We start from the raw sequence: 57,671 nt of genomic DNA, 5'->3' as shown, positions 1-57,671 counted from the left end.
ACCACTGGCGTCACGCGAAAGCCGGTGCTCGTCAGATAGTCGGGCAGCGCGCCCAGCACTTCGACGCGCGCCGGGTCGAGGCTCACCTCTTCCTGCGCCTCGCGCAGCGCGGTCGCGATCGTGTTCGCATCAGTCGGCTCATGACGGCCGCCCGGGAAGCTCACCTGGCCCGCATGGTCGCTCAGGTGGTCGGCGCGCTGCGTGAGCAAAACGGTCAGGCCCGAGTCACGCACCACGAGCGCGATAAGCACCGCGGCCACGCGCGGATCGACATCTTCGCGCCACGGCACTTCGCGAGGCTCGGGTTCCCAGCGCAGGCGCTGCTCGAAGCGCGCGCGCAAGCCGTCAGGCGTCAGACGAGCCGGTGCGACCGCAGGCAGATTGGCGCCCGTCGATTCGACAGGCAGAGATTCAGGTTCGAAGACCGGACGAACGGGACGGGCGGGACGGGACAATGGAACTCCCGGAAGCGGGTGTGAACAGGAAACGTCGAGACACACCGCTATTTTGAACCAGCCAGTAAAAAAGCACCCGGGGTGGGTGCTTTTTCTTACAGCTTTTACTCCTGGGCAGCGCGGTCTTTCGACACCAGCTTTTCCTTGATCCGCGCCGACTTGCCCGAACGCTCGCGCAGGTAGTACAGCTTGGCGCGGCGCACATCGCCACGACGCTTCACGACGATGCTCGCGAGCAGCGGCGAGTACGTCTGGAACGTACGCTCGACGCCTTCGCCCGACGAGATCTTGCGGACGATAAACGACGAGTTCAGACCACGGTTGCGCTTGGCGATTACGACACCTTCATACGCCTGAACGCGCTTGCGGTTACCTTCGACGACGTTCACGTTGACGATCACCGTGTCGCCCGGGGCGAACTCGGGGATGGTCTTGCCGGCGAGCGCGCGCTCGATTTCTTCCTGCTCGAGTTTTGCAATCAGATTCACGATTGACTCCTTATGCCATCTTGTCGGCGTTCGTACCTGCCTTGCTGACTACGCTCGGCTACGGCCCCGATAGAGGATGGGTTCACCACTGGAACTGTCCACGCATGGACGGCCCCGCCTATGTCCCGCGCCCGGCGGCGCCGGCCTTCGATTTGCTCTCAGGCCTTCGACGCTTCGTTCGCGAGACTCGCGAGCCATGCCTCGTCGGCACGGCTCAACAACCTGTTCGTACGGGCCCGCTCGATCAGATCGGGCCGCTTTTCGAGCGTGTTGCGCAGCGCTTCGCGCCGCCGCCACTGCTCGATTTCCGCATGATGGCCGCCGAGCAGCACATCGGGCACGCGCATGCCCTGATACTCCTCGGGCCGCGTGTAGTGCGGGCAATCCAGCAAACCGTCGACGAAGCTGTCCTGCACCGCGGACTGCGCATCGTTCAGCACGCCGGGCAACTGGCGCACGATCGCGTCCATCAATGCCATCGCGGCAAGCTCGCCACCGGATAGTACGAAATCGCCGAGGCTCACTTCTTCGTCGACACAGCGGCTGATCAACCGCTGGTCGATCGCCTCATAGCGGCCGCACAGCAGAATCAGGCCCGGCTGCGCGGCAAAGCGCATCACGCCGCCATGATCGAGCGTCGCGCCCTGCGGCGACATCATCACGACCCGCGACCCGACAATGCCTTGTTCCGCCTGCGCGGCTTTCGCCGCGCCAATCGCGTCTTCGAGCGGTCTTGCCAGCATCACCATGCCGGGACCGCCGCCGTATGGACGATCGTCGACCGTGCGGTAATTATCCGTGGTGAAATCGCGTGGATTCCACGTGCGCAACCCGAAGCGCTGCTGTTTCGCCGCGCGGCTCGTGATGCCCCAGTCGGTCAGCGCACAAAACATGTCCGGAAAGAGCGATACGACGTCGAACTGCATCGCTCTCCCCGATCAGCGAAATCAGCGAATTCAGTAATCGGCTTCCCAGTCGACGATGATGCGCTTCGCCGTCTGATCCACCGTCTTCACATAGACCCCGACAAACGGAATCAGCCGTTCGCCGGTAGCCGGCTTGCCGTCTTTGCCGGTGGCCGGATACTCGATGCGCAACACGGACTGCGCGCCGTTGTCGATCATGTCGGCCACCTTGCCCAGTTCGACGCCCGCCTCGTTGACGACGTCGAGACCCAGCAGATCGACCCAGTAATACTCGTCGGCGCCCAGTGACGGGAAGTCGCCGCGGCGGACGTGAACACTGTAGCCGCGCAGCAGCAGCGCTGCGTCGCGGTCGGAGAGTCCGCCCAGTTGCGCGACGATACTGTCGCTATGCACCTTCGACTGTTCGACCGGCGCCGACTTGCGCTCGTGCCCCTTCAGCAGCCACCAGCGCTTTGCGTTCAGCAAGGCATCGCCGCCCTGGCCGGCGTTCGCGTGCGCGGCCACCTTGACCCAGCCTTTGAGACCGTAGGCGTCGACGATGGCGCCGACTTCGATCGCGTCGTCCGGCCAGCTTTCGGCCGATTCGGCCTGCATGACCGGCAGCGGCGCCGTGCGAGGCGCGGTATTTCGCGCGGCCGGTTTGCGAGCGAACACGCCAAACGACGCTTTTGCGCGATTCGAATCGCCTGAATCACGCGCGGACATCAGCGCACCCCGTTGCCGACATCCGTAAAACCGTTGCACCGGACTGCCCCCGCCGCGTCAGCGACGCGTGCGGCCGGCGGCCGATGCCCATGCCGGTTGCCATCAAGCAGCCGGTTGCGCCTTTTGCGCTTCCTTCACGAGACGCTGAACCGTTTCCGACAGTTGCGCGCCAACGCTTTGCCAGTGGACGAGGCGGTCTTGCGCGATGCGCAGCGATTCGCCCTTGGTCGCGACCGGGTTGTAGAAGCCAATGCGCTCGATGAAACGGCCGTCACGGCGGTTACGCGAATCGGCAGCGACGATGTTGTAGAACGGGCGCTTCTTCGAGCCGCCACGAGCCAAGCGGATGATGACCATACTTAAAGTCCTTGAAAACCGGGTTCGGAACTACTGAAACACGCGATTATAGCCGGAAAGCAAAGCCATAACAAACACTTACGGGAATAATCTGAGCAGTCCGGGAATCGCCGCGCTGCGCCGGCCAGGTGGCGGCCACCGCGAACGCTGCCGGCGAACGCCGCGGGCGCACACCGGAACGGCCGCGGACGCGGCCACGCACGCTGCCCGGTGTGCCGGCTCGAATACGGCCAGAACCCGTCGAGAAGCCTGGCTAAAAATTGTGCCGGAGTGGTCGAGGTTTCAGCCGCGGTTTGCGCGGCCATGCCCGCTGCCCGCGTCACAAAACCGCCTGCCCGCGGCCCGCGCACAGCGTAGAATGCGCGTCGGCGCCTGTCCCGCCTGGTTGCGCCGCCGGTCACCTTGCCGCTTACTTTCATGTCGACTGCCGTTTCGCGCCCCGCCCGTTTTCGCTCCAAGACCCTCACCGCCGCGCTCGCGTTCTTCTTCGGCTCGCTCGGCGCGCACCGTTTCTATCTGTACGGCGCGCGCGACATATTCGGCTGGGCACATATCGCCGGCATGCTGGTTGGCGTGCCGGGCCTGCTGTTGCTGATGGAGACCGGGCGCGCATCGATGCTCGGCTGGGGGCTTGTCCTGCCGGGCGCAATCTCGCTGTTTGCCGCGTTTCTCGCGGCAATCGTCTACGGACTGCGTCCCGACGAGAAATGGGATGCGCAGTTCAATGCGCACACCGGACGTGACAGCGAGTCCGGCTGGACAGTCATCTTCGTGGTGATCTTTTCGCTGCTGATCGGCGCGTTCCTGTTGATGACCGGTCTTGCGGTGACATTTCAGACCTACTTCGAGTCGCAGGTCGATGCGGCAAAGTCGCTGTCCCAATAGGCGCGACTGGCTCGATGATCAACCAGCTCGCAGACCGAACGGACCGCCAGCGGCTGCGCCCGTAGCAAGCCGACCTAAAACAGGTCGAGTTGCGCGTCGCCGGCGGCCGGCCGCGGCGGCTCGATGCGGCGAAACTCCGACATATCGAGAATGCCGCGCTGGCGCGCATTCAACCCCAGCCGCCGCGCCGCCTTCGCAAAGCGCTGCTTCAGCAAATCGGCCCACAGCCCCTCGCCTTTCATCCGATGCGCGAAGGACGAATCGTAGTCCTTGCCGCCGCGCATATCGCGTACACGGCTCATGACGCGATGCGCGCGGTCCGGAAAGTGTGCGGCAAGCCAGTCCTTGAAAAGCGGCGCGACCTCCCACGGCAGGCGCAACACGATATAGCTCGCGCTCGTGGCGCCCGCGTCGGCGCACGCTTCGAGCACCCGCTCCATATCCGGTTCGGTCACAAACGGAATGATCGGCGCAATGCTGACGCCGACCGGCACGCCGGCCTGCGCGAGCGTACGGATCGTGCGCAGCCTGCGCGACGGTGTGGCGGCGCGCGGCTCGAGCGTGCGCGCGATATCCGCATCGAGCGTGGTGATCGTGATCGCCGCCATCACCTGGCCGCGCTCGGCCATCGGTACGAGCAGGTCGAGGTCACGCTCGATCAGCGATGACTTCGTGATCGCGGCGAACGGATGATGCCGCTCGTGCAGCACTTCGATCACGCGCCGCGTGAGCCGCAAATCGCGCTCGACCGGCTGCCACGCGTCGGTATTGACGCCGAGCGCGATGGGCTCCGGCACATAGTTCTTCTTCGACAACTCGCGTGCGAGCAACTCCGGCGCGTTGATCTTCGCGTAGATCCGGCTTTCGAAATCGAGACCCGGCGACAGGCCCAGATAACTGTGCGTCGGCCGTGCGAAGCAGTAGATGCAGCCATGCTCGCAGCCGCGGTACGGATTGAGCGACACGCTGAACGGAATGTCCGGCGACGCGTTGTGCGTCAGGATGCTTTTCGCGCGCTCCTCGAACACTTGCGTACGCAGCGCGGGGCCTGCGCCGTCTTCGCCTTCTTCTGTGTACGCGGTCCAGCCGTCGTCGACGGTTTCGCGCTGATCCACTTCATAGCGGCCCTGCAGGTTCGTCACCGCACCGCGCCCCTTGCGGGGCGCCGGCGGCGCGATTGGAAATTCGCGGTCGGGAGTGCAGGAATCGGGGTCGGCGTCGTTCACGGCAATAACACTGAGGCCAGGTGGAATACCTGTACAAATATACAGTGTTTACGCCGTTTGTCGAGACGGTGCGTGCGTGATGCGCCGCGCCCGCCCGGACAGACCGGCCAGCACGCGCATCAGTCGCCAACCGCGATGGTCAGCGACTCCTTGATCTCTTCCATCACCACGTAGCTTTTCGACTGCACCGCGCCGGGCAGCTGCAGCAGGATGTCGCCGAGCAGCTTCCGGTAGTCGGCCATTTCGCCGATGCGCGCCTTGATCAGATAGTCGAAGTCACCCGACACCAGATGGCACTCGAGCACTTCGGGAATTTTCTGCACTTCGCGCCGGAACTGGTCGAACATGTTGCCGCTTTTGTGGTCGAGCGTGATTTCGACGAAAACCAGCAGCGCGGCGCCCAGTTCGGCCGGATTCAGCCGCGCGTAGTAGCCGGTAATGACGCCGTCGCGCTCCATCCGCTTCACGCGCTCGATGCACGGCGTGACCGACAGGCCGACCTGCTCCGCGAGGTCTTTCATCGCGATGCGGCCATCCAGTTGCAGCACTTTGAGGATTTTGTGGTCGATTTTGTCGAGTGCCCGGACCGGTTGACGTTGGGTTCTCATGTTTATTACTGAAAATTGAACAAATACGATAACAAAACCTACCCGGACCTCAATAGTATAGCGGTTAACACTGGGTAAAACGCGAATCACCTTGTTAATCGCCGGTCAGCCTGAATTGCGGCCCGACGTCAGCGATCCGACACAAAAGATGAGGCGTGCCCGCAATTCATCAGGACTGGAGCAGCTATGCGAGTCGTCGTTCTAGGCAGTGGCGTGGTCGGCGTGACGAGTGCCTATTATCTCGCCCGCGCGGGACACGATGTCACCGTGATCGATCGGGAAGCCGGTCCGGCGCTCGAAACGAGTTTTGCGAACGCGGGGCAGATTTCGCCCGGCTACGCATCGCCGTGGGCCGCACCCGGCGTGCCGCTGAAGGCGGTCAAATGGATGTTCCAGAAGCACGCGCCGCTTGCCGTGCGCCTCGACGGCACGTCATTCCAGTTGCAGTGGATGTGGCAGATGCTGCGCAACTGCACGTCCGAACGCTATGCGGTGAACAAGTCGCGCATGGTGCGTCTCGCCGAATACAGCCGCGACTGCCTGCAGGCATTGCGCGCCGATACCGGCATTCAGTACGAAGGCCGCACCGGCGGCACGCTGCAACTGTTCCGTACGCAGCAGCAACTGGACGGCGCCGCAAAAGACGTCGCGGTGCTGAAGGAAGCGAATGTTCCGTACGAACTGCTGATGCCGGCCGGGCTCGCCCGCGCCGAACCGGCGCTGGCCGCGACCGCGCACAAGCTGACCGGCGGCCTGCGCCTGCCCGGCGACGAAACCGGCGACTGCCAGCTCTTCACCACGCGGCTTGCGACGCTTGCCGAACAGATCGGCGTGCGCTTTCGCTTCAACACGCCGATCGACGCGCTGCTGATGGACGGCGGCCGTGTCGGCGGTGTGAAGTGCGGCGACGAGACCGTGCGCGCGGACGCGTTCGTGGTCGCGCTCGGTTCCTATTCGACGCAGTTCCTTGCCGATATCGTCAGGATTCCGGTCTATCCGTTGAAGGGCTACTCGCTCACCGCGCCGGTCGTCAATCCCGCCGCTGCGCCGGTATCGACGGTGCTCGACGAAACATACAAGATCGCGATCACGCGGTTTGACAACCGGATTCGCGTCGGCGGCATGGCTGAAATCGTCGGCTTCGACCGCGCGCTTAAGCAGGCGCGCCGCGAAACGCTCGAGATGTGCGTGAACGACCTGTTCCCGGACGGCGGCGATACGTCGAAGGCGACGTTCTGGACCGGCCTGCGGCCGATGACGCCGGACGGCACGCCGATCGTCGGCCGCACGCGCGTGTCGAACCTGTTCCTGAACACAGGGCACGGCACGCTCGGCTGGACGATGTCGTGTGGTTCCGGTCAGTTGCTGGCGGATCTGATTTCGGGCAGGAAACCGGCGATCCAGTCGCACGATCTGTCCGTGCATCGTTACGACCGCGAGTTCGGCAGCACGCCGCGGCCGGCGTACGCGTAAGCGCGATAGACGCGTCGCGTGATGCGTGGCGCGTTGCGAACGAGTTCGCGCTGCCGCGCTCAGATCACAAAAACCAGCGCCTCTGAACGGCCCCCCAAAGGATGGATACCGGTCCAACCTTTGGGGTGTTTTCACTCGATGCGAGGCGCCGCTTTGCTAACCGCGAGTGCGAATCTCCCGGTTATATCAACCGCCGTTCGTCAGAACTGATCTTCCGACCATCCGAGCACGCCCTCGCCGCCTCGCGCAGCGACAATCGCCGCCTCGAGCGCGCCCGCCTGCGACAACACGTGCTCGGCAAAAAATTGCGCAGTCGCAATCTTCGCGCCGTAGAACAGCCGATCTTCATCGAGCTTGCCCGCCGCTGCCAGCATCGCGCGCGCCATCTGCCAGCCGCCCAGCACGATGCCCGCGAGCTTCAGATACGGCACGCTGCCGGCGAACACCCCGTTCGGATCGCTCTTCGCATTCCACACGACGAAGTTCACCGCGGACTGCAGCGCGTGATGCCCGTTCGCGAGTTGCTGCCGCATCGACTCGAACGGCGCACCGCGCTGCGCGCCGAGCGCTGCCACGGTCAGCTCGATCTGCTTGAGCAGTTGAGCCGCCACCGCGCCGCCGTCGCGCACCGTCTTGCGGCCGACCAGATCGTTCGCCTGAATCGCGGTCGTGCCTTCGTAGATCGTCAGAATGCGCGCATCGCGGTAGTACTGCGCGGCACCGGTTTCCTCGATAAAGCCCATGCCGCCGTGCACCTGCACGCCGAGGCTCGTGACCTCGAGCGACAACTCGGTGCTCCAGCCCTTCACGATCGGCACCAGAAATTCGTAGAGCGCCTGGTGCTCCGCGCGCGTCGCCGCATCCGTATGCCGATGCGCGATATCGCGATGCGCGGCCGCCACATAGGCAAGCGCTCGCGCGCCCTCGGTCAGCGCGCGCATCGTCGCCAGCATGCGGCGCACGTCGGGATGATGGATGATCGCGACCGGCGCATTCGACGAACCGTCGACCGGCCGGCTCTGCACACGCTCCTTCGCATACGCGGCGGCCTTCTGATACGCGCGGTCCGACACCGCGATGCCCTGCAGGCCGACCGCGAAGCGCGCGGCGTTCATCATGATGAACATATATTCGAGGCCGCGATTCTCCTCGCCGACCAGATAGCCGGTCGCGCCGCCGTGATCGCCGAATTGCAGCACCGCGGTGGGACTCGCCTTGATGCCGAGCTTGTGCTCGATCGACACACAGTGCACATCGTTGCGCGCACCGGCCGAACCGTCCGCGCCGATCACGAACTTCGGCACGATAAACAGCGAAATGCCCTTGACGCCGGCAGGCGCATCCGGCGTGCGCGCCAGCACGAGATGGACGATGTTGTCGGCCATATCGTGCTCGCCCCACGTGATGAAGATCTTCGTGCCGGACAGCCTGTAGCTGCCGTCGGGCTGCGGCTCCGCACGCGTGCGCACGAGCGCGAGGTCGGAGCCGGCCTGCGGCTCGGTGAGGTTCATCGTGCCGGTCCAGACGCCTGCCAGCATCTTCGGCACATACGTCTGCTTCTGCGCTTCGCTGCCGGCGGTCAGCAGCGCTTCGATCGCGCCGTCGGTCAGCAACGGACAGAGCGCGAACGACAGGTTCGCGGCATTCAGCATCTCGAGACAAGGCGTGGCGACCAGTTTCGGCAAGCCTTGCCCTTCGTATTCGAGCGGATGTTGCAGGCCTTGCCAGCCACCCGCGGTGAACCGGCGAAACGCGTCGGCGAAGCCCGGCGTCGCCGTGACATGACCGTCGCGCCAACTGCTCGGATGGCGATCGCCTTCCACATTCAGCGGCGCCAGCACCTCGCCGCAAAATTTCGCCGATTCCTCGAGCACCGCTTGCGCCGTATCGGCGTTCGCGTCTTCGTAACCGGGCAACGCAGCAACCTCGTCGAGTCCGGCCAGTTCTTTCATCACGAACAGCATGTCCTTGATGGGTGCCGTGTAGCTCATCTCTGTCTCCTCCCTGCACGATAAAAAAGGGCGCCGGATGAATCGTCCTTTGCGCCCTTTTCTGTTGGCGAACGCCTGACGGCGCCGCCGCTGTCCGTCAGTGCGGTCAGCCGAGTTCGTTCACGAGTTCGGGCACGAGCGTGAACAGATCACCGACCAGCCCATAATCCGCCACGCTGAAAATCGGCGCTTCCGCATCCTTGTTGATCGCGACGATCACCTTCGAGTCTTTCATGCCCGCGAGGTGCTGGATCGCGCCCGAGATGCCGACCGCCACATACAGCTGCGGCGCGACGATCTTGCCCGTCTGGCCGACCTGATAGTCGTTCGGCACATAGCCCGCGTCGACCGCCGCGCGCGAGGCGCCGAGCGCCGCATTCAGCTTGTCCGCGAGCGGCTCGAGCACCTTCGTGTAGTTCTCGCCGCTGCCGAGCCCCCGCCCGCCCGATACGATGATCGTCGCGCTCGTCAGCTCCGGGCGGTCCAGCTTCGTCACTTCGCGGCTCACGAACTGCGCGATGCCGCGGTCGGCGGCGGCTTCGATTTTTTCGACCGATGCGCTGCCGCCTTCCGCGGCCACCGGATCAAAGCCCGTTGCGCGCACCGTGATCACCTTGATCGGGTCGCTCGACTGCACCGTCGCGATCGCGTTGCCCGCGTAGATCGGCCGCTCGAACGTGTCCGCGCTGTCCACCGCGGTGATGTCGCTGATCTGCGCGACGTCGAGTTTGGCCGCGATGCGCGGCGCGATGTTCTTGCCGTAGGCGGTTGCGGGCGCAACGATGTGCGTGTACTGCTTCGCGATGGCGAGCACCGTCGCCTCGATGTTTTCCGCAAGGCCTGCGGCCAGTTGCGACGCGTCCGCGAGCAGCACCTTCGCCACGCCGGCGACCTTTGCCGCCGCGTCGGCCGCGCCCTGCGCGCCGTGGCCCGCGATCAGCACGTGAATCTCGCCGCCGATCTTCTGTGCGGCGGCCACCGTGTTCAACGTCGCTGCCTTCAGCGACGCGTTGTCATGTTCAGCAATTACCAGAATCGTCATGTTCTTCGCGCTCCGCTCTTACAGCACCTTGGCTTCGTTCTTCAGCTTGTCGACCAGCGTCTTCACATCCGGCACCTTCACGCCGGCGCTGCGCTGCGGCGGCTCGCTGACCTTCAGCGTCTTCAGGCGCGGCTTGACGTCCACGCCGAGGTCTTCCGGCTTGAGCGTCTCGAGCGGCTTCTTCTTCGCCTTCATGATGTTGGGCAACGTCACGTAGCGCGGCTCGTTCAGGCGCAGGTCCGTGGTGACCACCGCCGGCAGCGTCAGCGTCAGCGTTTCCGCGCCGCCGTCGACTTCGCGCGCGACCGTCGCCTTGCCGTCCGCGACCGTCACTTTCGACGCGAAGGTGGCCTGCGGCAGGTCTGCGAGCGCGGCGAGCATCTGGCCGGTCTGGTTCGAATCGTCGTCGATTGCCTGCTTGCCGAGAATGACGAGCTGCGGCTGTTCCTTGTCGACGAGCGCCTTGAGCAGCTTGGCGACCGCCAGCGGCTGCAGCTCTTCATTCGACTCGATCAGGATCGCGCGGTCCGCGCCGATCGCGAGCGCCGTGCGCAGCGTCTCCTGGCTCTGGGCGACACCGGCCGACACCGCGATCACCTCGGTAGCGACGCCCGCTTCCTTCAGGCGCACCGCTTCCTCGACCGCAATCTCGTCGAACGGGTTCATCGACATCTTCACATTCGCAATGTCCACGCCCGTGTTGTCCGACTTCACGCGCACCTTCACGTTGTAATCGACCACCCTTTTGACTGGCACCAGAATTTTCATGCACACGCTCCAAAGTTACGAATACGTCAAGCTGACGGACATTATAACGACAGCCCCTCGGCAACCCGCCGCCAACGACCGGCAAAGCCCCGTGCCGCGTAGCGGCATGTCGATGGAGCGCGTTTCCCGATGGTTTTCCGATGGTTTCCCGACAGCGTGACGCCAATAGCGAACGATCGTACGATTTAATCTCAAAAATGAGCGGCACGCCAGCCATCGTGTTCGACCGCCGCCTCTAATTTGCGCAACGGGCCGCTCCCGGCCGCCGCCGCGCCGCCCGCGCTGGTGATGGATCGGCGCGCCCGCCTTACTTGTGACTCAAGCGCCGCACGAGCCAGTCGCCGAACGACTGCACGAGCTGCACGAAGACGATCAGGATCACGACCACCGTCACCATCACTTCCGGCAGGAAGCGCTGATAGCCATAGCGAATGCCGAGATCGCCGAGCCCGCCGCCGCCGATCGCGCCGGCCATCGCCGAGTAGCCGACCAGCGACACGAACGTGATCGTCAAGCCGGCGATCACGCCCGGCAGCGATTCCGGCAGCAGCACCTTGAACACGATCTGACGGGTGGTCGCCCCCATCGCCTGCGCGGCTTCGATCAGGCCGCGGTCGACTTCGCGCAGCGCGGTCTCGACGAGCCGCGCGATAAACGGCGCGGCGGCAATCGTCAGCGGCACGACCGCGGCCGCGGTGCCGATCGACGACCCGACGACGAGCCGGGTAAAAGGAATGACTGCGACCAGCAGGATGATGAACGGCGTCGAGCGCACCGCATTGACCACGACGCCCATCACGCGATTCGCCGCGAGGTTCTGCAGTACGCCGTCGCGGTCGGTCAGATAGAGCAGCACGCCGAGCGGCAGGCCGAGCAGCGTGCCGATCGCGCCGGAGATACCGACCATCACGAGCGTCTCCCAGAACGACTGGACGAACATCTCGAACATTTCACTCGACATACGCCAGCTCCTCGACCACCACGTGCTGTTCGCGCATAAACGCGATGGCCTGCGCGACTTTCGCCGGCTCGCCGCCTGCGAGCACCGCGAGCGAGCCGAACGCCTGCCCCTGGATCTCGTCGATCTGCCCATGCAGGATGTTGAAATCGAGCTCGTAGCGGCGAATCGTCTCCGACAGGATCGGCTGATCGACGCCCGACCCGCTGAACGCGAGCCGCAGCAAATGGCCGCTGCCCGTGCGCAGACGCTCGGCAACCCGCGCCTTCATCGCCGGCGGCAGTTCCTGCGCAATCACGTCGCCGATCAACGCGCGCGTCACTTCATGATGCGGCTGCAGGAACACGTCGATCACCTTGCCCTGTTCGACGACGCGCCCCGCATCGAGCACCGCGACGCGATCGCATACCTGCTTGATCACGTCCATCTGGTGGGTGATCAGCACGACCGTGAGTCCCAGTTCGCGATTGATGCGCCTGAGCAGATCGAGAATCGCGCGCGTGGTTTCCGGATCGAGCGCGGACGTGGCTTCATCGGAGAGCAGCACCTTCGGCTGACTCGCGAGCGCGCGCGCAATGCCGACGCGCTGCTTTTGCCCGCCGCTGATCTGCGCCGGATAGCGGTCTTTCTGCGCGGAAAGCCCCACCAGATCGAGCAGCGGCAACACGGCCGCCTCGATCTGCGCGCGCTTCATACCCGCGAGTTCGAGCGGCAACGCAACGTTGCCGAATACGGTGCGCGACGACAGCAGATTGAAATGCTGGAAGATCATGCCGATCTCGCGGCGCGCTTCGCGCAATGCGCCTGCGGACATCGTCGTCAGATCGCGGCCACCGACCAGCACGTTGCCTTCGGTCGGCCGCGTCAGCAGATTGATCGTGCGCACCAGCGTGCTCTTGCCTGCGCCGCTGCGGCCGATGATGCCGAATACTTCGCCCGGTGGAATCGACAGATTGACGTTGTGCAGCGCGTCGACCCAGCCGCGAGGGCCGGCAAAGCGCTGGGAAATATCGCGAAGTTCGATCATGAAAAAAACGGCGGACTATTGCCGGCGAGCGTGTCGCGTTCAGGCAATCTCCGCCGTTGCTTTTATTCGTTGGACCGGCAATTTTACTGCACGCCGGTCATGCGCTTTAATAATCGTTTTCGATTTTTTCATAACTCTACGGAATTAGCGCGAACGGCTACCGCGCTGCCGCGCTCGGGTTCGCGAGCGGACTACTGACACCATGCGGGCGGCCGCTTGTCCACAAACGCCTGCACGCCTTCGAGCGCCGAGTCCATCATCATGTTGCACGCCATCGTCTGGCCCGCGAGCTGATATGCAGCCTCGACGCCGGTCTCGAGCTGGCCGTAGAAAAGCGCCTTGCCCGCGCGCACCGCATCGCGCGGCTTCGCGCAGATGCTCGCCGCGAGCGTCGCGATGTCCGCATCGAGCGCGTCGAGCGGCACGACGCGGTTGATAAGCCCGTGCTGCCTGGCGACCAACGCGTCGATAAACTCGCCGGTCAGCAACATCTCGAGTGCGGCTTTCGGCAGCACGTTGCGCGACAGCGCCACCGACGGCGTCGCGCAGAAGAGGCCCAGGTTCACGCCCGATGTCGCGAAACGCGCGGTGTCGGCCGCGACCGCGAGGTCGCACATCGCGACGAGCTGACAGCCGGCCGCGGTCGCGACGCCGTGCACGCGCGCGATGACCGGCTGCGGCAGGCGCCGGATCGTCAGCATCATCTTCGTGCAGCGCGCAAAGAGCGCCTCGTAGTACGCGAGCGACGGCGCGGCGCGCATTTCCTTCAGATCGTGGCCCGCGCAGAACGCGCGGCCCGCACCCGCGAGCACGACGACGCGCGCATCGGAGGTTTCGAGCGCGCTCAGTTGCGTCTGCAGTTCGTCGAGCATCGCCTCGGACAGTGCGTTGAATGCAGCGGGGCGATTCAATGTCAGGCGCACGACGCCTTGCATGCCGTACGCGTCGTGCGTGACGTCGACGAGGGGGCCGGTGTTGGCATCGGTGTTGGCATCGGCGTTGGCATCGGCGTTGGCGTTGGCGTTATCGGCATCGCGCGTCGGCGCGGTGTGCGGACGAACAGGGGGATGAGGCTGCGCACTCATGGTTGTCTCCGTGGTTTCTGGAATGACGCCTTGGCCGCGCGTTCTTTATTTCTGTTGCCGACTTGCCCGTCTGGCAATCGCCGCCATGCATAAGCGGCGCGATGCACGTAGGGTTGTGCGTCGCATGCGGGTTCTCTGCTGCAAACGCGAGCGCTGCGACGTCGCATCGCTTCACGGCACAGCGCGAACTATGAGCGTCGCGTAGCGTCGCATATCGCCGCACGGCCCTTGCCGCACCGCGGACCGCGCGAGGTCGCGTGGCTCACGGCACATCACCGACGACGAGCGTCGCGCGTAGCGCAGCGTCGCAATCGCATGCCGTGCCGTACGCAGGTGCTTCGCCGCACCGCCAGCCATGCGACGTCGCGTTGCTCGCAGCGCAGCAAAAAACTCACAGTCCCGCGAGCGCCTTCACGTGTGCGACCACACTGCGCCCCAATGCCGACAGGTTATACCCGCCTTCGAGACAACTGACGATACGCCCTTTCGCGTACCGGTCCGCAATATGACGTATCTGCTCGGTCAGCCACGTGTAGTCGTCTTCGACGAGTCCCAGATTGCCGAGATCGTCTTCGCGATGCGCGTCGAACCCGGCCGACACGAACAGCATTTGCGGCTTGAACTCATGGAGGCGCGGCAGCCACATCAGATCGACCGCCTCGCGCACCACATCGCCTTTCGAGCGGGCGGCGATCGGCACGTTGACCATATTCTTCGCCTGGTTCTCGGTCCCGCTATACGGATAGAACGGATGCTGAAAGATGCTGCACATCAGCACGCGCGGGTCGCCCGCAAACGCCGCTTCGGTGCCGTTGCCGTGATGCACGTCGAAGTCGATGATCGCAACGCGCTCGAGCCCGTGCACGTCGAGCGCGTGACGCGCCGCGATTGCGACGTTGTTGAAGAAGCAGAAGCCCATTGCGCGCGCCGGCTCCGCGTGATGCCCAGGCGGCCGCACCGCGCAGAACGCGTTGTCATAGCGACCTTCGATTACCGCATCGGTGGCCGCGACCGCCGCGCCGGCCGCCCGCAACGCCGCCTGCAGCGAATGCGGGTTCATCGACGTGTCGGGGTCGATCGCCACATAGCCCTCGTGCGGCGACGCGCGGCGGATGTGCTCGAGATGCGCTTGCGTGTGAACGCGCAACAGGTCGGCGTCGCCCGCGAGCGGCGGCGACTCGCGCTCGATCAGCGCGTCGATGCGGCCGGCAATCAATTGATCTTCGATCGCCTGCAGGCGCGCCGGGCATTCGGGATGCCAATGCCCCATCTCATGCTGCAGACAGTCCGCGTGGGAATAGAAACCGGTTGCCATGAGTCGTCGCTGAGTCGTCACTTTCGATCGGCGCGCCGGCAAACCGGGCGCCGCACATCGTCAAGTTACCACAGCGTGTCAATCAACCACATTCGGGCCGCGTCCCGCAATGCTCCTGCATGATTTCGGCCGTGCATCGTCGGGTATACTGCCCCGGATCGCTTTTGCGCACATTCGTGCACAACGCACGACACGCATGCTTCGTCAATCATCCGTCACATCCGCATCGCGCACCTCGACCCCATGACCGTTAAGCCTGCCCTGCCCGCTTCGCCTGCACGATACCGGCTACGCACCACCGCCATGGCCGCCGCACTGTCCCTCATCGCATCGTGCATGTTCGCGCAAGCTGGCCCGGCGGCGGCGCAAACACCGGACGCCGGCCCGCTGCAAAAACCTCGCGTCGTGCTCGCGCAGGCGCAGCCGCAGCAACCGGTGCAGCAAGGGCAGACATTCGAAGAAGAGATCATCCCGCAGCGCTATGCGAACAACGGCGAAGTCGATTCGTTCATCAACGACATGGTCGCGCGTTATGACTTCGAGCCGGCGATGCTGCACGATCTCTTTGCGCGCGTCAGCTATTCGGCGACCGCGGTCAAGCTGGTCACCCCCGCGCCGACGCCGGCCGTGAAGAACTGGCGCGCGTATCAGGCGCGCTTTCTCGACGCCGTGCGCATCAACGCCGGCGCGAAGTTCTGGCGCGCGAATCAGGCAACCTTGCAACGCGCGTACGAGCAGTTTGGCGTACCGCCGGAGGTGATCGTCGGGATTATCGGCGTCGAGACGATTTACGGCCGCTATATGGGCAACTTCCGCGTGCTCGATGCGCTGACCACGCTGACGTTCGACTACCCGAACACGGCCAATCGCGCCGAGCGCGAAACGACCTTCCGCAAGAATCTCGCGGACTTTCTCGTCTGGACGCGCGACTCGCAGATCGATCCGACTTCTGTGCTCGGCTCGTACACCGGCGCGATCGGCATTCCGCAGTTTCTGCCGAGCAGCATCGTGCAGTATGCAGTCGACTACGACGGCGATGGCTCGATCGATTTGCGCACGAGCCAGGCCGATGCGATCGGCAGCGTCGCGAATTACCTGAAGCAGAACGGCTGGGAAATGGGACGGCCGGTCGTATGGAATATCGCGTCGGACGTCGGCAGCCTCGGCATTGCGCAGGCCGCGGCAAACGGTCAGCCCGAGCCGCACTGGTCGCTCGAGCAGTTGCTGCGCGCCGGCATGCTGATGAACGAGCCTTCGCTGAATACGGCCGCCGAAGCGGGAACGCCGGTCACCGTGGTCGATCTGCCGTCGCCGGGGCGTCCGACCGAGTATGTGCTGGGGCTCAAGAACTTCTATGTATTGACGCGATACAACCGCAGCTTTTTCTATGCGCTTGCGGTTTATCAGCTGGGTGAACGCGTCAAGGCGCAGGTCGCGGCCACCGGCGGTATCAATTCAAATAGCGCGAACGGCACGAGCGGCGTGAATGGTTCGAATGGTGTGAATGGTGTGAACGGCGCGGGCGGCACAAGCGGCCCCAACGGCACTGGCAGCACAAGCGGCATCGGCCCATCGGCGCCTGCCGACGCGCAGTAACCCTCGTACGAGTGACACCGGCCGGCACCGCACGGCGGCTTCGTCGGCGCCGGCGAGCCCCGCGTGCTTAGGCCGGAAACACACCCGTCGACAGATAACGGTCACCGCGATCGCAGACGATAAACACGATTGTCGCGTTCTCGGCCTGCCGCGCGATGCGTAGCGCGACTTCGCAAGCGCCGCCCGACGAAATACCGCAGAAGATGCCTTCGACCGCCGCCATGCGACGCGCCATCGCTTCAGACGCCGCCTGACTCACGTTCTCGACGCGATCGACGCGGCTGCGATCGAAAATTTTCGGCAGGTACGCTTCAGGCCATTTGCGAATGCCCGGGATGCGCGACCCGTCTTCCGGCTGCGCGCCGATAATTTCGATCTGCGGATTCTGTTCCTTCAGAAATTGCGACGTGCCCATGATCGTGCCCGTCGTGCCCATCGCGGACACGAAGTGCGTGACGCGCCCTTCGGTATCGCGCCAGATCTCAGGACCGGTCGCTTCGTAGTGCGCAAGCGGATTGTCCGGATTACCAAATTGATCGAGGATAATGCCCTTGCCCTCGCGCTGCATCTGCTCGGCGAGATCGCGCGCATATTCCATGCCGCCGGTCTGCGGCGTCAGCATGATTTCCGCGCCGTATGCGGCCATGCTTTGCCGGCGCTCGAGCGACAGGTCTTCCGGCATGATCAGCAGCATCTTGTAGCCGCGCATGGCCGCCGCCATTGCAAGCGCGATGCCGGTGTTGCCGCTCGTCGCTTCGATCAGCGTATCGCCCGGCTTGATACGGCCACGCGCTTCCGCTTTTTTGATCATCGATAGCGCTGGCCGATCCTTGACCGAGCCCGCCGGATTATTGCCTTCGAGCTTGCCGAGAACCACGTTGTTGCGACCACGGATGTCGTCGTCGACAAGTCGTACGAGTTGCACAAGCGGCGTATTGCCGATGGTGTCTTCAAGAGTTTTGTAAGTCATATCGGTTGCGGACGGCTAGTGCGCATCGGGTTCTGAATGCAACGATTCTAAACCACGCTGCGCGCGCATGCGGTCTGGCCATGCAGCGCGCAGGAAGCAAAAAGCCCGCGGCCAACGCCGCGGGAGCCAGTCATCTGAAATGACAGCTGAAGGAGTCGGCCATCCATGCGCCAATTCCGGACGTGTTCATATACCTGTGAGAGCACGCGCGCGGGGTCGCCGCGCGCGTGCCGGCATGGCTATTTCTTCACGACCACTGCCGTGTCGGCCTTAGCGGCCGGCGCAGCCTTCGGGTCTGCAGAAGCCGCACTCTGCGCGCCAGACGCAGCGCCAACCGGCGCACTAGCGCCGACCGCGAGTCCCTCCGCCTGGAGGCGCTCGACAGTGTGGCCGCCCATGCCCTTGACGCGCTTGGCCAGATCGGGCCCATCCTTGAACGGCCCGTGCGCTTCGCGCTCGTCGAGAATCGACTTGGCTTTCGCCGGACCAATACCTTTGATGGTGCGCAGCGCATCCTCATTCGCCGTGTTGACGTCGACGACCGCGTACGCGTGCCCGAACGCGGCCAGCATCGCCGCGCTAACGAGAAATTTTCGAATCATGTGAAACCTCCCTAACTCAACTTGCTCAACTGAACCATGCGGGCCGGTGAAGATCACCGACCGCAGGAGCTAGTTTAGAGAGGTATGCGAAGGATTTACACCTGGCCGAATAGCCAACGCACGTAACGGTCGACGCCTTCCTGCACGGTCAGGAACGGCGCGTCGTAACCGGCCGCGCGCAGCTTCGTCAGGTCGGCCTGCGTGAAGCACTGGTACTTGCCGCGCAGCGCGTCCGGAAACGGCACGTACTCGATCAGCCCGCGTTGCACCTGCTCCGCGAGCGACAGCGCCGGCTCGTTGCGCAGCACCCGCAGCGTATTGACGACGGTCGACGCGATATCGTTGAACGGCTGCGCGCGTCCGGTGCCGAGGTTGAAAATGCCCGATTTCTCCGGATGATCGAAGAAGAACAGGTTCACCTTCGCGACGTCTTCGACCGATACGAAATCGCGCGTCTGCTGGCCGGCCGCATAGCCGTTGTACTCGCCGAAGAGCTTGACCTTGCCTTCCGCGCGGAACTGGTTGAAGTTGTGAAACGCAACCGACGCCATCCGTTCCTTGTGCGATTCGCGCGGCCCGTACACGTTGAAATAGCGAAAGCCCGCAATCTGCGTTTTCGCGGTCGGCAGCACGCGGCGAATCACCTGATCGAACAGGAACTTCGAATAGCCGTACACATTGAGCGGCCGCTCGACGTCGCGCTCTTCGACGAAGCGATCCGAGCCGCCGTACGTCGCCGCCGACGACGCGTACAGGAACTGCGCGCCCTGCGCGAGACACGCATCGAGCACCGCGCGGCTATAGCGGAAGTTGTTGTCCATCATGTAGCGGCCGTTGTGCTCCATCGTGTCGGAGCAGGCGCCTTCATGGAACACCGCGCGCACCTTGCCGAAGCCGCCGCGCGCAAAGCGCTCGATGAACTCGGTCTTATCGAGGTAATCGTCGATTTCGCAGTCGACGAAATTCTTGAACTTGTCCGCGCGCGTCAGATTGTCGACCGCGATGATGCGCTGTTCGCCGCGCTCGTTGAGCGCCTTGACGAGATTGCTGCCGATAAAGCCGGCCGCGCCGGTGACGATGAGTGTCATGGTCGTCCCTGCCAGATGAGAGTCAGTGGGGCATGGTGATGAGCGGAGCGGCGCCGCCGCGCACGGCACATTCGATGCGTACCGCGACGGGACGGCGCGCGGCCTCGCGCTCAGTGAAAGAGTTCGTCGTAGTCGACGGTCGCGGTGCCGAGTTTGCCGACCACGATGCCGGCTGCGCGATTCGCGAGCGACACGGCTTCCGCAAGCGGCAGGCCCGCGCCGAGCATCACCGCGAGCGTCGCGATCACGGTGTCGCCCGCGCCCGACACATCATACACTTCGCGTGCTTCGGCCGACGCGTGCAGCACGCCGTCGTTCGAGAAGAGCGTCATGCCTTCCTCGGAACGCGTGAGCAGCAGCGCTGCGATATCGAGTTCGGCGCGCAGTTTCGTCACGCGCGCAAGCAGGTCCGCTTCCGATTTCCACTGGCCGACCACCTCGCGCAGCTCCGCACGATTCGGCGTGATCAGCGTCGCGCCGCGATAGCGCTCCCACTCGTCGCCCTTCGGGTCGACCAGCACCGGCTTGCCGGCCGCGCGCGCTTTTTCCATCATCTTCGTGACGTGCGTCAGGCCGCCCTTCGCATAGTCCGACATCAGGATCACGTCGTGCGCGGGCAACAGCGCGTCGAAACGCGCGAGGCCGGCGAGCAGCGCCTCGTGCGCCGGCGTATTTTCGAAGTCGACGCGCAACAGCTGCTGCTGGCGCGATAGCACGCGCAGCTTGATCGTGGTCGGCAGCGCCGGGTCGCGTTCGAGATGCGGATCGACGCCGCTGTCGCCGAGCAACTGCACGATCCGCTCGCCCGGCTCGTCATGGCCGACCACGCACAGCAGGCCCGCTTTCGCGCCGAGCGCCACCGCATTGCGCGCGACATTCGCCGCGCCGCCCAGGCGATCTTCCTGCCGCTGCACATGCACGACCGGCACCGGCGCTTCCGGCGAAATACGGTTCACGTCGCCGAACCAGTAGCGGTCCAGCATCACGTCGCCGACCACCAGCACGCGCGCGCGCGCGAGCCGCTCGCGCGGCACACTGCCCGCTTCGGGCACCGGGGTCGCGGTGTCGGGAATGAAATCACGCATGGCGGCCCCCGTCGGCGGTGCTTGCGGCGGCATACGGGCGGCCAATCGAGTGATAGTCGATGCCGAGTTCGGTCATCGCGTCCGGTTCATACAGATTGCGGCCGTCGAAAATCAGCGGCGACTTCAGCGCCGCTTTCAGATGCACGAAATCCGGGCTCTTGAACTCTTTCCACTCGGTCACGACAACCAGCGCGTCGGCGCCCGTCAGCGCTTCGTTCTGCGTGCCGGCGAAATGCAAGCGCGCGTGGTGTTCGGGCAAGTCGCGCAGATCCATCGCAAACACGCGACGCGCTTCGTCGAGCGCGACCGGGTCGTACGCGCGCACCGTCGCGCCGCGCGCGAGCAGCGCCGCGATCAGCCGGCGGCTGGGCGCTTCGCGCATATCGTCGGTATTCGGCTTGAACGCGAGCCCCCAAACCGCGAACGTTCGGCCCGTGAGGTCATCGCCGAGCGACTGCGTGATCTTGCGCACGAGCACTTCCTTCTGCTCGTGGTTCACCTCTTCGACCGCTTCGAGAATGCGCAGACTGTGGCCCGACTCGCTGCCGGTGCGGATCAGCGCCTGCACGTCTTTCGGAAAGCACGAGCCGCCGTAGCCGACACCCGCATACAGAAAGTGATAGCCGATGCGCGGATCGGAACCGATGCCGCGCCGCACCGCGTCGATGTCGGCGCCGACGCGTTCCGCGAGATTCGCCATCTCGTTCATGAACGAGATGCGCGTCGCGAGCATCGCGTTCGCCGCGTACTTCGTGAATTCAGCCGAACGCACGTCCATATACATGGTGCGCTCGTGGTTGCGGTTGAACGGCGCGTAAAGTCGCTTCATCAGTTCGCGCGCCTTTTCGCCGGGCACATCGTCGTCGCTGCCGATCACGATGCGATCGGGGCGCATGAAGTCATCGACGGCCGCGCCTTCCTTCAGGAATTCCGGATTCGACACGACCGAGAACGCATGCTGCAGCCCGCTCGCGCGGCCACGCGCAGCCAGTTGCTCGTCGACCACGTCGCGCACGCGCGCCGCGGTGCCGACCGGCACCGTCGACTTGTCGACGATCACCTTGAAGTTGTCCATATAGCGGCCGATGTTGCGCGCCGCTTCGAGCACGTACTGCAGGTCCGCGGAACCGTCCTCGTCGGGTGGCGTGCCGACCGCGATGAACTGGATATCGCCGTGCCGCACGCTCGCTTCGACGTCGGTCGAGAACGTGATGCGCCCCGCCGCGCGCGTGCGCGCGATGATTTCGCGCAGGCCCGGCTCGTGGATCGGCACGCCGCCGTTATTCAGGATGTCGATTTTGTGCGGATCGACGTCGAGGCAAAACACGTCGTTGCCGATTTCCGCGAGACACGCGCCTGTGACGAGGCCGACATAACCCGTGCCGATGATGGTGACTTTCATACGCTTTCCGGTAGTAGAGCCCGGCTCCGGGCCGGGGCGCTGTTTCCGCTCATTCCGCTATTTCCGCTGTGGGTAAAGCTGATGCTGCGTGGTGCGGGTACGGTTTTCTGTTTTCTGATTGCTCTGTCTATGTTTGCTGCACGTGATGCTGAACTTCTGTCGACCTCGGCGCTGCTTGCTGACGACAACCGTCGCCGTGCGTCGCGCATTTGCCGGTCGCGGCCAGGGCGCCGCCTCTACGTCGCCCGCAGCCCGCGATGCCCCCAAGCCGCCGTGCCGCACTCAATTCGACGCGGTGATCGGCTCGACCCGGCGCGGCGCGTACGTCTCCCAACCACTGCAACCCGGACACTGCCAGTAGAAAAGCCGCGCCCGGAAGCCGCAATTCTGGCACGTATACCGGGGCAGATTTTTGGTGCGCTGCCGGATCAGCGTGCGCATCAGTTCGAGTTCGCTGCGGCGCGGCTCTTCGGCCTTCGCCTGCTGCGCTTCGAGCAGCCGCGTCATGCCGGCCAGATTCGGCGACTTTTGCATCTGCGTGCGCGCGAGCGCGTGCGCGGCATCGAGGCCGCGCAGCGCCGCGACATGCTGGTAGCCGACGTCGAGCAGATCGTTCGACGGATACTCGTCGACCCATTGAGTCAGCAGGTCCGCGCCTTCTTCCTGGCGGCCCAGCGCTTCGTAGGCGTTCATCATTTTTTCGGCGACGAGCGGCAGATACGCGGGGTTCTGTGCCTCGACGCGGCGCCATTGCGCGATCGCCTTCTCGTACGCGCCGGCGGCCGCGTCGACGTCGCCGAACAGGATCGTCGCGCGTACGTTCTGCGGGTTCGCACGCAGCGCGAGGTCGAGCTGGCGCTGCGCTTCGTCCGGCTTCTTCTGCTGCAGCGCTTCCTGCGCCAGCTCGCAATGGAACTGCGCGATCGCCGTGCCAAGCGGCTCGGTGCCCATTGTCTCGAGTTGCCGCGCGGTGTCGATCGCCTTGTGCCAGTCCTTCTCGATCTCGTAGATCGTCAGCAGCGCGCGCTGCGCGCCGAGCGCATGATCGCCCGTCTGCAGCATGCGGAAGGTTTCTTCGGCGCGATCGAGCAGGCCCGCCTTCAGAAAATCCTGGCCGAGTTCGTAAAGCGCGTGATCCCGTTCGGTAACCGGCAAATCGGCGCGGCTCAGCAGATTCTGATGCACGCGGATCGCCCGGTCGGTCTCGCCGCGGCGCCGGAACAGATTGCCGAGCGCGAAGTGCAGTTCGATCGTCTCAGGGTCGAGCTTGACGACTTCGATAAACGCGTCGATTGCCTGATCCGGCTGTTCGTTCAACAGAAAATTCAGGCCGCGGAAATACGAACGCGGCAGATTGGCGCTTTCGGACAACAGCGCCTTGAGGTCGTAGCGCGCGGCAATCCAGCCGAACGCGAACGCGACGGGAATGACAAGCAGCCACCAGAAGTCCAGATCCATGCGTAATGAGCGGAAAGGCGGAAAAGCGTAAGTCGCGCACGGTAGGCGCGCGACGCGGGAATGCTTAAATCAGCGGCGGCAACGGCGGCTCTTCGACCACCACCGGCGTCTCGCGCGCAACGCGCAACTCGCGCTTGAGCCGGCCGTTTTCGAGCCGCAACCTGAACAACCCCGGCAGCGCCGACACGAGCCCAGCCAGCAAGCCGACGACAAAAAACGCGAGGCCGATCAGAATCAGCGGCGCGGGCCATGCGTAACCGGCGAGGAAATTCAGCGTGGCGGGCTGCGTGTTGGACAGTGCGAGCACCAGCAGCAGCACGAACACCAGCACGCGGATCAACCAGACGATAAATTTCATTTATAAATCTCTTGACGGCGGTTGCGGGAAGGACGCCGGCTTGATGGCGCATCGCGCCACGGTGTTTGCCCGCGCCGAAGTGCCCGTATTGTAAATGAAGCCCCCGCCGATGCACGCAAGCTTGCACGGGCGCGATCCAATCGATCCGGATCGCGGCCGCGCGACGGACGAAAAAAAAGCGCCTAAGGGCGCTTTTCTGGTGTTTGCCGTTTGCTGGCCTGGTATGCGTGCTCTCGTGAATGCGGCACGCGGCGCGGGCGATCGGCCTGAACGATCCGTACGCGCGTTGCAGCGCGTACGTTGGCTGTTACTGATCGTCGTCCGGTCCTTCCGCCGATTCGGCCTTCAACGGCTCACCGGCACGCCGGTCGACCCGTTCACGCAGTTCCTTGCCGGGCTTGAAGTGCGGCACGTACTTCTCCGGCACCAGCACCTTCTCACCCGACTTCGGATTGCGCCCGACTCGCGACGGACGGCGATTCAGGCCGAAGCTGCCGAAACCGCGAATTTCGATGCGATGGCCGTTGGCCAGCGCTTCCGACATCGCATCGAGCATCGTCTTCACCGCGAAATCCGCATCTTTCAATACAAGCTGCGGAAATCGCGTGGCCAGTTGGGCGACCAATTCCGATTTGGTCATTCTGCAGCAGACCTCTTAAGGCTTACTGGTTCTGGCCGTCGAGCTTGGCCTTCAGGAGCGCGCCGAGGTTCGTCGTGCCGCTGGCCGCCGCGTTGGTGTCAGACTGCAGACCGCGCATCGCTTCCTGTTGCTCGGCCGAGTCCTTCGCCTTGATCGACAGGTTGATGCCACGCGACTTGCGATCGATGTTGATGATCATCGCGTTGACCTTGTCGCCTTCCTTCAGCACGTTGCGAGCATCTTCCACGCGGTCTTGCGCGATTTCCGAAGCACGCAGGTAGCCTTCGACTTCCGCGCTCAGCGTCACGACTGCGCCCTTCGCGTCCACCGCTTTCACCACGCCGTCGACGATCGAACCCTTGTCGTTCATCGCCACGAAGTTGCTGAACGGGTCGCCTTCGAGCTGCTTGATGCCGAGCGAAATGCGTTCCTTCTCGACATCGATGCCGAGCACGACCGCTTCCACTTCGTCGCCCTTCTTGTACTTGCGCACGGCCTCTTCGCCGCTTTCGCTCCACGACAGATCCGACAGGTGCACCAGACCGTCGATGCCGCCCGGCAGACCGATGAACACGCCGAAGTCGGTGATCGACTTGATCGCGCCCTGCAGCTTGTCGCCCTTCTTGAAGTTGCGGCTGAAGTCATCCCACGGATTCGGCTTGCACTGCTTCATGCCGAGGCTGATACGGCGGCGGTCTTCGTCGATCTCGAGGACCATGACTTCGACTTCGTCGCCCAGTTGCACGACCTTCGACGGCGCAACGTTCTTGTTGGTCCAGTCCATTTCCGACACGTGGACGAGGCCTTCGATGCCCGATTCCACTTCGACGAACGCGCCGTAGTCGGTGATGTTCGTGACCTTGCCGAACAGACGCGTGCCCGACGGGTAACGACGCGAGATGCCTTCCCACGGATCGTCGCCCAGCTGCTTGATACCGAGCGAAACGCGGTTCTTTTCCTGGTCGAACTTGAGGATCTTCGCGGTGACTTCCTGGCCGACCGACAGCACTTCGCTCGGGTGACGCACGCGACGCCATGCGATGTCGGTGATGTGCAGCAGGCCGTCGATACCGCCGAGGTCCACGAACGCGCCGTAGTCGGTAATGTTCTTGACCACGCCTTCGACGATCGCGCCTTCCTTCAGCGTCTCGAGCAGCTTCGCGCGCTCTTCGCCTTGCGTCGCTTCGATCACGGCGCGGCGCGACAGCACGACGTTGTTACGCTTGCGGTCGAGCTTGATGACGCGGAATTCGAGCGTCTTGCCTTCGTACGGCGTGGTGTCCTTGACCGGACGCGTATCGACCAGCGAACCCGGCAGGAACGCGCGGATGCCGTTGACCATCACGGTCATGCCGCCCTTGACCTTGCCGGTGATCGTGCCGGTCACGAGCTCGTTGTTGTCGAGCGCCTTTTCCAGCGACAGCCACGAAGCCAGACGCTTCGCCTTGTCGCGCGACAGGATGGTGTCGCCATAGCCGTTTTCGAGTGCGTCGATCGCGACGGAAACGAAGTCGCCCGCCTGCACTTCTACCTCGCCCGCGTCATTCAGGAACTCTTCGAGCGGGATGTAGGCTTCGGACTTCAGACCAGCGTTGACGACCACGAAGTTGTGGTCCACACGCACGACTTCGGCGGAAATCACTTCGCCGGCGCGCATGTCCTGCTTGGTCAGCGACTCTTCGAACAGAGCCGCAAAAGATTCGGTATTCGGGGTTGAGGTTTGCAGGTCGGACATAAAAATCAGAATTTGTATGGCTTTCGCGGCGCCCGGCCGGTCTTGCTAGCGAGACCCGACCACTTTGGCGGTATTCGAATGCCACACGGGGTTAAAGGGTTAACGTACGTTCCGCCTGAATGCGGAACACCAACTGCTTGCTGCTTGCTTTGCTACGGTCTACTACCGGGTCTACTACCGGGTCTACTACCGGGTCTACTACCGGGTCTCTACTACGATCGATCGATGCGGATTTTTAAACCTGCCGGCGTACGCCTGTTACGCTTTCACATCGGCCTTGAACCACTGGACGACCTGATCGACAGCTTCGTCGATTGACAGCATGGACGTATCCAGCAGCCTCGCATCCGCTGCGGGCTTGAGCGGCGCGGCGGCGCGGTTGCTGTCGCGCTCGTCGCGTTCACGCAAATCCCGAAGCAAGTCATCCATATTAGCAGAAAATCCTTTTTGGATCAATTGCTTATGCCGGCGCGCCGCACGCGCCTCGACGCTTGCCGTCAAAAACACTTTCAGACCCGCGTCGGGGAAGATGATGGTGCCCATGTCGCGGCCGTCGGCGACGAGGCCCGGCACCTTGCGAAACGCGCGCTGCCGCGCGATCAGCGCGGTCCGCACCGGCGCGTGCACCGCGATCGCCGACGCCCGGTTGCCGATCTCCTCGGCGCGAATCTCGGACGATACGTCAACGCCGTCGAGCTGCGCGATACCTTCGCGAAACGTGATGTGCAGATCGTCGATCAGCTTCGCGAGCGAACCGGCGTCGTCGGGCGCAATATCGTAGCGCAGGCTCGCGAGCGCGGCGAGCCGGTACAGCGCGCCGCTATCGAGCAGGTGAAAGCCCAGCTGGGCGGCAACCAGGGCGGCCACGGTGCCTTTACCGGAGGCAGTCGGGCCGTCGATCGTAATGACGGGCGTCTGGTGAAAGGGACGGGTCGGTTTCATCTAATGTAATTGTCAGTCGCGCGTCGGTCGGGTGGAACGCTCAGGTGGAACCACCCCGGCGAAATTATCGCGAAGTTATGGCTGCGCGAGCGCAATGAAGCGCTCGAAATAATCGGGGAACGTCTTCGCGACGCATTGCGGGTCGTTGATCCGTACCGGCACGCCACCGAGGCTCACCAGCGAGAAGCACATCGCCATCCGGTGATCGTCATATGTATCGATCGCCGCGTTCGGCGTCAGTTTCGCCGGCGGCACGACCACCAGGTAATCTTCGCCCTCGGTGACCTTTGCGCCGACCTTGCGCAGTTCGGTGGCCATCGCGGCCAGCCGGTCGGTTTCCTTCACGCGCCAGCTCGCGATATTGCGCAGCGTCGTCGCGCCATCGGCGAACAGCGCGGCGACCGCGATGGTCATTGCGGCATCCGGAATCAGGTTGAAGTCCATGTCGATCGGCTCGAGCTTGCCGTCGTCGCGGCCGACCCCGCGCACTTCGATCCAGTCGTCGCCCATCAGCACGTTCGCGCCCATCCTGATCAGCGCATCGGCAAAGCCGATGTCGCCCTGGATGCTGGCGCGCCCGACGCCCTCGACGCGCAACGGCCCGCCGCCCAGCACGCCGGCTGCGAGAAAATACGACGCCGACGACGCATCGCCTTCGACCATGATCGTCCCCGGCGACTGGTAGCGCACGCCCGCCGGTATGGTGAAGCGGTGCCAGCCGGCGCGCTCGACGGTGATGCCGAAGCGCGCCATCAGCTTGATCGTGATGTCGATATACGGCTTCGAGATCAGTTCGCCGTCCACCTCCACCACCGTCACGCCGCTTTCGCTGCGCACGAGCGGCAGCGTCATCAGCAAGGCGGTCAGGAACTGGCTCGAGACATCGCCGCGCACGCGAATCGGCGCGTCGACCGTGATCTGCGCCGGGCGGATGCGCAGCGGCGGATAGCCGTCGTTCTCCTCATATTCGATCACCGCGCCGATCTGCCGCAGCCCGTCGACCAGATCGCCGATCGGCCGCTCATGCATGCGCGGCACGCCATGCACGCGGTAGTTGCCGCCATTCACCGCCAGCGCGGCCGTCAGCGGCCGGACCGCGGTGCCCGCGTTGCCGAGGAACAGGTCTGCCGTTCTTGCGGTGAACGCGCCGCGCGTGCCGGTCACCACGCACACATCGCCGTCGCGCTTCAACTTCACGCCGAGCTTTTCGAGCGCGGCGATCATCACGCGGGTGTCGTCCGAATCGAGCAGATTCGTGATCGTCGTGTCGCCCTCGGCCAGCGCCGCGAGCAGCAGAACGCGGTTCGAAATGCTCTTCGAGCCGGGCAGGCGCACCGTGCCGGACATGCGGGAAAACGGTCCGAGATCGAGGTAGTCCATGATGGGAGGTCCAGTTATCGGTTATTTCGACGATTCGCTGTCGCCGTTTGCCGCTGCGGCGGGCCTCGCCGCGCGCAGCTGCCAGTCGGTGCGGGCCGCGCGCGAGCGCGCAAAGACCGCTTCGAGCGCCGCGCCGTCACCCGCTTCGATGGCCGCGCGCAGCGCGGCGAGCACCGCAGTGTAACCGTCGAGTTCTTCAAGCAGTGCGGTGCGATTGGCGATGCAGATGTCGCGCCACATTTCAGGACTCGACGCGGCGATTCGCGTGAAGTCGCGAAAGCCACCCGACGCGAACGCAAAGCGCAGCGCCGCGTCCTGCGACTGCAGGATCTGCTCGATGTATGCGAACGCCAGCACATGCGGCAGATGACTCACCGACGCGAGCACGCGGTCATGCTGCGGCGGCGCCATTTCATGCACGGTCGCGCCCGCGGCGCGCCACATGTCGGCGACGCGCGCGACCGTCGCCGGGCGGCTTTCCGGCAGCGGACACAGCACGACGTTGCGGTCCACATAAAGATCGGCCAGGGCCGCCTCGACGCCGCTCGCTTCGCGGCCGGCGATCGGATGGCCGGGCACGAACTGGCCGAGGCGCTCGTGAGCGCGACGGGCGCGCGCGCCGTCAACGGGCGGTTGCAAACTTGCCGGGCCGAGCACCGCGCGGGCGGCCGCGACGACATCCGCCTTCGTGCTGCCTGCATCGGTAATGATCGTCTGGCCGCCGAGGAACGGCGCGATGCGCTCGAGTAACGGCCGCGTCTGCGCAACCGGCGCGGCAAGCAGCACGATGTCGGCGCCGTCGAGCGCTTCGGCGAGCGAACGATCATCGTCGAGCGCAGCCGAACGGTCGATCACGTTAAGTTCGAGCGCGCGCGCGGTCGATGCGGCGGTACGGCCGACGCCGACCACCTCACGCGCGCCGCCTACGTCGCCGCGCTCGCGCAGCGCGCGCGCAAGCGACCCGCCGATCAGGCCGACGCCGAAAATTACCAGTTTGTCAAAAGAGAACGCAGCCACGTGAGGTCACATAAAAAGCGTGCCGGAAAAGATTGAGAGCCGGCGCGCGGATCGAAGTGAAGCGCTCAGACGGTTGCCAGCGTCTTTTCGAGCGCCGCGAGAAACGCCTCGTTTTCTTCCGGGAGACCGACCGTCACACGCAGCCATTGCGGCAAGCCGTAGCCGCCGACCGGCCGCACGATCACGCCTTGCTTCAACAGCTCCAGATTGACGCGGTCGCCGGCGCGATCGTCGTTGCCGACCCGCACCATCACGAAGTTGCCGTGCGACGGCACGTACTCGAGGCCGAGCTTGTCGAACGCCGCGGTGAGGTAGCGATAGCCCTCCGCGTTGAGCGCCGCGCTCTTTTCGAGGAACGGCTTGTCGTTGAGCGCCGCCACCGCGGCGGCCTGCGCGAGCGTGTTCACGTTGAAAGGCTGGCGCAGGCGGTTCAGCAGATCGGTCAGCTCCGGCTGCGCGACCGCGAAGCCGATGCGCAAACCGGCCAGGCCGAACGCCTTCGAGAACGTGCGCGACACGAGCAGGTTCGGATAGCGGCGCGCCCATTCGATCGAGTCGTAACGATGCTCCGGCGCGAGGTATTCGGTGTAAGCCTCGTCCAGCACGACCACCACGTGGCGCGGCACCTTCTGCAGAAACGCCTCGAGTGTCGGACCGTCGACGAACGTGCCGGTCGGATTGTTCGGGTTCGCGATGAACATCAGACGCGTATCGTCGGCGATCGCGGCCAGCATCGCGTCGAGATCGTGACCGTACTGCGCCGCGGGCGCGACGATGCCGCGCGCACCGACGCCCTGCGCGGCCAGCGCATAGATCGCAAACGCGTACTGCGAATAGACGACCGACTGCCCCTTCTCGACGAACGCATGCGCGGCGAGCTCGAGGATGTCGTTGCTGCCGTTGCCGAGCGTGATCCAGTCGGCCGGCACGCCGTAATACGCGGACAGCGCCTCTTTCAGTTCGAACGCGTTCGAATCCGGATAGCGGCCGAGCTCGCTCGCCGCGCGCGCCATTGCGCGCTGCGCGGACTCCGGCATGCCGAGCGGGTTTTCATTCGACGCGAGCTTGATGATGCGCGCTTCGTCGAGACCGAACTGGCGGGCCACTTCCGCAATCGGCCGGCCCGCGACATAAGGCGCAATCCCGCGCACGTAAGAAGGGCCGTAGGGCGTAGTCATGTGTATCTCCGGGTCGACGAATCGACTATCTATAGGGTTGAGCGAAGCGCGGGGCCAGCCGGGCGCGTACTGCGCGGTGCGTACCGCGCGCGTATCGCGCGTCTTTGCCGGTCGGCGCGCCCGCCATGAGGCTTGCACTGCAGCGCCGTCGCTCAGCGCGCGCGCGGATACGAGCCCAGAATTTTCAGGAGCGCCGCTTTCTGATCCAGTTCGACCAGCGCGGCCGACACCGCCGGATCGTCGCGATGGCCTTCGAGATCGATGTAGAAGTAATACTCCCACGTGCCGACGCGCGCCGGACGCGATTCGAATCGGGTCATCGACACGCCATGGCGCGCAAGCGGCTCGAGCAGCTTGAACATCGCACCCGGCTCGTTCGCGACCGATACGATCAGCGAGGTCTTGTCGTAGCCGCTCGGCCCCGACGGCTCTTTGCCGATCATCACGAAGCGCGTGCGGTTGTGCGGGTCGTCCTGGATCAGCGCGTACGCGATCTGCAGACCGTACTGCGTGGCCGCGCGGTCGCCTGCGATCGCGGCAATGGACGGATCCTGCGCCGCGAGGCGTGCGCCTTCCGCATTGCTCGACACCGCCTGCCGCTCCAGATGCGGCGCATGCGTGGCCAGCCAGCGCTGGCACTGCGCGAGCGCCTGCGGATGCGCGCATACGCGCGTGATGCCGGTCAGATCGCCGCTCGCGGTCAACAGGTTGTGGTGGATCGGCAGTGCGAGTTCGCCGCCGATCAGCAGTTGCGTCTCGAGCAGCAGATCGAGCGTGCGCGAGACCGCCCCTTCGGTCGAATTCTCGATCGGCACCACGCCGAATTCCGCGGCGCCCGCTTCGACCGAGCGGAACACCTCGTCGATCGACGCACACGCGAGCCCTTCGATCGATTGACCGAAGTACTCGTGCATCGCCTGCTCGCTATAGGTGCCAGCCGGTCCGAGAAAGCCGACGCGGATGTTCTGTTCGAGCGCGCGGCTCGCCGCCATGATCTCGCGCCAGATTGCGCTGATATGCGCGTCGGCGAGCGGTCCGCCGCTCATCTGCTGCAGCCGCGCGATGACCTGCTGCTCGCGTTCCGGGCGGAACACCGGCGCGTTGAAATGCTTCTTGACCTCGCCCACTTCGAGCGCGACCGCCGCGCGTTGATTGAGCAGCGCGATCAGTTGCGCGTCGAGTGCGTCGATGCGTTCGCGCAGCGGTTTGAGTCGTGAGTTAAGTTCGTCGTCGTCCATGCTAGTGACTTGCCACGGCTGTGTCGTCCAATGCGCGCGCTAGAACCGGATGGCCCGGTTACGCGCTGCGCCGTTCAAACTCCTTCATGTACTCGACCAGCGCCTTGACGGCTTCGATCGGCACCGCGTTGTAGATTGACGCCCGCATGCCGCCGACGGACTTGTGGCCCTTCAGCTGCACCAGCCCGCGCGCTTTAGCGCCGGCAAGGAATGCTTCGTTGCGCGCTTCGTCGGCGAGGAAGAACGGCACGTTCATCCGCGACCGCGCGCCGCGTTCAACCTTGTTCAGATAGAAGCGGCTGGCGTCGATCGTGTCGTACAGCAGCTTCGCCTTCTCGACGTTGCGCGCTTCGATCGCGGTCAATCCGCCCAGCTTCTTCAACCACTTGAACACGAGCCCCGCGATATAGATAGCGTAGGTGGGCGGCGTGTTGTACATCGAGTTGTTCAGTGCGACCGTCTTCCATTCGAACGCCGACGGGCAGACGGACATCGCGCGGTCCAGCAGGTCTTCGCGGACGATCACGACCGTCACGCCGGCGATGCCGATGTTCTTCTGCGCGCCGCCGAACAGCACGCCGTATCTGGCGACGTCCATCGGGCGCGACAGCAGATGCGACGATGCATCCGCGACGAGCGGGATGTCGCCGAGCTCCGGGATGTCGAACGTCTCGACGCCGTGGATTGTCTCGTTCGTGCACAGATGCACGTAAGCCGGATCCGCGGACAGTTGCCATTCAGCGTGCGCCGGCGCGCGCGTAAAGCCGTCGTCGGTCTGGCCGCTCGCGGCGATCTGCGCGGTGCCGTACTTTTTCGCTTCGTTGAACGACTTTTGCGACCACGAACCGGTGATGACGAAATCCGCGCGCGGCTTCGTGCCAAACAGGTTCATCGGCACGATGGCGTTTTCGCCGAGGCCGCCGCCCTGCAGGAAGAGGATCTGATGGCTCGACGGCACTGCGAGCAACTCACGCAGATCGACCAGCGCCTCTTCGTGGATCGCCATGAACTCCTTGCCGCGATGGCTCATTTCCATCACGCTCATGCCGCTGCCGTGCCAGTCGAGCATTTCGTCAGCCGCCTGGCGCAGCACTTCTTCGGGCAACGCGGCGGGGCCGGCGGAGAAATTGAAGACGCGCATCGAAAGAAATCCCGGAAACGGGGGCGCGCAAAGTACAACACCGGGTTCGCGCCCAGAAAGACAATGGCCGTCTGCGCGCTCGCGCAAACGGCCATTATCGCATCGACGCCGGGAACCCGCCACGGCGGCGGCCCGTCGTCAACTCACCCTACAGCTTACTTACTGGCCGGCTTGGCCGAAGACACCGACGCCACTTCCTTGTCCGCCTGATCGCGGGTTGCCTTGATCGATTGCGGCATGTACTTCTGCATCAGACCGTTCACGACGTCGCGGCCCACCTGGTCTTGCACCTGGATGAACTTGCGGCCCGTCGGGCTCTTGTAGAACGCGGTCAGATCCTTGATTTCCTGCGTCGAGTAGTACTTCGCGTACGCCTCGTACTGCGCTTCCATCGCGTCCTGACGGAAGCCGTCGGTCGCGAATACCTGGCCTGCCGAGTCAACCAGCTTCGGCACGGCGTTCTTCTGCAGCGTCGGCACGGAAGCCTGCTTCTGCTTGTCGGTCATCGTCTTGTTTTCAGACAGCGCGTCCGACAGGATCGCCGGCACGAGCTGCTTGGCCTGCATTTGCGCGCTGTTGCCGATCGCGCCGACCAGCTTCTGCGCGTCGATCGCGTCGAGCAGGTCCTTGATCGCGGCCTGCTTGGCCGGATCGACCGGCGCGGCCTGTGCCGCGGGCGCGGCTGCAGCCGGCGCCGGCTGCTGGTTCTGGAGCGCCTGCGCCATCGCGAAGGTCGGCACGAAAGCGGCCAGCATCATCCACAGCTTGAATCGTTTTTGCATCACTACTCCCTAAGAAAAATTGATTCGGGTGCCCGCCGCGCGGACCCGCGCATCGGCCGATCCGATGTGCGGGCTCACGCCCGTGCGGTTCATACTCGTTACAAGGAAAACGTCAGCCTGGATCGGTCCCCGGGGTCAGGCCGGGGTTACGTCACTGCGCCGCCGTCGCCGTCCGGACCGTTGTCATCGCCGCCGCTTTGTGTGCCATCGTCGGCGCTGCTGTCCGTCACACCGTCGGTGTCGCCGTCTACGTCGGCTTCCGCTTCGGCGATATGCTGCAGGCCCGAAAGCTTGGTGCCCTCATCAAGGCTGATGAGTGTAACACCTTGCGTCGCACGGCCCATTTCACGTATCTCCGATACCCGCGTGCGGATCAGCACGCCGGTATCGGTGATCAGCATGATCTGCGCCTCCTGGTCGACCAGCGTCGCGGCGACTACCCTGCCGTTACGTTCCGACGTCTGGATGGCGATCATCCCCTTCGTGCCGCGGCCGTGACGCGTGTACTCGCTGATCGGCGTGCGTTTGCCGTAACCGTTTTCGGTCGCGGTCAGCACCGACTGCTGCTCATCGCCGGCCACGAGCAGGGCGATGACCCGCTGGCCGTCGTCGAGCTGCATGCCGCGCACGCCGCGCGCTTCGCGGCCCATCGGCCGGACGTCGTTTTCATCGAAGCGCACCGCCTTGCCCGAATCGGAGAACAGCATCACATCGTGCTGGCCGTCGGTGATCGCCGCGCCGATCAGGTAATCGCCGTCGTCGAGGCCGACCGCGATAATACCTTTACGCAGCGGCCGGCTGAACTGCTCGAGCGGCGTTTTCTTGACCGTGCCGAGCGCGGTGGCCATAAACACGTATTTGTCCGCCGAGAACTCCTTGACCGGCAACACCACCGTGATCTTCTCGCCCTCCTGCAGCGGGAACATGTTGACGATCGGCCGGCCGCGCGAATTGCGCGAGCCCTGCGGCACTTCATAAACCTTCACCCAGTACACGCGGCCGCGGTTCGAGAAGCACAGGATGTGATCGTGCGTGTTCGCGATGAAGAGCGAGTCGATCCAGTCGTCTTCCTTCATCGACGTCGCCTGTTTGCCGCGACCCCCGCGCTTCTGTGCCCGATATTCGGACAACGGCTGCGATTTCACGTAGCCGGTATGCGACATCGTCACCACCATGTCCTGCGGCGTGATCAGGTCTTCGGTGTTCAGCTCGGTCGCGTTCATCTCGATCTTCGAGCGGCGTTTGTCGCCAAATTCGCTCTTGATCGACGCGAGTTCGTCGAAAATGATGGTGGCAATGCGCTCGGGTTTGGCGAGGATGTCGAGCAGGTCGGCGATCTGCGCCATCACTTCGCGGTACTCGCCAATGATCTTGTCCTGCTCGAGGCCGGTCAGGCGCTGCAGACGCATTTGCAGGATTTCCTGCGCCTGCGTGTCCGACAGACGGTACAGCCCGTCGCCCTGCATGCCGAACGACGCGGCCAGCCCGTCCGGACGATACGCTTCACGACCACCCGCTGTCGCGTTTTCGGCTTCCGCGCGCTGCAGCATCTCGCGCACGAGCGACGAATCCCACGAGCGGGCCATCAACTCCTGCTTCGCGATCGGCGGCGTCGGCGCGGCCTTGATGATGCTGATGAACTCATCGATGTTGGCCAGCGCGACCGCGAGGCCTTCGAGCACGTGACCGCGTTCGCGCGCCTTGCGCAGTTCGTAGATCGTGCGCCGCGTCAGCACTTCGCGGCGATGCGACAGGAAATGCGTGAGCATTTCCTTCAGGTTCAGCAGCTTCGGCTGGCCATCGACGAGCGCGACCATGTTCATGCCGAAGGTGTCCTGCAGCTGCGTCGCCTTATACAGATTGTTGAGGATAACTTCGGGCACTTCGCCGCGCTTCAGCTCGATCACGACGCGCATGCCGCTCTTGTCGGATTCGTCGCGGATGTCCGAGATGCCTTCGAGCTTCTTCTCGTTGACGAGCTCGGCGATGCGCTCGAGCAGCGAGCGCTTGTTCACCTGATACGGCAACTCGTCGACGATGATCGCCATGCGCTGGCCGCGGTCGATTTCCTCGAAATGCGTGAGCGCGCGCATCAGCACGCGGCCGCGCCCCGTGCGGTAGCCGTCGCGCACGCCGGCCACGCCGTAGATGATGCCGGCGGTCGGGAAGTCCGGCGCAGGCACGATCTCGATCAGCTCGTCGATGGTCGCTTCCGGGTTCTTCAGCAGATGGTGGCAGGCGTCGACAATCTCGTTCAGATTGTGCGGCGGGATATTCGTCGCCATCCCGACCGCGATGCCGGACGAGCCGTTGATCAGCAGGTTCGGGATACGCGCCGGCAGAATGCCCGGCTCGTTTTCGCTACCGTCGTAGTTCGGCTGGAAATCGACGGTTTCCTTGTCGATATCGGCGAGCAGCTCGTGGCCGATCTTCGCCATGCGGATTTCGGTGTACCGCATCGCCGCGGCGTTGTCGCCGTCGACCGAACCGAAATTGCCCTGCCCGTCGACCAGCATGTAGCGCAGCGAGAAATCCTGCGCCATGCGCACGATCGTGTCGTACACCGCGGTGTCGCCGTGCGGATGGTACTTACCGATCACGTCGCCGACGATACGCGCCGACTTCTTGTACGCGCGGTTCCAGTCGTTGTTCAGCTCGTGCATCGCGAAGAGCACCCGGCGGTGCACCGGCTTCAGGCCGTCGCGGACATCGGGAAGGGCGCGCCCAACGATCACGCTCATCGCGTACTCGATGTACGAGCGGCGCATTTCCTCCTCTAGGGAGATTGGCAGAGTCTCTTTGGCGAATTGATCCATTGTCCGTGTCGATTACGTGCGGTGGCACAACTGACGCTGACGTTCTCTGACAATCGCCGGCACCGCGCCTGCGACGTCTGGAAACATTCGGCGATAATGCCCGACGACGCGTAGTTTACGTTTTGAAAGTAATTCGTAAAATTGTGCGCCCCAAGGCGGCGCTACGATCTCAGCGCATCACGCGATTCTACCATGCGGCGCATCCGCCCCCGCCGACCTGCGTATACCTATTAGAGGAATGCGCACGAACGGCTTGTGCACCGCTTGTGCGTCGCTATTGCACCGCGCCTGACCCGTTTTTGCCGCGCTTTGGACCGGGTTCGGAGGACGCGCAGGTCCGATTCCTGCTGCGCTGCCTGCCGCGCCAGGCGGGGCTCGACGTTTGTTGCGCATGCACCACATTCGAACGGGGCTGGATATAGGGGAAGGATTTTTTTATCGTCGGAAGGGAACGATATGGCAAAATGCCAACGCACAAAGTTAGACACTGCTCGAAGTCTATGCAGCGGGTCTTTTGTTCCGCACCGATGTTATACTTCGAGCAATGTATGACGTGTCTACGATCAACAGGCTCGCAGTAAACCTGCGGTAATCTCAATTTCGAGAGGAGAAATATGAATAAACTTTCAAAGCTCGCGTTCATTGCAGCTACCGCAGTGATGGCTGCATCGGCGTCGGCACAGTCGGTGCCGGCCTCGCGACAAGCTGTTAATGACAACTGGGTGAACGGCACCGGCGAATACGTGTGGATGAACGGCACGAACGAGCTTTGCTGGCGCGACGCGTTCTGGACGCCGGCAACGGCTAACGCAAAGTGCGACGGCGCACTCGTCGCACAGGCTCCGACCCCGCCGGCACCGGCGCCGGTCGCTCCGGCCATCACGAGCCAAAAGATTACCTATCAGGCTGACACGCTGTTCGACTTCGACAAGGCTGTCCTGAAGCCGGCTGGCAAGGAAAAGCTGGATGACCTCGCAGCGAAGATCCAGGGCCTGAACCTCGAAGTGGTCGTCGCAACGGGTTACACGGACCGCATCGGTTCGGACAAGTACAACGACCGTCTGTCGCTGCGTCGTGCTCAAGCTGTGAAGGCATACCTCGTCAGCAAGGGCATCGAAGCCAACCGTATCTACACGGAAGGCAAGGGCAAGCGCGACCCGGTTACGACGGGCTGCAACCAGAAGAACCGCAAGCAACTCATCGCCTGCCTCGCACCGGATCGTCGCGTGGAAGTCGAAGTTGTCGGTACCGCGAAGCAGTAAGCGTCAAATTACCGCAGTATCAAAGCCCCGCTACGGCGGGGCTTTTTTTATCCGTCGCCGGGCTCCTACCGGGCGCGCGAGTCCAGTCGGACCGCGCCGCGGGGTTCCCCCGGCAAGCGCCGCCAGCGGGGCTTTTGCTGCACCTGGCGGCGACCTGTATACTCAGGGCTTGTCCTCGTCGCCCTGCTCATCCGCCCTCAAGGCCGCATGAACATGACCAATGCCGATCCCCACGAACTGCAAAAATTCAGCGATCTCGCGCACCGGTGGTGGGACCCCAATGCCGAATTCAAACCGCTCCATGAACTGAATCCGGTGCGGCTCGGCTGGATCGACAGGCATGCCCATCTGGCCGGCAAGCGCGTGCTCGATATCGGCTGCGGCGGCGGCATCCTGTCGGAATCGATGGCCGGACTCGGTGCGTCGGTCAAGGGCGTGGATCTGTCGCACGAAGCGCTCGGCGTCGCCGATCTGCACAGCCTCGAGAGCGGCATGAACGTCGAATACGAGGAGATCGCCGCGGAGGCGCTGGCTGAGCGCGAACCGGCAAGTTTCGACGTCGTCACGTGCATGGAAATGCTCGAGCATGTGCCCGATCCGTCGCAAGTCGTCGCGGCCTGCAAAACGCTCGTGAAACCCGGCGGCTGGGTGTTCTTCTCCACGCTGAACCGCAATGTGAAGTCGTACCTGTTCGCCGTGATCGGCGCCGAGTACATCGCGCGGATGCTGCCCAGGGGCACGCACGATTACGCGCGCTTTATCCGCCCGTCCGAACTCGCCGCCTTTGTGCGTGCCGCGGGCCTGTCCACCGTGGAAATCAAAGGCATTGTCTATCACCCGCTCGGCAAGCATTTCGCCCTGTCGCCCGACACGAGCGTCAACTACATGCTCGCCTGCCGGCGCGACGCCTGATTCCCTGGCCCCCTATTCATGAGCGATCCCACCCCTCTGCCGCAACGCGAAGACGACGACACCTCACTCGGTCTTTGCCAGGCCGTGCTGTTCGATCTCGACGGCACGCTTGCCGACACCGCGCCCGATCTCGCCGCCGCGGTCAACAAGATGCGCCACGAGCGCGGGCTCGACATGGTGCCGCTCGAGCGGCTGCGGCCGCTCGCATCGGCCGGTGTGCGCGGCCTGCTGGCGGGCGCATTCGGTATCGGCCCGGAACATCACGAGTTCGCGTCGATGCGCGAAGAGTTTCTCGCCAACTACGAAGCCGACCTCTGCATCGAGACCACGCTTTTCCCAGGCATCGACGAAACGCTCGACGACCTCGACGCACGCAATGTGCATTGGGGCATCGTCACAAACAAGGCCACGCGGCTGACCGAGCCGCTCGTTGCACAACTGGGGCTCGACACGCGCGCGGGCTGCGTGGTGAGCGGCGACACCACGCCGCATTCGAAACCGCACCCGGCGCCGCTGCTGCACGCCGCGAAGGAACTGAATTTGCCGCCGGAGCGCATCGTCTATGTCGGCGACGATCTGCGTGACGTGCAAGCGGGCTTTGCGGCGGGCATGGTGACCGTCGCGGTCGCGTACGGCTATTGCGGCATCGATCTGCCACCGACGCAATGGCACGCGACGCACGTCGTTCAATCGACAGCGGAACTGCACAAACTGCTGCGCGACATCAGCTAGAAGAGGAAAGAACCGAGCGGTCTCATCGCCGGAGCCAACACGGCGCCAGCATGCGCGCGAGGATATGTCCGTGACGTGACATCCGCGCTAAGGTAAGATCACGAATGGCCCAGCTTCAGGGCCTTACCCACCGTGGGGGCGACCTGGTTTCGACAGGGGTTGCGAAGCGGTCAGGGCATGTCGAGGACCCGTCACCTCGTTAATCAATGGGAAAAACGTAACTGCAAACGACGATACGTTCGCACTGGCAGCCTAAGGGCCGCCGTCCTCTGCCTGGCTCACTGACGGGCTAGCGTCGCAAGACCGGTAGCAATACCGCCAGAGGTCATTTACGTCAGTTAAGCCTTGGCGGCGTCACGACGCCCGGGTCGAAAATCTAGTGAATCGCTGTAGCGCAGCGTGTTCGTCCGCGTCGCTCCGGTTAAATCAAATGACAGAACTAAACATGTAGAACTGGCCGTAGAGGACTACTGGACGCGGGTTCGATTCCCGCCGCCTCCACCATCAATTTTTTGCGCAGTGCTTTTTATCGACACACGATGGGCTCCATGCGCAACGTACGGAACGTGCGCGTAGAGCGTTCCACGAGCGCCGCGTCGGCACACACACATCAGGTCAAACGGTCCCTTGCGGGACCGTTTTCATATCAGCTCCCGCCAGTACACGGCCTGACGACGTATGTTCGCGAGGCCGTGAGCTATAACGGTTCAACCAGACGCAGCTTCTGCATTGACGAATCGCACGCATCATAGGTGCAGTTTGTATCGCAGGATACCGAGCCTGATATCGCGCCCAATATCGCTGAACGCGCTTCGCAATTGCAAAAAGAACCGCCGGATTTTCCTGCTATCGTAGAAGGCACAAACGTCGCATCGCCAAATCGTCGCGAATGAGCGGTTACGCTATCAAGCATGTGATACTCAATGATTGAAAGCGCCCGGAATAATCGCGCATCGCAGTTCGTTTAGTGTCCGCATGTTGCCGGGATCCGGCCCATGCCCATTCTCCACGCATCAACGCAACTCCAGCACACAACATTCAGAACAGGAGCAGCATCATGCGCAAGACTCTTCTTTTCCTCGTGGCCGCCGCGCTGTCGAGCACGGCGTTCGCCGACGTGCCGAAGACCATGGATGGCCGCTTCGTCGACGCCGAGGGCTACACGCTGTACACGTTCGATAAGGACACGACGCCTGGCAAGAGCGCGTGCAGCGGAGCGTGCTCGAAGAAATGGCCGGCCGCGCAAGCGGGCGCGAACGACAAACCGACGGGAGACTGGACGGTGTTCAATAACACCGACGGCGTCCCTCAATGGGCGTACAAGGGACACCCGCTGTATCGCTTTGCCGACGACAAGAAGCCAGGCGACACAACCGGCGATAACTTCCGCGACGTGTGGCACGTCGCAAAGCCGTAAAACGCAACCGCCGCCGCCCGGGCGGTCGCCGCATCGCCCGGCGCAGAACGAATCGATGATCGGCTAACGATCAACCAGCGGTCGATCAGTAGCCGACCAGCAGTCAGCCAACTACCGGCAACTTCAACGGCACCCGCAACGGCAGCAGCGCCGGGAGCGATAGCGTTAGCGTAGAGGCATCGCCTGAACGCCAACGCGCGGGTTCATACGCTCACTCCGGGTCATCCGGACACTTCAGATTGCAGCCGTCCGGATCGCCATCGTCGCCCCTTTTACGCAGCTTCGACGGCGCACCGCGCTGGTACTTCTTCGTGGGCGCGGACGCCGCGAATTGCAACTGTGGATGTTCCGCGAGGTGAAACTCGTCCGGCAGAATGCCGCCCGGCACACCCGGCGAATTCTGTGCAAACGCGACGGACACGGTAGCGAGCAGTGCGCCAGCCGAGGCGGTGGCGACGAGAGCCTGAATCAGATATTTCATGTTGGATTCTGCGCGGCGTATGAACCGCGCATCAAGCAGGAAACGAAGTTGTAAAGATTAGCGCAAAGCACCGCTTGGCGCACCTTTCCATCGCATCCGACTGTTACGCCCTCTTACTTGCCCGCGCACCGCGACCTGTCGACACACACGGCGCGGCCAACCGCCGGCTCGCCCCGGCGCCGTCATGCCGAAGCGCACCGCACCGCCCAACCTCACGCCGGCGCATCGACTTCGCTGCTGCTCGTCAAACCCTGATCGAGTTCGATGATCCTGCCGCATTCCTGCGGGTCGTAGCCATCGAGTTGCGCGACATGGCGCCGGAACGATTCGCCGCGCAGCACCTCGATCACCGCGACAAGCGGCACACGCTCGAGACGCGCGCGCTCGCATGCAAAGTAATAGTCTTCGTCGACGACCGGCACGAAGTCGAGCCCGAAGTGGTGTGCGGCCGGCTCGACGCCAAAACCGATGTCGGCCATCCCGCTCGCGACGAAAGCCGCGATCGCCGAATGCGTGAGCTCGGTCGACGCGTAGCCGTTGACCCGGTCCGGATCGACGCCGATGCGCCGCAGCGCGAGATCGAGCAGCATGCGCGTGCCGGAACCCGGCTGCCGGTTGACGAAGCGGATATCGTCACGCGCGAGATCGCTCAGGCCTGCGATTTTCTTCGGATTGCCTTTCGCGAGAAAGAGCCCCTGCTTGCGGCGCGTCAGATGCACGAGCACATGACGCTGCGGATCGAGCCACTGCCGGTATTTTTCCACGAACGCTTCGCGGAACTCGCCGCGCGGCATGTGAAAGCCGGCCAGATCGCATTCGCCGCGCGACAGCGCGACGATCGCTTCCGCGCTATCGCGGTATTTGATATCGAGCGATACGTCGTCGGCGACCAGCGCCGTGACCAGCGCCGCAACCGCGTAGCCGTGCGACGCATGGATACGCACGTCGTCGCGCGGCGGTGCGAGCCAGCGGTTCAGCTCGCTCGCAACTTCACTTGCCAGCGCCTGCATGTTGCCGTCAAGCCGTTCGCCGCACAGCCGCTGCCCGCGCAGCACCGCATGGCCGAGCTCCGACAGCACCGAACCCCGGCCGCGCTCCTTTTCGATCAGCGCGCCGCCGAGATGAGCCTCGATGCTGCGCAGCAATCCCCAAGCATGACGGTAGGACAAACCCTTAAGCGTCGCAGCCTGCGCAATGCTGCCGGTTTCCGCGACCAGCGCCAGAAGCGGCACGACATCAGTCAGGCTGGTGCTTCGCCCTTCCTGGTCGCGCACGATCAGCTGTGCCTGACATTCAATTCGGATCATATATGGCGTATTTGTTCCTATTGCGAAAGGCCATTCACACGCCTATCGTTCGCTATAACCATACTCAACAAACAAAGCATAGATGCACACTTTATGAATGACAAGTGCATATCTGACTTTGGAGGAGCCCCCACTGTGGATCATTCCATCGCGATTGCACCGGACGATCTGGTGCAGCGTCACACGCGACCCGGCATGTCGCTCGTCGCGATCCTGCACGCCATTCAGGATGACGTAGGCTTCGTGCCTCCCGCTGCCGTTGCGCCGCTCGCGCGCGCGTTGAATCTTTCGCGCGCCGAAGTGCACGGGGTCATCACCTACTATCACCACTTCCGCCAGCAGCCGGCCGCGCCCGTCACGGTGCAACTGTGCCGCGCGGAAGCCTGCCGCAGCATGGGCACCGAAGCGCTCGCGAAGCACATCGAAGCGCGTACCGGATGCCAGTTCGACGCGCATAAGCATGGCGCCCACGACAAACAGGGCCATGGCGCGCACGAAGACGGCGCGGTGGGCCTCGAATCGGTCTACTGTCTGGGTCAATGCGCACTGTCGCCGGCGCTGATGATCAACGGTGAATTGCACGCGAAGGTCACGCCGCAAAAGTTCGACATGCTGCTTGCGGCCGCCATGAAACAGGTGGAGCAACCGGCATGACGCGCATCTACGTTCCTCGCGATTCTTCCGCACTCGCGCTCGGCGCCGACAAGCTCGCCGCCGCAATCGTCAGCGAAGCCGCACAGCGCGGCATCGCCATCGAGTTGATCCGCAACGGCTCGCGCGGTCTGCTCTATCTCGAACCGCTCGTCGAAGTCGGCACGCCGGCGGGCCGCGTCGGCTACGCGAACGTCGACGCAAGCGACGTCGCATCGCTGTTCGACGCGGGCTTTGTCGAAGGCAACGCGCATCCGCGCGGAGTCGGCCTCGTCGAAGAGATTCCGTATCTGAAGAAGCAACAGCGCCTGACGTTCGCGCGCATCGGCATCACCGACCCGCTGTCGACCGACGACTACGTCGCGCACGGCGGCCTCGAAGGCCTGAAAAACGCACTCGCGATGGACGGCGCCGCCGCCTGCGAAGCACTGATCGAATCGGGCCTGCGCGGCCGCGGCGGCGCCGCGTTTCCGGCGGGCATCAAGTGGCGCACCGTGCGCGGCGCGCAGGCCGATCAGAAGTACATCGTCTGCAATGCGGACGAAGGCGATTCGGGCACGTTCTCCGATCGCCTCGTGATGGAAAGCGACCCGTTTGTGCTGATCGAAGGCATGATCGTCGCGGGCATCGTGACCGGCGCGACGGTCGGACATATCTATGTGCGCAGCGAGTATCCGCATTCGATCGACACGCTCGAAGCGGCGATCGTGAAAGCGCGTGCCGCCGGCTGGCTCGGCGACAGCGTGCTCGGTTCGGCGCACCGCTTCGAACTGTTCGTCGCGAAGGGCGCCGGCGCGTACGTGTGCGGCGAAGAAACCGCGCTGCTCGAATCGCTCGAAGGCAAGCGCGGCGTGGTGCGTGCGAAGCCGCCGCTGCCGGCGCTCGCGGGCCTGTTCGGCAAGCCGACCGTGATCAACAACGTAATCACGCTCGCGACGGTGCCGATCATCTTCGCGAAGGGCGCCGCGTTCTACAAGAATTTCGGCATGGGCCGCTCGCGCGGCACGCTGCCGTTCCAGATCGCCGGCAACGTGAAGCAAGGCGGGCTCGTCGAACTCGCGTTCGGCTGCACGCTGCGCGAACTGATGTTCGATTACGGCGGCGGCACGGCCAGCGGCCGGCCGGCGCGCGCCGTGCAGGTCGGCGGCCCGCTCGGCACGTATCTGCCGGAAAGCCAGTGGGATATTCCGCTCGACTACGAGGAATACGCGAAAGTCGGCGCGGTGGTCGGCCACGGCGGTCTCGTGATTCACGACGACACCTCGAACCTCGCCGACCTCGCGCAATACGCGATGCATTTCTGCGCGCTCGAGTCGTGCGGCAAATGCACACCGTGCCGGATCGGCTCGACGCGCGGCGTCGAAGTGATCCAGCGCATCCGCAACGGCGATACGTCGACGAAGCAGGTGCAACTGCTGCGCGACCTGTGCGACACGATGGTGTCCGGTTCGCTGTGCGCGATGGGCGGCATGACGCCGTTCCCGGTGGTGTCCGCCCTCGATCATTTCCCCGAAGACTTCGGGCTCGCCACGACCGCGCGAAAAGCGGCCGCCTGATCCACGAGCCCACCAGGAGCCCAACCATGTCCGACGTGCTCAACCCTTCCGCTGGCGGCTGCGGCTCCGGCAATTGCAGTTGTAAATCGCAGGCGCTGCAACGCGCGACCCGCTCGCCGCTCGACGACACCGACTACGGCACGCCGCTGCGTCATGCGGACGTCGACGTCACGCTCGAAATCGACGGCCAGCAGGTGACGGTGCCGGCCGGCACGTCGGTGATGCGCGCGTCGATCGAAGCCGGCATCAACGTGCCGAAGCTGTGCGCGACCGACTCGCTCGAGCCGTTCGGCTCGTGCCGTCTGTGTCTCGTCGAAATCGAAGGCCGGCGCGGCTATCCGGCATCGTGCACGACGCCGGTCGAAGCCGGCATGAAGGTGCGCACGCAGACCGATCGCCTGCAGTCGCTGCGCCGCAACGTGATGGAGCTGTACATCTCCGATCACCCGCTCGATTGCCTGACCTGCCCCGCCAACGGCGACTGCGAGCTGCAGGACATGGCGGGCGTCACCGGCCTGCGCGAAGTGCGCTACGGCTTCGACGGCGACAACCACCTGAAAGACAAAAAAGACGAGTCGAACCCATACTTCACGTACGACCCGTCGAAGTGCATCGTCTGCAACCGTTGCGTGCGCGCCTGTGAAGAGACGCAAGGCACCTTCGCGCTGACCATCGCCGGGCGCGGCTTCGAATCGCGCGTCGCCGCGAGCGAAAACCAGCCGTTTATGGATTCCGAATGCGTGTCGTGCGGCGCGTGCGTCGCCGCGTGCCCGACCGCGACGCTGCAGGAAAAGAGCGTCGTGATGCTCGGCCAGGCCGAGCACTCGGTGGTCACGACCTGTGCGTACTGCGGCGTCGGCTGCTCGTTCAAGGCCGAGATGAAGGGCAACACGGTCGTGCGCATGGTGCCGAACAAGAACGGCGCAGCCAACGACGGCCACGCATGCGTGAAGGGCCGCTTTGCATGGGGCTACGCCACGCACAAGGACCGCATCACGAAGCCGATGATCCGCGAGAAGATCACCGACCCGTGGCGCGAAGTGAGCTGGGACGAGGCGCTCAATTACGCGGCGTCGCAGTTCCGCAAGCTGCAGGACAAGTACGGCCGCGACTCGATCGGCGGCATCACGTCGTCGCGCTGCACGAACGAAGAAACGTATCTGGTGCAGAAGCTCGTGCGTGCCGCGTTCGGCAACAACAACGTCGACACCTGCGCGCGCGTGTGCCACTCGCCGACCGGCTACGGCCTGAAGACGACGCTCGGCGAATCGGCCGGCACGCAGACGTTCGCGTCGGTGGAAAAGGCGGATGTGATCGTCGTGATCGGCGCGAATCCGACCGACGGCCACCCGGTGTTCGGCTCGCGCCTGAAGCGCCGCATTCGCGAAGGCGCGAAGCTGATCGTGGTCGACCCGCGCCGCATCGATATCGTCGATACCGCGCACGTGAAGGCGTCGTATCACCTGCAACTGCGTCCGGGCACGAACGTCGCGATCGTCAATGCGCTTGCGCACGTGATCGTCACTGAAGGGCTGTTGCAAGAACAGTTCATCGCCGAGCGCTGCGAAACGCGCGCGTTCCAGCAATGGCGCGATTTCGTCTCGCTGCCGGAGAACTCGCCGGAAGCAACCGCCGACGTCACCGGCGTGCCCGCCGACAAGGTCCGCGAAGCCGCGCGCCTCTATGCGACCGGCGGCAACGCGGCGATCTACTACGGCCTCGGTGTGACCGAGCACGCACAAGGCTCGACGACGGTGATCGGCATCGCGAACCTCGCGATGGCGACCGGCAACATCGGCCGCGAAGGCGTCGGCGTGAATCCGCTGCGCGGCCAGAACAACGTGCAGGGTTCGTGCGACATGGGCTCGTTCCCGCATGAGCTGCCGGGCTACCGCCATATCAGCGATCCGATTACCCGCGCGCTCTTCGAAGATGCGTGGAAGGTCGAACTGCAACCGGAGCCGGGCCTGCGCATTCCGAACATGTTCGATGCGGCGCTGCACGGCACGTTCAAGGGTCTTTACTGCCAGGGCGAAGACATCGTCCAGTCCGACCCGAACACGCAGCATGTCGGCGCGGCGCTGTCGTCGATGGAATGCATCGTCGTGCAGGACATCTTCCTGAACGAAACCGCGAAGTATGCGCACGTGCTGCTGCCAGGTTCGACCTTCCTCGAGAAGGACGGCACGTTCACCAACGCGGAGCGCCGCATCTCGCGCGTGCGCAAGGTGATGCCGCCGCTCGCCGGCTACTCGGACTGGGAAGTGACGATCCTGCTCGCCCGCGCGCTCGGCTACGAGATGGACTACACCCATCCGTCCGAAATCATGGACGAGATCGCGCGCCTCACGCCGACCTTCCACGGCGTGTCGTTCGCGAAGATCGACCAGCAGGGCAGCATCCAGTGGCCGTGCAACGAAGCCGCGCCCAACGGTACGCCGACCATGCACATCGATGAATTCGTGCGCGGCAAGGGCAAGTTCGTGATCACGAAGTTCGTCGCGTCGCCGGAAAAGGTCACGCAGAAGTACCCGCTGATCCTGACGACGGGCCGCATCCTGTCGCAGTACAACGTCGGTGCGCAGACGCGCCGCACCGAGAACTCGCGCTGGCACGACGAGGACCGGCTCGAGATCCATCCGCACGATGCGGAGGAACGCGGCATCCGCAACGAGGACTGGGTCGGTATCGAGTCGCGCTCGGGACAGACCGTGCTGCGCGCGAAGGTCACCGAACGGATGCAGCCGGGCGTCGTGTACACGACGTTCCACTTCCCCGAATCGGGCGCGAACGTGATTACCACCGACAGCTCCGACTGGGCAACCAACTGCCCGGAATACAAGGTGACCGCGGTGCAGGTGATGCCGGTCGAACAGCCGTCGCAATGGCAGAAGGACTACTCGCGCTTCAATACCGAGCAGCTCGATCTGCTGAGAAAGCGCGAACTGGCTGCAACGTCGGGCAAGTGAGGGAACGATGGACGAAGCCAACCTGATTGATATGGCGAACCGGATCGGCGATTTCTTCGAGTCGATGCCGGATCATGCAGAAGCGCTGGACGGCGTCGCCGATCACATTCGCCGCTTCTGGGAGCCGCGCATGCGGCGCCAGTTGATTGTCGCGATGGACGAAGGCCGCGCGGAAGAAATGACCGCGTTCACGCGCGAAGCGGTGACCCGCAATCGCGAAAAGCTGATGCCGGCCGCGCCGGCCACAGCGTGATCGCACTGCCGCCTCGCCGTCGCCGCGTTTTATCCGCTTCAGCTTGACGCCGCATTTGACCGGAAGGCCGCCCTGTTCATCGGGCGGCCTTTTGCTTTGCGGTCAATCGTCAACGAAGACCGTCCGCAATCCGCTCAGTCCTTCCGGCGGCGTCGGCTGCGGCGCGGCGCCGCCGCGCGCGAACCATGCGTCGCAATGGCGCAGCAGGCCGTGCAAATCGGATGACACGCGGCCGCGTGCGCAGACGTAGCCGTCGGCCGCACCAGGTAGAACGACGGCCGTGTGCGCCCGTATGCGTCGGTCAGCGACGGCCCGCCGTCGCCCATTGCATCCGTCACGCGCCAGATCCGCACCGCGCCTGGCAGCAGCGCATCGACATCCGCCGCGAAACGCTCGAGGTCCGCGACGCTCACCGGCTTGCGGCGCAGCACGGATTCGCGCTTGTCGTGCGGTGCATCGTCGAGCGCTTCCGGGGCGACAAGCACGAACAGCGAGAAAAAGGCCGGATCGTGCAGGTCGAAGACACAGCCCATACCCGGCGCGCGGCCGAGCGGACCGTCGATCACATGCACGAGCGCATCGGGCGCCCGTTCGCCGGCGCGCGGACCGCCGTCGAGCACGCGCTCGAGCGTCAGCGGACTGCGCCGGTACTGGATCGCGAGCTCGCTGACCTGCAGCCGCGCCGCATCGCGCAACGGACCGAGCGAAGCGAGCACCGGCATCACGCGGTCGCGCAGCAGCTTCAGCGGACCATGGTCGGCCTCCGCCATATGCGTGATAAAGCTCGACTGCCGCAGCACCTCCCGCTCGATCGGATGGCGCTCGAGATAGTAGGTATCGAGCAGCCGGTCCGGGGCGCCGCCGCTCAGCACACGCGCAATTTTCCAGCCGAGGTTGAGCGCCTCCTGAATGCCGGTATTCATCCCTTGCGCGCCCGCGGGGCTATGCACGTGCGCCGAGTCGCCGGCGAGAAACACGCGGCCGACCCGCAATTGCTCGACCATCCGGCTATTCAGGTGAAAGTAGCCGGACCACTTGAGGTCGGTCAGCGCAAGCGGATGATGGATGCGCGCCGCAGCGAGCGTGCGGCACGCGTCGAGCGTCGGCGGGGCCGGCGGGGCTGACCGGCTTGGCTGAACTGCCGATACGGCCGCCGAGGCCGGCACCGCATACGGGTTGTCCGTTGCCGGCGACGATGGACCGATGGACGATGCCGGCGGCAAAGCGGACGGCCGCTCCTGCGCAGACTCATGCGCGTCGCGCAGCGCCGGCATGGCCGTCGTGTCGCCTGCCGCATGTGCCGCATCTGCCGCATCCGCGGGCGACGCATCGCCGTCCGCGGCATCGGGCGCCGGATGGTCGGCCATCAGCCGGTAGCGGCCCTTGCCCATCGGAAACAGCGCGGCTAACCCATCGCCGGACGCGAAGATATGGAACTCGTCGTCGGGCCAGTCCGTATCGGCGTGCAGATCGGCAAGCAGGAACGTCTGCTCGAAGGTCTTGCCCGCGAAGCTCAGGCCGAGCCGGTGGCGGATACTGCTATGCGCGCCGTCGGCGGCGATCATGTATGACGGATGCAGCGTTTCGGTGTGGCCGTTCGAGCGCTGCAGCGTCGCATTGATGCCGGCCGAGCCCTGCGAAAACATCGCGAGCTCGACGCCGCGTTCGACCTCGACGCCCAGCGTCTCCAGATGCTCGGTCAGCAGACGCTCGGTCACCGCCTGATCGAGAAACAGCAGATACGGATAGCGCGTTTGCAGCGGATCGAAATCGAGCCGCGCCAGACGCTGTCCGTTCGAGTAAAGATTCGCGGCGCGCGCGCGGTGCCCGCATTCGAGAAACGGCTCGATCAGCCGATGCTGTTCGAGCAGTTCGAGCGTGCGCGCCTGAATGCCTATCGCGCGCGAATGCGGATCGGGTCGCGTCGCCTTATCGATTAGCCGCACGGGTATGCGCGCGCGGGCAAGACTCATCGCCGCGGCAAGCCCGGTCGGGCCCGCGCCGACGATCAGCACCGGTGGCAGGTCAAGGAAAGCGGCGGCCATGCAGACCTCCGGAATTCAATGCCGCCTAGTGTACGCTGCCCGTCCGGCGTACGACACGCGGCGGCCGGTGTGAGACAGGCACCGCCGGTGAGATGAATGCGCGCGCGTACGTCAATGCTGTGCGTGCGGCGGGTGATCGAGCGTGCAGCGATGCTCGGTCGTGCCCATATCGACCTGCAGCGTCGCGTGATGCACCTGGAACTCCTCGCGCAGCACCGCGACGATGCGATCGACCGTGTGATCGCCCGGATGACCGGCGGGCATCACGAGGTGCGCGGACAACGCGTTGCCGGTGGTCGACAACGCCCACACGTGCAGGTCGTGCACGTCGGTGACACCCGGCTGCGCGGCGAGGAAATCGCGAATGCGCTGCAGGTCGACGCCGGGCGGCACCGCATTGAGCGCGAGACAGAGCGAATCGCGCAGCAGCCCCCACGTGCCGTACACGATCACCGCGACGACGACGATGCTCATCACCGGATCGAGCCATGTCCATCCGGTAAAGAGAATGACGAGACCGCTGACAGCGACCGCGGCCGAAATCGCCGCATCGGCGACCATATGCAGGAACGCGCCGCGGATGTTCAGATCCTCCTTCTGACCGCGCATGAAAAGCCACGCGGAAAAACCGTTGACGATCATCCCGACCGTCGCGACGACGAACACGTCGAACCCCGCGACCGGCGCCGGATTGAACAGACGCTCGATCGCCTCCGCGACGATCACGCCGCACGCGAACAGCAGCAGGCCCGCATTCGCGAGCGACGCGAGAATCGAACTGCTGCCGAGACCGAACGTGTAGCGCGCGGACGGCTTGCGCTTCGTGAGCCAGATCGCGCCCCAGGCGAGCAGCAGACCGAGCACGTCGGACAGGTTATGGCCCGCGTCGGCCAGCAGCGCGGTGGAGTGCGCGAGCACGCCGTAGATCGCCTGCACGACGACGATCGTCACGTTCAGCGCGACGGCGAGCGCAAATGCGCGACCCTGGCCTGCGACGGGCGCGTGATGGTGATGATGATGATGCGCGCCGTGGTCGTGGTCGGCGTGGCCGCCGTGACCGTGCGCTTTCTCGCCGGCGTGCACGTGCGATGCGTGAGCGTGTGACGCCGCAGCGTGGTCGTGATCGCATCGGCCGTTATCGTTATCGGCGTGCGCGGCGCCCGCCGGATGGCTGATGCCGTGGCGCGCGGCGCCGGGCTGCCGGGAACTGGGGTCGTATTTCATTGTTCGTCCCGTGGAAGGTCGGTCATCGGTTCGGCCACGTGCTCCAGCATATCGGCGAGCATGCCGCTGATATGCCGGTCCGCGGCTGCATAAAACACCTGCTTGCCCGCCCTTTCGGCACGCACCACCCGTGCGGCGCGCAACAGCCGCAAATGATGGCTGACGAGCGACTGCGACAAGCCGAGCGATTCCGCGATCGAGCCCACCGCCATCGGCTCGTTCGCGCACGCGAGCACGATGCGCAGCCGCGTCGGGTCGCCCAGCAGCCGGAACAGATCGGCGACCGGCACGATGCGCTCGTCGGTGGAAAGAGGCGCCAATGTGGACATGGAAATGATCAGGTTCGGACACAACATATGAACAAGTATTCATATGTTACTTGCAACACCTCACGCCGTCAATTGCGGTCGCACTTTCCGAGTGTGGGAAAATGCGCGTTTTGCTCGCACAGCCACTGTCTTCTCCGTCATGCATCCAGTTTTCGACCGCGCGTTCGCGGCGCACCGTGACGGCCGCCTCGACGACGCCGAACGCGGTTATCGCGCGACGCTCGAAGTCGATCCCGTTCACGTCGATGCCCTGCATCTGCTCGGCGTGCTGCGCCATCAGCAAGGGCAGCACGCGGAAGCCGCCGTGCTCGTCAGGCGCGCCGCCGATCTGCGTCCGCAGGATGCCGCGCTGCAGCTCAATCTCGGCAACGCGCTGAAGGCGTTAGGACAGCTCGACGATGCGATCGAGCGCTTTCGCAATGCACTGACGCTCGCGCCATCGTTTCCGATGGCGCACTACAACCTCGGCAATGCGTATGCGGCAGCCGGCCGCCACGAAGACGCCGCGGACGCGTTTCGCCGTTCGCTCGACCTGCAGCCCGGCGACGCATCGACGCACAACAACCTCGGCAATGCGTTGCACGCGCTTGGCCAGCACGAGGAAGCGATCGAGTCGTTCCGGTACGCGCTCGAATTGCGGCCCGGTCACGCAGGCGCGCACAACAATCTCGGCATGGCGCTGAACGCGCTCGATCAGAGCGAGCGGGCCATCGAACACTTTCGCCTCGCGCTTGCCGCCGAACCGCGCTTCGTCGCCGCGCATTTCAATCTCGGCAATGCGCTGCACACGGCCGGCCGTTATGCCGAAGCCGCCGCCGCGTTCGGCGCGGTGCTCGCGCTGCAGCCGCATCTGCCGCCCGCGCTGTTCGGGCTCGGCAATGCGCTCGCCGCGTCGGGACGGCACGCCGAGGCGCTACCGCGCTTCGAACGCGCGATCGGTCTCGATCCGAAATTCGCGCTCGCGTGGCTCGGCCTCGGCACCGCGCATCAGGCGCTCGGCGCGTACGCGGCCGCGCTGCGCGCGTTCGACGAAGCGCTGCGGCTGCGCCCGGATCTCGGCCTCGCGCATTTGCATCGCGCGGTCACGCATCTGACAATCGGCCAGTTCGAGCGCGGTCTGCCGGAGTACGAATGGCGGCTCGAATCGGCAACGCAACCGGGCGGCCCGAGGCTGCCGCGCTGGCGTGGCGAACCGGCCGATACGCGCACGCTGTTCGTGTATGCGGAACAGGGTTTCGGCGATACGTTGCAGTTCGTGCGCTTCGTGCCGCTCGCGGCACAGCGCGCCGCACGCGTGGTGCTCGAAGTGCAACCGCAACTGCTGCCGCTCATCGCGCCCGCCGCACAGCAATGGGGTGTCCAGCTGATCGCGCAAGGCTCGCCGCGGCCGCGCGCGGATCTGCAGATTCCGCTGCTCAGCCTGCCGCTTGCGCTCGGCACGACCTTCGACACGATTCCCGCGCGCACACCGTATCTGGCGGCAACGCCTGCGTATCGCCGCAAATGGCGTGGGTCGCTCGGCGGTCATGCGAAACGCAAGATCGGTCTCGCGTGGTCGGGCCGCATCCAGAAGCAGGAGAATCGCGCGCTGCCGCTGGCCGCACTCGACCCGCTGTTCGCGCTCGACGGCATCGACTGGATCGTGCTGCAGCCGGAGCTCAGCGACGTGGAACGCGCCGCGCTCGCCGCACACCCGCGCGCGAAGTCGATTCATTGCTTCGGCGCGCGTATCGGCGATTTCGCCGATACTGCGGCGGTTGTCGAACGGCTCGACGCGGTGGTGTCGGTCGATACGTCGATTGCGCATCTGACGGGCGCCTTGCGCAAGCCGCTGTGGCTGATGCTGCCGTTCTCGGCGGATTGGCGCTGGTTCACCGGCGACACGCGCAGCCCGTGGTATCCGGGCGCGCGGCTCGTGCGGCAGCCGCGGCCCGGCGCGTGGGACGAAGTCGTCGAAGCAGTTGCGCTGGCGCTGCGCAACGACGCATAACGCGGTAAGCGACGCAGCCGACGGGGCGCGCGGCTCGCCCCGCGCTTGGCGATCATCGAAAGGCACCGATTGATGCGCCGCCTTTGCGCGCTGAACGGACCACGGCGACCGACAGCAGATCGCCGAACGGCGGGCCAATCGCGTTTGCATGCGTCGAACCTCAGCCGCGTTCACCATGGGACGCGTTGCTCGACCGCCTTCATGCACTACCGGCCTATCGGCGCCACGACGCGAGCAGTCGCCGATGGCCGCCACCCTCCCGTTCTGCGCAGTCCTGCGCAATCCTCACGACACAGCACCCGTTTTCGGACTAGTCCGATCGTGCAGGCGCGCCTGCCACGGCATCATCACGCCTCTCGCCAGCTATTTTGAGACACGTATCGATTCAGAAGCTGGCACGCGTGTGCAGCCAACGCTTTTCGGTTTCCCCGGCACGGCCACGTGTCTTTTCCAGATGGAGGCTTGCCGCGAGATGTCGACACCTATCCCTTTCACCGTGGTCGAAGGCGCAGTCGCGCTGCCGTCCCTGCGTCCGCTGGGCCCGCTTTCACAATCGTTCGGACATGAATGGGCGCTGCTGCCCCCCAACGTCAGCTTGCGTGCCGAACTGAAAGCGCTGTATGCGGCGATGTTGCGCACATTTTGTCTGTCGTCGCAGGCAATCCGTTCGATGTGCAAATGGGAGCCGCTCAACGTAGCCGGCGCAGCGAACCTGGTTAGCGCTCGCGCTGCGGATGGTGCATCAAATGCGGGGAGCGCGGCCGTTGCGGCCGGCGTGTCAGCTGGCAGCACGCGCATGACGCGACCCGCGGCGCACACGCCGCAGCGGGCATCGAATCTGCGACTCGGCAGCGCGGTCGCGATCGGCGGCGCAGCGGTGCTCGCATGGATCGTGCTCGATCATCCGCATCGTCAGCCAGCGGCCAATCAGGTTGCGACGAGGAATTCGACGAGCGCGTCGCAGGCTGTGCAGATCGAGCCCCCGCGCGCCGCGGCAACAGCGAGCGCGAGCAGCAAGTCCGGCGACGGAGCATCTGTCGAGAAGGCGCCAGACGGCAATTCGCCGGACGGCGCTTTGCAGAACGGCGCGTCGACAAACACCTCTGCGGCGCTGGCCCTCGCCGCGCATGCCGCCGCCACGCTGCCGTCTGACAGCGGCACCGCGCCTTCCACAGCAAAAACACCCGCGCTCGCGACCCTGAACCCATCGGCTCAGCTCGCGCAAGCACCAGCACCAGTCCCGCAACAAACTTCGAACACGTCCGCGCATACGCCAGCAGCACATGCGGTTTCTAACGCTGCAATCCCGGTCTTCGCGAACACGCCGCGTCAAGGGACACCGAGCGTCGTCGATGCATCCAACGCCTTCACGCTGCGCCACATCGCCTCGTCGCACGATATGGCGCCCGCTGCCGCACGCCGCGTCCACCCCCGCACGTCCACCCGGATGGCCCACGACGCAACCCTGCCCGTTCAAGCAATCGCGAGCCGCGCCGCTGCGGCCGACGCGAAACCGTCGATGGCGGGCGACTACTCGCCGTCCACCCCGACCCCGCTGACCGTCAGCGAATACGAATCCGTGACGCTGTCCGCCCGCACGCACAGCGCCATTGCCGCATCGCCGGAACGTGCGCAGCGCACCGCGGACACAACGGCAAGCGCAAACGACACGTCATGGATGAACCGCATGACGCAGCGGCGCGTGACCGAAGTGCCGGAGCTTTTCTCCCGATAGCGCGGTTTCGTGCGAGTCTCATCCGCCGTTTCATTCCCCGTACATCGGCTGCGCAACCTCACATCGTCATACGCGCCGATATCACCGACAGCAAACAGCCCGGTACACATCGACCGGGCTGTTTGCGTTTGAGCACGAATCTGCCACGCGTTATCGCGCTGCGGGCAGTCCGGCCTCGGTCTGCTGTTGCAGGTATTGCACCTGCTGCTGCACCTGACGCAACTGCGCTTGCGCCTTCTCCTTTTCGCCGCGCAACCGGAGCGCTTCGTCTCGCGCCTCCCGCTGATATTCGGCAACCTTCGCCTGCTGATTGCGCGCGACGTCGAGATCCGCCTGCAGGCGATTGGCGCGATCTTCGGATAGCGCGATAACGCGCTCGATATAGGCCGTCTGCGCCTGCAACTTCATCCGGCGAATATCGGTATCGGCCAGTTGCCCGGTCTGCCGCGCGAGGCTTGCATAGACTTCCTCCGCACGGGCTTCGTCCTGCAACTTGATCACGCGCCAGAATTGTTTGTCCTGGAAAAGCGCGACGTAGTACGTCAGATCCCGCGCGTAAAGAGAAAGCGATGCGCCATATCCGCCGTTGTAGGTCGTGCGCAGTTCATTGAGCGACGCGCTTTGGATCAGCCGCGTCAGTTCGGCGACATCGCCCTGCGCACCGTTGTTAGCCGCGTTCGCGTCGATGCCTACCTGAAGTGCATTGCGGACCTCAGCAGCGGATGAAGCAGCCGGTGCGGCGGCCGGCAACAGCCTGTTCGTCGCATCCGGCGCTGGTGCGTCCGCAGCGGCCTGCGCGAGGCCGCCGTGCTGAATCAACGCGCCTGCCGCTGCGAGCAGCGCGACGCGCCTGACGGATGAGGGGAACTTCTTCACTGATGCTCCATGCGATTCCAGAACGACCGTGGATTATCGCGCGGATCGACAGCGAAATGACAGGGTATGACAGGACTTTAAATCGAGATAAAACAAAGCGTTAGTAGCAGGCGGCGACCGACGCACAACCGCCAGGCGGGCGCCGCCGTCAGCCGACCACGCCCGCGACCTGCATCAGAAACGCGTTTCGCGCGCGACCCTCAGAAACGTATCGAGCAGCGGCGTGCAGTCCAGCAGCTCGGCGCCGCCTGCGCGGTGAAACTCCGGGTGCCACTGCACGCCGACCACGAACGGCGCCCGCCGGTAGCGCACCGCCTCGATGATGCCGTCTTCCGCCGACACCGCCTCGATATTCAGATCGCGCCCGAGCACGTTGACCGCCTGATGGTGAATCGAATTGACGATCGCTTCGCGCCGGCCCGGGAACATGTTCGCGAGCGTCGAGCCTTCCGGAAAGTGAATCGCGTGCCGGTGCTGATCGTATTGCTCGTTGACGTGCACGCCGGCCGTCGGCACATCGGTCGCAATATCCTGGTACAGCGTGCCGCCGAACGCGACGTTGATCAGCTGGCAGCCGCGGCACACGCCGAGCACCGGTTTGCCCGATTCGACGAATTCGTGCAGCAGTTCGAGCTCGTACATATCGCGCACGCGGTCGCCAGGCCATTCGGGGCGCGTCGCCGCTTCCGCATATGACTGCGGCGACACATCCGCGCCACCCTGCAACAGCAGGCCGTCGAGATGCTTCGCATAGTCGCGCAGACGGATGTTGCTCGGGTGCAGCATCCCCTGGTGGCCGACCGTCGGAATCATGAATACGAGCACATCGCGCGACATCACCCAGTGCGCAATCGATTCCTCCAGGTACTGCAGCGTCTTGCCGCGCAGCCCCTTCGCCCCGGCTTCCGGGTGAAAGAGCCGCGCCGATACGCCGATGCGCAGCGAGCGCTGCGTGATGCGCTGCCCCGCACGATCGAAAATCTGCCGCGCGCGTGCGGCGAGCACACGGCCGAATACCGACCACGCGGAGTCGCTGCGCCGCAAGTAGGCCGGCTGGCTCGGCGGAATCGAACCCGGCGGCGGCGGATGGTACGCGCCGAAATCCGGCGCCGCGCCGAAACCGGGCGGCGGCGCACCCGTGGTCGCGCTGTCGCCGGCAGCACTGCTTGCCGCCGCTGCGGCCTGCGCACTCGAT

At 64.5% G+C, this 57,671-nt stretch carries 51 protein-coding genes and 1 other RNA gene (1 of these 52 running past the window's edge); 14 read left to right on the top strand and 38 right to left on the bottom strand.

Annotated features, from left to right (window positions below; all coding sequences use genetic code 11):
* The 5 genes from HV675_RS21255 to rpsP form a co-directional block, all read right to left on the bottom strand.
* Positions 1 to 455, bottom strand: partial view of a CoA pyrophosphatase gene (locus HV675_RS21255; RefSeq protein WP_175113068.1) — the 5' portion only. The gene continues 286 nt to the left of window position 1, outside the view; only the first 455 of its 741 coding nucleotides appear in the window; the start codon lies at positions 453 to 455; its stop codon lies off the left edge, out of view.
* 104 nt (positions 456 to 559) lie between these two features.
* Entirely contained in the window at positions 560 to 943 is a 384-nt protein-coding gene (rplS, locus tag HV675_RS21250) for a 50S ribosomal protein L19 (RefSeq protein ID WP_175113067.1), read from the bottom strand.
* Positions 944 to 1,101: 158 nt separating this feature from the next.
* On the bottom strand, positions 1,102 to 1,869 hold the full coding sequence (gene trmD, locus HV675_RS21245) for a tRNA (guanosine(37)-N1)-methyltransferase TrmD (RefSeq protein ID WP_175113066.1): 768 nt from the start codon (positions 1,867 to 1,869) through the stop codon (positions 1,102 to 1,104).
* 30 nt (positions 1,870 to 1,899) lie between these two features.
* Positions 1,900 to 2,574 carry a ribosome maturation factor RimM gene (gene rimM, locus HV675_RS21240; RefSeq protein ID WP_175113065.1) on the bottom strand — a complete coding sequence of 225 codons (675 nt, stop codon included), beginning with the start codon at positions 2,572 to 2,574 and terminating at the stop codon, positions 1,900 to 1,902.
* A gap of 102 nt (positions 2,575 to 2,676) precedes the next feature.
* The gene (rpsP, locus tag HV675_RS21235; RefSeq protein ID WP_175113064.1) at positions 2,677 to 2,931 is read right to left on the bottom strand and encodes a 30S ribosomal protein S16; all 255 of its coding nucleotides are present in this window, start codon (positions 2,929 to 2,931) and stop codon (positions 2,677 to 2,679) included.
* 417 nt (positions 2,932 to 3,348) lie between these two features.
* On the opposite strand from rpsP, the gene HV675_RS21230 reads away from it, so the two are divergent.
* Positions 3,349 to 3,816 (top strand): NINE protein, encoded by a 468-nt coding sequence (locus HV675_RS21230; protein WP_175113063.1) that lies wholly within the window; start codon positions 3,349 to 3,351, stop codon positions 3,814 to 3,816.
* Positions 3,817 to 3,890: 74 nt separating this feature from the next.
* Here HV675_RS21230 and HV675_RS21225 read toward each other — a convergent pair whose 3' ends face one another.
* Positions 3,891 to 5,042, bottom strand: a complete 1,152-nt coding sequence (locus HV675_RS21225; RefSeq protein ID WP_175113062.1) for a PA0069 family radical SAM protein — start codon at positions 5,040 to 5,042, stop codon at positions 3,891 to 3,893.
* 119 nt (positions 5,043 to 5,161) lie between these two features.
* Complete coding sequence (locus HV675_RS21220) at positions 5,162 to 5,650, bottom strand: Lrp/AsnC ligand binding domain-containing protein (RefSeq protein ID WP_175113061.1); 489 nt, start codon at positions 5,648 to 5,650, stop codon at positions 5,162 to 5,164.
* 186 nt (positions 5,651 to 5,836) lie between these two features.
* On the opposite strand from HV675_RS21220, the gene HV675_RS21215 reads away from it, so the two are divergent.
* The gene (locus HV675_RS21215; RefSeq protein ID WP_175113060.1) at positions 5,837 to 7,123 is read left to right on the top strand and encodes a D-amino acid dehydrogenase; all 1,287 of its coding nucleotides are present in this window, start codon (positions 5,837 to 5,839) and stop codon (positions 7,121 to 7,123) included.
* Positions 7,124 to 7,323: 200 nt separating this feature from the next.
* On the opposite strand, the gene HV675_RS21210 is transcribed toward HV675_RS21215, so the two are convergent.
* The 7 genes from HV675_RS21210 to HV675_RS21180 all read right to left on the bottom strand — a co-directional run bounded on the left by HV675_RS21210 (position 7,324) and on the right by HV675_RS21180 (position 15,309).
* Positions 7,324 to 9,114, bottom strand: coding sequence for an acyl-CoA dehydrogenase (locus HV675_RS21210; protein WP_175113059.1), 1,791 nt, complete (start codon positions 9,112 to 9,114; stop codon positions 7,324 to 7,326).
* Between the two features lie 106 nt (positions 9,115 to 9,220).
* A complete protein-coding gene (locus tag HV675_RS21205) occupies positions 9,221 to 10,156 on the bottom strand; it encodes an electron transfer flavoprotein subunit alpha/FixB family protein (RefSeq protein ID WP_175113058.1) in 936 nt (311 codons plus the stop codon).
* 18 nt (positions 10,157 to 10,174) lie between these two features.
* Entirely contained in the window at positions 10,175 to 10,924 is a 750-nt protein-coding gene (locus HV675_RS21200) for an electron transfer flavoprotein subunit beta/FixA family protein (protein ID WP_175113057.1), read from the bottom strand.
* Between the two features lie 307 nt (positions 10,925 to 11,231).
* Entirely contained in the window at positions 11,232 to 11,885 is a 654-nt protein-coding gene (locus HV675_RS21195) for a methionine ABC transporter permease (protein ID WP_175113056.1), read from the bottom strand.
* The gene (locus HV675_RS21190; protein ID WP_175113055.1) at positions 11,875 to 12,909 is read right to left on the bottom strand and encodes a methionine ABC transporter ATP-binding protein; all 1,035 of its coding nucleotides are present in this window, start codon (positions 12,907 to 12,909) and stop codon (positions 11,875 to 11,877) included. Before HV675_RS21190 ends, HV675_RS21195 begins: the two co-directional genes overlap by 11 nt.
* A 191-nt stretch (positions 12,910 to 13,100) precedes the next feature.
* The gene (locus HV675_RS21185; RefSeq protein ID WP_246270452.1) at positions 13,101 to 13,844 is read right to left on the bottom strand and encodes an enoyl-CoA hydratase; all 744 of its coding nucleotides are present in this window, start codon (positions 13,842 to 13,844) and stop codon (positions 13,101 to 13,103) included.
* A 541-nt stretch (positions 13,845 to 14,385) separates the two neighbouring features.
* A complete protein-coding gene (locus tag HV675_RS21180) occupies positions 14,386 to 15,309 on the bottom strand; it encodes a histone deacetylase family protein (protein ID WP_175113053.1) in 924 nt (307 codons plus the stop codon).
* A gap of 336 nt (positions 15,310 to 15,645) precedes the next feature.
* Between HV675_RS21180 and mltB the strand changes: the two genes are divergently transcribed.
* The gene (gene mltB, locus HV675_RS21175; protein WP_377700524.1) at positions 15,646 to 16,905 is read left to right on the top strand and encodes a lytic murein transglycosylase B; all 1,260 of its coding nucleotides are present in this window, start codon (positions 15,646 to 15,648) and stop codon (positions 16,903 to 16,905) included.
* 67 nt (positions 16,906 to 16,972) lie between these two features.
* On the opposite strand, the gene cysM is transcribed toward mltB, so the two are convergent.
* The 17 genes from cysM to gyrA form a co-directional block, all read right to left on the bottom strand.
* Positions 16,973 to 17,875: a cysteine synthase CysM gene (gene cysM / locus HV675_RS21170; RefSeq protein ID WP_175113051.1), complete on the bottom strand. Its 903-nt coding sequence runs from the start codon at positions 17,873 to 17,875 to the stop codon at positions 16,973 to 16,975.
* A gap of 239 nt (positions 17,876 to 18,114) precedes the next feature.
* Positions 18,115 to 18,477, bottom strand: coding sequence for a ComEA family DNA-binding protein (locus HV675_RS21165; protein WP_175113050.1), 363 nt, complete (start codon positions 18,475 to 18,477; stop codon positions 18,115 to 18,117).
* 95 nt (positions 18,478 to 18,572) lie between these two features.
* Positions 18,573 to 19,565, bottom strand: a complete 993-nt coding sequence (gene rfaD / locus HV675_RS21160) for an ADP-glyceromanno-heptose 6-epimerase (RefSeq protein WP_175113049.1) — start codon at positions 19,563 to 19,565, stop codon at positions 18,573 to 18,575.
* Between the two features lie 110 nt (positions 19,566 to 19,675).
* A complete protein-coding gene (gene rfaE1, locus HV675_RS21155) occupies positions 19,676 to 20,650 on the bottom strand; it encodes a D-glycero-beta-D-manno-heptose-7-phosphate kinase (RefSeq protein WP_175113048.1) in 975 nt (324 codons plus the stop codon).
* Positions 20,643 to 22,052, bottom strand: a complete 1,410-nt coding sequence (locus tag HV675_RS21150; protein ID WP_175113047.1) for a UDP-glucose dehydrogenase family protein — start codon at positions 22,050 to 22,052, stop codon at positions 20,643 to 20,645. Before HV675_RS21150 ends, rfaE1 begins: the two co-directional genes overlap by 8 nt.
* Positions 22,053 to 22,334: 282 nt before the next feature.
* A complete protein-coding gene (gene lapB / locus HV675_RS21145) occupies positions 22,335 to 23,510 on the bottom strand; it encodes a lipopolysaccharide assembly protein LapB (protein WP_175113046.1) in 1,176 nt (391 codons plus the stop codon).
* 64 nt (positions 23,511 to 23,574) lie between these two features.
* Positions 23,575 to 23,868, bottom strand: a complete 294-nt coding sequence (locus tag HV675_RS21140) for a LapA family protein (protein WP_175113045.1) — start codon at positions 23,866 to 23,868, stop codon at positions 23,575 to 23,577.
* Positions 23,869 to 24,175: 307 nt separating this feature from the next.
* A complete protein-coding gene (locus tag HV675_RS21135) occupies positions 24,176 to 24,508 on the bottom strand; it encodes an integration host factor subunit beta (protein ID WP_175113044.1) in 333 nt (110 codons plus the stop codon).
* Between the two features lie 22 nt (positions 24,509 to 24,530).
* A complete protein-coding gene (gene rpsA / locus HV675_RS21130; protein ID WP_377700525.1) occupies positions 24,531 to 26,243 on the bottom strand; it encodes a 30S ribosomal protein S1 in 1,713 nt (570 codons plus the stop codon).
* Between the two features lie 258 nt (positions 26,244 to 26,501).
* Positions 26,502 to 27,185 carry a (d)CMP kinase gene (cmk, locus tag HV675_RS21125; protein ID WP_175113043.1) on the bottom strand — a complete coding sequence of 228 codons (684 nt, stop codon included), beginning with the start codon at positions 27,183 to 27,185 and terminating at the stop codon, positions 26,502 to 26,504.
* 75 nt (positions 27,186 to 27,260) lie between these two features.
* Complete coding sequence (gene aroA, locus HV675_RS21120) at positions 27,261 to 28,565, bottom strand: 3-phosphoshikimate 1-carboxyvinyltransferase (protein WP_175113042.1); 1,305 nt, start codon at positions 28,563 to 28,565, stop codon at positions 27,261 to 27,263.
* Positions 28,566 to 28,586: 21 nt separating this feature from the next.
* Positions 28,587 to 29,582, bottom strand: coding sequence for a prephenate dehydrogenase (locus HV675_RS21115; protein WP_175113041.1), 996 nt, complete (start codon positions 29,580 to 29,582; stop codon positions 28,587 to 28,589).
* Positions 29,583 to 29,647: 65 nt separating this feature from the next.
* A complete protein-coding gene (gene hisC / locus HV675_RS21110; RefSeq protein ID WP_175113040.1) occupies positions 29,648 to 30,760 on the bottom strand; it encodes a histidinol-phosphate transaminase in 1,113 nt (370 codons plus the stop codon).
* A gap of 152 nt (positions 30,761 to 30,912) precedes the next feature.
* Positions 30,913 to 31,998 carry a prephenate dehydratase gene (gene pheA, locus HV675_RS21105; RefSeq protein ID WP_175113039.1) on the bottom strand — a complete coding sequence of 362 codons (1,086 nt, stop codon included), beginning with the start codon at positions 31,996 to 31,998 and terminating at the stop codon, positions 30,913 to 30,915.
* 58 nt (positions 31,999 to 32,056) lie between these two features.
* Positions 32,057 to 33,139, bottom strand: a complete 1,083-nt coding sequence (gene serC, locus HV675_RS21100) for a 3-phosphoserine/phosphohydroxythreonine transaminase (RefSeq protein WP_175113038.1) — start codon at positions 33,137 to 33,139, stop codon at positions 32,057 to 32,059.
* 155 nt (positions 33,140 to 33,294) lie between these two features.
* A complete protein-coding gene (locus HV675_RS21095; RefSeq protein WP_175113037.1) occupies positions 33,295 to 33,921 on the bottom strand; it encodes a DUF2059 domain-containing protein in 627 nt (208 codons plus the stop codon).
* Positions 33,922 to 34,067: 146 nt separating this feature from the next.
* Entirely contained in the window at positions 34,068 to 36,737 is a 2,670-nt protein-coding gene (gene gyrA, locus HV675_RS21090) for a DNA gyrase subunit A (RefSeq protein ID WP_175113036.1), read from the bottom strand.
* A 614-nt stretch (positions 36,738 to 37,351) separates the two neighbouring features.
* Here gyrA and ompA point away from each other — a divergent pair.
* The 5 genes from ompA to HV675_RS21065 all read left to right on the top strand — a co-directional run bounded on the left by ompA (position 37,352) and on the right by HV675_RS21065 (position 41,060).
* Positions 37,352 to 37,999, top strand: coding sequence for an outer membrane protein OmpA (gene ompA, locus HV675_RS21085; RefSeq protein ID WP_175113035.1), 648 nt, complete (start codon positions 37,352 to 37,354; stop codon positions 37,997 to 37,999).
* A 213-nt stretch (positions 38,000 to 38,212) separates the two neighbouring features.
* Positions 38,213 to 38,911, top strand: coding sequence for a bifunctional 2-polyprenyl-6-hydroxyphenol methylase/3-demethylubiquinol 3-O-methyltransferase UbiG (ubiG, locus tag HV675_RS21080; RefSeq protein WP_175113084.1), 699 nt, complete (start codon positions 38,213 to 38,215; stop codon positions 38,909 to 38,911).
* Positions 38,912 to 38,929: 18 nt separating this feature from the next.
* Positions 38,930 to 39,643, top strand: coding sequence for an HAD family hydrolase (locus HV675_RS21075; protein WP_175113034.1), 714 nt, complete (start codon positions 38,930 to 38,932; stop codon positions 39,641 to 39,643).
* Positions 39,644 to 39,777: 134 nt separating this feature from the next.
* Positions 39,778 to 40,147: a transfer-messenger RNA gene (gene ssrA, locus HV675_RS21070) on the top strand.
* A 553-nt stretch (positions 40,148 to 40,700) separates the two neighbouring features.
* Entirely contained in the window at positions 40,701 to 41,060 is a 360-nt protein-coding gene (locus tag HV675_RS21065) for a COG4315 family predicted lipoprotein (RefSeq protein WP_175113033.1), read from the top strand.
* A gap of 211 nt (positions 41,061 to 41,271) precedes the next feature.
* Here the strand turns inward: HV675_RS21065 and HV675_RS21060 are convergent, their stop codons facing one another.
* Together HV675_RS21060 and HV675_RS21055 are read right to left on the bottom strand one after the other, a co-directional pair.
* A complete protein-coding gene (locus HV675_RS21060; RefSeq protein ID WP_175113032.1) occupies positions 41,272 to 41,541 on the bottom strand; it encodes a hypothetical protein in 270 nt (89 codons plus the stop codon).
* 212 nt (positions 41,542 to 41,753) lie between these two features.
* Positions 41,754 to 42,848 carry a substrate-binding domain-containing protein gene (locus HV675_RS21055; RefSeq protein ID WP_175113031.1) on the bottom strand — a complete coding sequence of 365 codons (1,095 nt, stop codon included), beginning with the start codon at positions 42,846 to 42,848 and terminating at the stop codon, positions 41,754 to 41,756.
* A 135-nt stretch (positions 42,849 to 42,983) separates the two neighbouring features.
* Here HV675_RS21055 and HV675_RS21050 point away from each other — a divergent pair, with 135 nt between their 5' ends.
* Genes HV675_RS21050 through HV675_RS21035 form a run of 4 tightly spaced genes read left to right on the top strand, consistent with a single transcriptional unit; the run spans position 42,984 to position 48,277 of the window.
* A complete protein-coding gene (locus HV675_RS21050; protein ID WP_175113030.1) occupies positions 42,984 to 43,502 on the top strand; it encodes an NAD(P)H-dependent oxidoreductase subunit E in 519 nt (172 codons plus the stop codon).
* Entirely contained in the window at positions 43,499 to 45,055 is a 1,557-nt protein-coding gene (locus HV675_RS21045; RefSeq protein WP_175113029.1) for a formate dehydrogenase beta subunit, read from the top strand. Before HV675_RS21050 ends, HV675_RS21045 begins: the two co-directional genes overlap by 4 nt.
* 26 nt (positions 45,056 to 45,081) lie before the next feature.
* Positions 45,082 to 48,024 (top strand): formate dehydrogenase subunit alpha, encoded by a 2,943-nt coding sequence (fdhF, locus tag HV675_RS21040; protein WP_175113028.1) that lies wholly within the window; start codon positions 45,082 to 45,084, stop codon positions 48,022 to 48,024.
* A gap of 7 nt (positions 48,025 to 48,031) precedes the next feature.
* Positions 48,032 to 48,277 carry a formate dehydrogenase subunit delta gene (locus HV675_RS21035; protein WP_175113027.1) on the top strand — a complete coding sequence of 82 codons (246 nt, stop codon included), beginning with the start codon at positions 48,032 to 48,034 and terminating at the stop codon, positions 48,275 to 48,277.
* 134 nt (positions 48,278 to 48,411) lie between these two features.
* On the opposite strand, the gene HV675_RS32980 is transcribed toward HV675_RS21035, so the two are convergent.
* The 3 genes from HV675_RS32980 to HV675_RS21015 form a co-directional block, all read right to left on the bottom strand.
* Positions 48,412 to 50,322 (bottom strand): FAD-dependent monooxygenase, encoded by a 1,911-nt coding sequence (locus tag HV675_RS32980; RefSeq protein ID WP_417629471.1) that lies wholly within the window; start codon positions 50,320 to 50,322, stop codon positions 48,412 to 48,414.
* A 111-nt stretch (positions 50,323 to 50,433) separates the two neighbouring features.
* Positions 50,434 to 51,546 (bottom strand): cation diffusion facilitator family transporter, encoded by a 1,113-nt coding sequence (locus HV675_RS21020; RefSeq protein WP_175113026.1) that lies wholly within the window; start codon positions 51,544 to 51,546, stop codon positions 50,434 to 50,436.
* Positions 51,543 to 51,875, bottom strand: coding sequence for an ArsR/SmtB family transcription factor (locus HV675_RS21015; RefSeq protein WP_175113025.1), 333 nt, complete (start codon positions 51,873 to 51,875; stop codon positions 51,543 to 51,545). Before HV675_RS21015 ends, HV675_RS21020 begins: the two co-directional genes overlap by 4 nt.
* Positions 51,876 to 52,014: 139 nt before the next feature.
* Between HV675_RS21015 and HV675_RS21010 the strand changes: the two genes are divergently transcribed.
* Together HV675_RS21010 and HV675_RS21005 are read left to right on the top strand one after the other, a co-directional pair.
* Positions 52,015 to 53,865 carry a tetratricopeptide repeat protein gene (locus HV675_RS21010; RefSeq protein WP_175113024.1) on the top strand — a complete coding sequence of 617 codons (1,851 nt, stop codon included), beginning with the start codon at positions 52,015 to 52,017 and terminating at the stop codon, positions 53,863 to 53,865.
* A 472-nt stretch (positions 53,866 to 54,337) separates the two neighbouring features.
* Positions 54,338 to 55,600, top strand: a complete 1,263-nt coding sequence (locus tag HV675_RS21005; RefSeq protein WP_175113023.1) for a hypothetical protein — start codon at positions 54,338 to 54,340, stop codon at positions 55,598 to 55,600.
* 150 nt (positions 55,601 to 55,750) lie between these two features.
* On the opposite strand, the gene HV675_RS21000 is transcribed toward HV675_RS21005, so the two are convergent.
* Both HV675_RS21000 and HV675_RS20995 read right to left on the bottom strand, forming a co-directional pair.
* Positions 55,751 to 56,476, bottom strand: coding sequence for a DUF2968 domain-containing protein (locus HV675_RS21000; RefSeq protein ID WP_175113022.1), 726 nt, complete (start codon positions 56,474 to 56,476; stop codon positions 55,751 to 55,753).
* Between the two features lie 174 nt (positions 56,477 to 56,650).
* On the bottom strand, positions 56,651 to 57,671 hold a 1,021-nt coding region (locus HV675_RS20995), incomplete at its 5' end, for a gamma-glutamyl-gamma-aminobutyrate hydrolase family protein (protein ID WP_175113021.1).

The organism is Paraburkholderia solisilvae (assembly GCF_902859875.1).
Classification (GTDB): domain Bacteria; phylum Pseudomonadota; class Gammaproteobacteria; order Burkholderiales; family Burkholderiaceae; genus Paraburkholderia; species Paraburkholderia solisilvae.
This window is presented reverse-complemented; position numbering and strand designations above follow the sequence as displayed.

Bases quoted from the DNA above. Each gene is read 5' to 3' on its own strand.
- trmD (WP_175113066.1), bottom strand. From the start codon at position 1,869: ATGCAGTTCGACGTCGTATCGCTCTTTCCGGACATGTTTTGTGCGCTG.
- rimM (WP_175113065.1), bottom strand. From the start codon at position 2,574: ATGTCCGCGCGTGATTCAGGCGATTCGAATCGCGCAAAAGCGTCGTTT.
- rpsP (WP_175113064.1), bottom strand. From the start codon at position 2,931: ATGGTCATCATCCGCTTGGCTCGTGGCGGCTCGAAGAAGCGCCCGTTC.
- HV675_RS21230 (WP_175113063.1), top strand. From the start codon at position 3,349: ATGTCGACTGCCGTTTCGCGCCCCGCCCGTTTTCGCTCCAAGACCCTC.
- HV675_RS21220 (WP_175113061.1), bottom strand. From the start codon at position 5,650: ATGAGAACCCAACGTCAACCGGTCCGGGCACTCGACAAAATCGACCAC.
- HV675_RS21215 (WP_175113060.1), top strand. From the start codon at position 5,837: ATGCGAGTCGTCGTTCTAGGCAGTGGCGTGGTCGGCGTGACGAGTGCC.
- HV675_RS21210 (WP_175113059.1), bottom strand. From the start codon at position 9,114: ATGAGCTACACGGCACCCATCAAGGACATGCTGTTCGTGATGAAAGAA.
- HV675_RS21205 (WP_175113058.1), bottom strand. From the start codon at position 10,156: ATGACGATTCTGGTAATTGCTGAACATGACAACGCGTCGCTGAAGGCA.
- HV675_RS21200 (WP_175113057.1), bottom strand. From the start codon at position 10,924: ATGAAAATTCTGGTGCCAGTCAAAAGGGTGGTCGATTACAACGTGAAG.
- HV675_RS21195 (WP_175113056.1), bottom strand. From the start codon at position 11,885: ATGTCGAGTGAAATGTTCGAGATGTTCGTCCAGTCGTTCTGGGAGACG.
- HV675_RS21190 (WP_175113055.1), bottom strand. From the start codon at position 12,909: ATGATCGAACTTCGCGATATTTCCCAGCGCTTTGCCGGCCCTCGCGGC.
- HV675_RS21185 (WP_246270452.1), bottom strand. From the start codon at position 13,844: ATGCAAGGCGTCGTGCGCCTGACATTGAATCGCCCCGCTGCATTCAAC.
- HV675_RS21180 (WP_175113053.1), bottom strand. From the start codon at position 15,309: ATGGCAACCGGTTTCTATTCCCACGCGGACTGTCTGCAGCATGAGATG.
- mltB (WP_377700524.1), top strand. From the start codon at position 15,646: ATGTTCGCGCAAGCTGGCCCGGCGGCGGCGCAAACACCGGACGCCGGC.
- cysM (WP_175113051.1), bottom strand. From the start codon at position 17,875: ATGACTTACAAAACTCTTGAAGACACCATCGGCAATACGCCGCTTGTG.
- HV675_RS21165 (WP_175113050.1), bottom strand. From the start codon at position 18,477: ATGATTCGAAAATTTCTCGTTAGCGCGGCGATGCTGGCCGCGTTCGGG.
- rfaD (WP_175113049.1), bottom strand. From the start codon at position 19,565: ATGACACTCATCGTCACCGGCGCGGCCGGCTTTATCGGCAGCAATCTC.
- rfaE1 (WP_175113048.1), bottom strand. From the start codon at position 20,650: ATGCGTGATTTCATTCCCGACACCGCGACCCCGGTGCCCGAAGCGGGC.
- HV675_RS21150 (WP_175113047.1), bottom strand. From the start codon at position 22,052: ATGAAAGTCACCATCATCGGCACGGGTTATGTCGGCCTCGTCACAGGC.
- lapB (WP_175113046.1), bottom strand. From the start codon at position 23,510: ATGGATCTGGACTTCTGGTGGCTGCTTGTCATTCCCGTCGCGTTCGCG.
- HV675_RS21140 (WP_175113045.1), bottom strand. From the start codon at position 23,868: ATGAAATTTATCGTCTGGTTGATCCGCGTGCTGGTGTTCGTGCTGCTG.
- HV675_RS21135 (WP_175113044.1), bottom strand. From the start codon at position 24,508: ATGACCAAATCGGAATTGGTCGCCCAACTGGCCACGCGATTTCCGCAG.
- rpsA (WP_377700525.1), bottom strand. From the start codon at position 26,243: ATGTCCGACCTGCAAACCTCAACCCCGAATACCGAATCTTTTGCGGCT.
- cmk (WP_175113043.1), bottom strand. From the start codon at position 27,185: ATGAAACCGACCCGTCCCTTTCACCAGACGCCCGTCATTACGATCGAC.
- aroA (WP_175113042.1), bottom strand. From the start codon at position 28,565: ATGGACTACCTCGATCTCGGACCGTTTTCCCGCATGTCCGGCACGGTG.
- hisC (WP_175113040.1), bottom strand. From the start codon at position 30,760: ATGACTACGCCCTACGGCCCTTCTTACGTGCGCGGGATTGCGCCTTAT.
- pheA (WP_175113039.1), bottom strand. From the start codon at position 31,998: ATGGACGACGACGAACTTAACTCACGACTCAAACCGCTGCGCGAACGC.
- serC (WP_175113038.1), bottom strand. From the start codon at position 33,139: ATGCGCGTCTTCAATTTCTCCGCCGGCCCCGCCGCGTTGCCCGAAGAA.
- HV675_RS21095 (WP_175113037.1), bottom strand. From the start codon at position 33,921: ATGCAAAAACGATTCAAGCTGTGGATGATGCTGGCCGCTTTCGTGCCG.
- gyrA (WP_175113036.1), bottom strand. From the start codon at position 36,737: ATGGATCAATTCGCCAAAGAGACTCTGCCAATCTCCCTAGAGGAGGAA.
- ompA (WP_175113035.1), top strand. From the start codon at position 37,352: ATGAATAAACTTTCAAAGCTCGCGTTCATTGCAGCTACCGCAGTGATG.
- ubiG (WP_175113084.1), top strand. From the start codon at position 38,213: ATGACCAATGCCGATCCCCACGAACTGCAAAAATTCAGCGATCTCGCG.
- HV675_RS21075 (WP_175113034.1), top strand. From the start codon at position 38,930: ATGAGCGATCCCACCCCTCTGCCGCAACGCGAAGACGACGACACCTCA.
- HV675_RS21065 (WP_175113033.1), top strand. From the start codon at position 40,701: ATGCGCAAGACTCTTCTTTTCCTCGTGGCCGCCGCGCTGTCGAGCACG.
- HV675_RS21060 (WP_175113032.1), bottom strand. From the start codon at position 41,541: ATGAAATATCTGATTCAGGCTCTCGTCGCCACCGCCTCGGCTGGCGCA.
- HV675_RS21055 (WP_175113031.1), bottom strand. From the start codon at position 42,848: ATGATCCGAATTGAATGTCAGGCACAGCTGATCGTGCGCGACCAGGAA.
- HV675_RS21045 (WP_175113029.1), top strand. From the start codon at position 43,499: ATGACGCGCATCTACGTTCCTCGCGATTCTTCCGCACTCGCGCTCGGC.
- fdhF (WP_175113028.1), top strand. From the start codon at position 45,082: ATGTCCGACGTGCTCAACCCTTCCGCTGGCGGCTGCGGCTCCGGCAAT.
- HV675_RS21035 (WP_175113027.1), top strand. From the start codon at position 48,032: ATGGACGAAGCCAACCTGATTGATATGGCGAACCGGATCGGCGATTTC.
- HV675_RS32980 (WP_417629471.1), bottom strand. From the start codon at position 50,322: ATGGCCGCCGCTTTCCTTGACCTGCCACCGGTGCTGATCGTCGGCGCG.
- HV675_RS21020 (WP_175113026.1), bottom strand. From the start codon at position 51,546: ATGAAATACGACCCCAGTTCCCGGCAGCCCGGCGCCGCGCGCCACGGC.
- HV675_RS21015 (WP_175113025.1), bottom strand. From the start codon at position 51,875: ATGTCCACATTGGCGCCTCTTTCCACCGACGAGCGCATCGTGCCGGTC.
- HV675_RS21010 (WP_175113024.1), top strand. From the start codon at position 52,015: ATGCATCCAGTTTTCGACCGCGCGTTCGCGGCGCACCGTGACGGCCGC.
- HV675_RS21005 (WP_175113023.1), top strand. From the start codon at position 54,338: ATGTCGACACCTATCCCTTTCACCGTGGTCGAAGGCGCAGTCGCGCTG.